Here is a 57671-nt window from a genome sequence, read left to right on the forward strand (position 1 = left end):
ACAAGAAGGGCTCCCGCGATGGCAAGGCCGGCCATATCGATACTCAGCCGAATGACGTCGGCGCGGGCAAGGAATGCGGTGAACCCTGCATATGGCACACCGGGGACAACGTGAGACAGCGTCAGGGCCGTATCGAGCGCGAAAACGGCAATCAGAGCAGTTCCGGCGACGGCGGGCAGAAGCACAATGCGGCCGGCGGAAAGCCATGCGGCCAACGCCGAGCCAATACCGATCGAGACGGCGAAGACGGTCAGGAACCAGGTCACGGCCAGTTCGCCACCACCGAGGATATCGTTCACGATGACCGGCAGAAGCGACATTACCAATGCGCCTACCACCCAGAACCAGGAGGTCATCAGGGCGGTGCGGCCCAGACGCGTGTCGCCAAAGAGATCGCGAAGGATGCCGTGGCTCGACCGCAGTATGTTCCAGTCGGCCTTCAGATCCGGATCGGCAATGGCCGTCGACGGGATCTTGCGGCTGATGGCATAACAGGCAAGAGCCAAGCCGATCATCAGCGGTGCGAACAAGAGCGACGCGTTCCCGGAGGAAAACATCAAGCCCGCCGCGATGGTGCCGCCGAGGATCGCCAGAAACGTTCCCGCTTCGATCCACGCGTTGGCCCTGGTCAGTTCGGAACGGTCGAGATGGTCGGGCAACAGGCCGTATTTGACCGGGCTGAACAGGGCCGAACCGACACCAAAGACCAGGAGAGCCGCAAAAAGCACCGGAACATTCGAAACTGCCATACCGGCAACGGCCAGCATGGCACCGACGATTTCCAGGATTTTCAAACGCTGGGCAACAACCGCCTTGTCGCTCCGGTCCGCGATCTGCCCACCGAGGGCCGACAGGAACAGGAACGGCGCGATGAAAACGGCGCTCGCCACCGATATCAGAACCGCCCCGCCGTCAGCGACCTTGAACAGGATCAGAAAGACGAGAGTGTTCTTCAAAAAATTGTCGTTGAATGCAGAAAGGAACTGTGTCCAGAACAGGGGCGCGAAGCGCACTGATTTCATCAAGGGCTGGGACATGGCCATTCTCCGGTTTGGTTCAGGCAGGGGCCGGAATGACCGGGCCCCTGCGCGTTGACATCAGGACACGCCGGTCTTGCCGACTTCCATCAACAGTTTTTCGGTCCTGGCTTCCTCAATCCGGTTATGGAGCTTGCCCACCTCATCCCGGTCCCGCAGCGTTTTCGTCAGCGTCACGGACGTGTGGACAAGCATGATCGCAGCCATGGCATAGAATCCCTTCGCCGAGAAGCTGGCTTCGAGATTGTAGATGCCGATGGCCATCATGCCGGCAGCAACAGCAAAGCTGACGATGGTGAATATGACCCAGTTGCTGGAGTGTTTAATCTGTTCGTCCTGCATGGTCTCTGACCTTTCTCTGAGTGGGTTTGTCATTTGTATGCAATCGCCTTGTCTGTCCCGCTCCTCAGGCGCTCAAGAACAGCGTCGGCTGAGCTTCTGACAGAGGAGCCGCACCCTGCATCGGCAAGGCGGGCAATCAGATCCTTGGGACGGTCGATGACGGACAGGGCTGCGAGCGCCTTGTCCGCGAGCGCCCCGCGTTCCTGTCTGCTGTTGATACGCTCAAGCGTTTCTTCCGCCTGGTACAAGGACGCCGGAGAGGCAGAAGCAGAGCCAGCCGCGCTAATGCGGGTCCGGACACGCGCAACTTGCCGGCCGCGTTCGAGATCCCGCAAACGCGCTTCCGTACGGCGCAGGTTTTCCCTTAAAGCCGCGAGATCAATGTCGAAGCTCCGAACCGACTGGTCGAGGGCCTCCCGCTCGTCTTCAAGAATTGCGATCGCTTCCGCGCCCTCCCGAGCGAACTCGGTCTGGTCCTGACCGAGCGCAGCCCGGGTCCGGTCCTCGAGTTCCTGAATGGTCAGATCAATCCGGTCCTTGCGATTCTGGTCCTGCGTGTGCTGGGCAGAGGCAAGAGCCAGAGCAAGCCGGGCCTGGCGCACCGCGTTGCCGGCTTCCCGTAATTGACCTGACAAAAGCGCTAGATCGGTGCGCGCATCAAGTCCGCCACCGTCCCCCTCGAAGAGGCCCTTTAATGAGTAAACAAGTCTGCTGATCATGCGTCCTCCAAAAATGAACAATGTTCACTATTTGACAAAACCACACTCGATTGGCATGGTCAAGAAAAATGAACAATGTTCAATTTCTAAAAAAGGGACAGGGTTAATGCCCGGCCTTCAAAAAACGAAAAGCGAAGAGACGCGACGGCGCGTGCTTGAGGCTGCGGCGTCCATCATGAGCGAACTGGGAATAGACTCAGTCCAAATCCGGGAAGTCGCATCCCGGGCAGGCTGTTCTGTAGGCTCTGTCTACAAGCATTTCGATGATCGGGACGAGTTGATTATCGCCGTGAATGCAAGGACACTCGCGGAAATCCGGGCTGCATTGACCGAAGCGACCGCGGGAGAAACCGTCCCCTTGATCCGTCTGAAGCTCCTGGCGCGGATGTATCTGGACTACGCGGTGGCGAACACGAATGCCTGGCGCGGTTTGTTCGCCCACCAGTTGCCGGACCGGCGCGAGATGCCGGAAGAACACAGGACAGAAAACATTCGCCTGCTGTCTCTGATAGCCGAAGCGCTCGACGACCTCGTCCCGGAGCTTGACGAGAACGCTCTCGCGGCGCGGACACGCACCTGCTTTGGGGCAATTCACGGGCTCGTTTCAATCGCTCTGGAAAGGCGCTTCGTGGCTCTTGGAAAAGAAGAGTTGCACTCGGAGATGGAGTTCGTCGTTGAGCGGCTGTGCTCATAAATCAGGTACAACTGGCCCCTTTACGCCCTGCCCATAACTCCCGCCTTCCGCAGTTCCGCGTAATGCGCGTAGCCCCGGTATAGTGTCCGGGTCATCAGTTCCTTCCCCGTCTTGTCCGCCAGGCTTTGAAGTTCGCTTTCCAGCTCCGCACGCGGCGTGACGTGGAAGAACCTCAGCCAGGCGAACAGGAGCGACCGGAACCAGCCCGGGAGACGTTTCTGCTGGCCGAAATCGACCACATGGATACGCCCGTCGTCCGCAAGGCGGGCGGCGCCGGCGGCGAGGGCTTCGCGCCAGACCGGAATCATCGAGAGGGTGTAGGAGTAGAACACCCGGTCAAAGGCGGGAACGCCGAGGCGGTCTGTCACCACCGGATTGGCGGCGTCGCCCTCGATCAGGGAAATCCGGTCTCTCAGGCCGGCCTTGGCAATGTTGGTTTGCGCCGTCTCGAGCATCTGCCGGGAGATGTCGAGACCGTAGAAACGGGCCTGCGGGTAACGTCTGGCGGCTGCGATCAGGTTGCGGCCGGTGCCGCAGCCGAGTTCCAGCACCGTGCCTCCGGCGGGTGGTTGCAGTTCCTCGATCAGCAGATCGCGGCCGAGCAGGTAATATTTGCGGGTCAGGTCGTAAAAGTGACGCTGGCGGCGGTAGACACCGTCCATCAGCCGGGCTGTTTCGGCAGCTTCGCTCATCAAGGTTTCCGCCCGCGCTCTGCTGTCAGCCGTTGAAGACATAAAGGTGGAAGCCGCCATAGATGGAGGAGCGGTCCTGCCGGCCGAATTCAAGGCTTTCCGCCTCTTCATAGGTCCAGCGGTTCAGGATCCCCTCGGCAACACGGCCGGGTAGCAGGGTCGGCTCGGCCGCCGTGCGGAAAATGACGCGGGCGCCAGGGCGCGCGGTTCGGGTGATCTCGCTCCAAAGGGCGTTGAGCTGGTGATCGGTCATCCAGTCCTGCGCGTCGAGCAGCACATAGGCATCGAGCGTGCCGTCTGCCACGGTTTGAAGATGTTCGGTGAAATTCCGGTTCAGAACCCGGACGCGGTCCGCGCGCTGACGGATCGCCTCGAAATGATCGCGTTTCAGATAAGGCGGCAGGGGGCCGGATTCTCCGGTCGTTTCACCGGACTTCGGGGCATAGCCCCGACCGAAGGCCTGCCATGCGAAATAATTGTCCTGCATGGAGAAATCGCAGGCCAGCTTTTCCAGCCGCTGACGCAGCACGGCGGACATGTTGCCATCCGCGTTGGCCGAAACCAGCGCATCGTATTGCGCGGGCGGAATGCCCAGGCCGTAGAGCGACATTTTCTTAGAGGTCGCCCAGCGCACGAGGCGTTTGTCGAAGAGCGGTGCCAGCGCCGTATCGAAAAAACTGCGCTGCTCTTCAAGCGACCTGGTCTTCACCATGTATTTCGGATCGATGCCGTAAAGGCGCGCTACCAGGTGGCCAAAGCCGATGCAATAGCCGAGCAGACCGTGATGATAGAGATCGCGGGAGAACAACGTGATGCGTTTGCGGCCCCGGTTTGCAAAGTCGCGGCCTTCCCAATAGGTGACCGTTTCCGCATCGAGATTGTCTTTCAGGAAGCGGTTGTAGGCCGCGACATTGGCCTTTTCGTCGGCTTCACCGAAAAACCGGTAGAAGGTTTCGTAATTGGGGAGATGTTTCGCTGCGGCCAGTTTCAGGCGTCCCAGGGCAACATGCGCCCTGTTCAGATCGACCGCGGTGATTTCGGCCGGATTGGCGATGAGATACGACATGACGTTGCAGCCCCCGGACGCGATGGTGACCATGCGGCTCTGGGACGTGAGCCGCAGAGCCTTCATGTCGACATCCGGATCTTCCCAGATCTGCGGGTAGACCAGCCCCTTGAACGCGAAGGTGAAAAGGCGTTCCAGAATTCCGTCGCGAGAGGCCGCCTCGGAGCGATGAACCGCATTCCCGAGCCGTTTTTTCGAGGCCGTCAGCGTGCCGTGCGCCATGTTTTTCTCCAGAGTCAACCGCGCGAATGGACTGCCTTGCGATACGTCAGCGACACGACAGTTTGGTGACGTTTCGGGAGATTTGTGCGTTTATCCGGATATTATAAAACCTGCAGAAGCGGGGGACGCAGACCGCTAACAAAAATCCGCGGTCATTCCGGACGGTCTGCAGCCACAGCTCCATGGCCAGAGCCGGAATCCAGACATATTCTACGCCGTAGGCGCTCTTTGAATTGTTATTTTTCCGAGACTTGTTTTGCTTTTGTGCTCGCTCACGTTCGCGCCGATGCACTGGATTCCGGAGCTGCGCGCAGCTTTGCTGCCCTTGTCCAGAAAGACGCGTGAAGGTTTTTAACAAACACAACCCCCGCCGAAGCGGGGGCTAGATGCTTATCGGACTGATCAATCCCTGACCAGCGCCAGCTTCATCTCAACGGGTGATCACCACGAAATCCGTGCCGAGACCGGTATTGCGTGTGAAGCTCCGGTCGGTGATCGTGAGCGACGTGCCCGGCGTCAGCATCTTCGCAAGGTCCGTTGCAACCTTGTCCGACATCTCGATGCGGTCGAGAATGCCGGCCGGCGCACCGCCACGCCCGCCCTCGGCGGAAACGGCGATCCACTCGACGGACCCATCGCCCGGCTTGAAATCGAGGGCTGTGAAGACATGCGTGCCCATTTCCCGGCCGAGATCCTTCACGCTCACCGGAGCCGAGTAGATGTCGCGGAACTTGCGGCGCACGCGCAGCATGGCGTTTTGAGGTGCCTCGTAACCGGCTTCGGCGCGAATGCGCGCCTCGAGAGCGTCGGTGATCTGACCGGTGACCGGCAGATCCGCACCTTCCTGATAAAGACTGATGGCCGCACGGGTCTTTCGGCCCGGAACACCGTCAACGGGACCGGCCTTGAAGCCCATACGGTTGAGAAGATCCTGCAGGACCTTGACCCGGCCCGGCTGCTTCTGCGGTGTGATGATCATGCGCAGCGGCTGGTCGAAGTCCGGATTCTCCGGCTGGATCAGCGTCAGGGAGGCATTGAGTTCCGTTTCCCGGATCGCCCCGCGCAGGGCCGGATCGGCTTCGATGGTCCGGTTGGAAAGGCTCGCGACTTCCGTTGCGGGCGCAAAGGGCTGCGGCAGGACCGAGTGAGACACGTGGACAGGATCGGTGGACCCCCGAGTGACGACCACATGCATTCCACGATCCGTCATGCCGTAGAGTGACTTGGCGAAGTTTCGCGGCAACCGGATGCAGCCATGCGAGGCCGGACGGCCGGGAAGCCTGCCGACGTGCATCGCGACACCGGACCATGTCAGCCGCTGCATGAACGGCATCGGTGCGTTGTCGTAGAGGTTGGAAAAATGCTTGCGGCGCTTTTCAAGAATGGAAAAGACGCCGGTCGGCGTGCTGTGCCCGCGCTTGCCGGATGAAATCGGTGAGGTCTCGATCAGGTCGAGGCCGCGATAGACCCTGATCTGCTGGTCGTCCAGCGAGACCAGCATATGCAGCGGCGGCTGCGAAGCTTCACCCTGATCCACCGCAGGCGCGGCATCGCGCGCCATCGCGCCCGACAAGGCAGTGACCGAGAAGAACGCGGCGCCTGCAAGGCTCACAAACGCGCCCGCTCGCCGTTTCCGGGTATAAATCTTATCAAACAACATTCCAGAGCTCCCCAACGCAAAAACTCTTAAAGCTCGATTCAAATTCTAATCGTCACGTATGTAAATCAGGTTAGGAAACAAGGTTACCCATTGGTTTCCTTTACTGTTCCCTCCAAAGTTCCACATTATCCGGGTTTGGGCTGTTATTCACATCACAAAATGTAAGGAATCCATCGCATTCGCCAAAATGCCGTACTCCCTGCAGCCAAAAGGCCTGACTGACGGTGTGGATTGTCCCGAGCATGCGGGCTTTCTCAGCCCTTCATGCCATCCTGAAAAACGACAGCTTCCCCTTTCGAAGGGTCCACCAGTTCCCCCTCCCACATCACACGCTGTCCACGGACCAGGGTGCCGACCGGCCATCCGGTGACCTGTTTGCCGTCATAGGGCGTCCAGCCGCATTTGGAGGCAATCCACTCGTTGCGAATGGTTTCCTTGCGCTTGAGATCGACAACGGTGAAATCCGCGTCGTATCCGAGCGCTATCCTGCCCTTGAGTGCTGTCTGGAAGAGGCGGGCCGGGCCGGCACTGGTCATGTCGACAAACCGGGCAAGTGAGAGGTGGCCGGCATTGACGTGATCCAGCATGATGGGGACAAGCGTCTGCACGCCGGTCATGCCGGAGGGCGATGCCGGATAGGGTTTCTGTTTTTCTTCCAGAAGGTGCGGGGCGTGATCGGACCCGAAAATGTCCAGCAGGCCCTGCTGCAAGCCCCACCACAGGCGTTCAGAGTGGCGCGGCGCGCGAACTGGAGGGTTCATCTGCACCAGTGTCCCCAGACGATGGTAGGCCTCGTCGGTCAGGGTCAGGTGATGCGGAGTGACCTCGATGGAGGCGACATCCTTGTGGTCGATCAGGAAATCGACCTCCTCGGCGGTAGACAGATGCAGGATGTGGATCCTGGCACCGGTTTCACGGGCAATCGCGACCAGCCTCTGCGTGCATTTCAGCGCGGCGATCTCGTCGCGCCAGACAGGGTGTGATGCCGGGTCGTTCTCGACCCTTTCGCCCATGCGCTCACGCAGGCGGAACTCGTCTTCCGAATGAAAGGCGGCCCGGCGGCGGGTGACGGACAAGATGTCCCTGACGCCCCGGTCGTCTTCCACCAGTAAGTCTCCGGTGGATGAACCCATGAACACCTTGATCCCGGCAGCACCCGGCAGGCGCTCTAGGTCGGGAATGTCCGCAACATTCTCCCGCGTGCCGCCGACCCAGAAGGCGAAGTCGCAATGCATGCGGTGATGACCGCGCCGGACCTTGTCGGCCAGCGCCGCCTCGGAGGTCGTCAGCGGATTGGTATTCGGCATTTCGAAGACGGCCGTCACACCGCCCATCACGGCGGCACGCGATCCCGATTCCAGATCTTCCTTATGATCAAGGCCCGGCTCGCGGAAATGCACCTGGGTGTCCATCACACCCGGCAGGACGTGCAGCCCCGTGCAATCGACCACCTCGCCCGCCTGGGCGCCATCGAAAGAGCCTATCCCGGCAATACGCCCATCCCTGACGGCAACGTCGCGCAGACCCTCGCCATCCTGATTGACTACGGTTCCACCCTTCAGGATCAGGTCATAGGTCGCGCTCATGAGGCTCCTCCGGCATTTGTCTCGGGACTGTTTTTTCAGCTTCCCCGGGCTTATACGCGGCCCCTGTCAAAAGAACCAGATGCTGGACAGGAATTCCAAATCTTGTCCGATCAGGGCAAAGTGACTATCTGGAACCGAGATCCCGCACTCATGTCTTTAGGAATGCCTTGTGCCCTCACCGACCTTCGCTCACCTGACCGACCGCGCCCTGATCCGGGTCTCCGGCCCCGACACGCATCATTTCCTGCAGAATCTGATCACTGCGGATCTGGACTCCGTCGACCGGACCGGCGCAGGATCGGCGGCTCTGCTGACACCTCAGGGAAAGATCCAGTTCGATTTCCTGATCTACAGGGCCGATGAGGCCTATTTGCTCGATGTGCCTGGCGCCGCGGCGCCGGATCTTCTCAAGCGCCTCACGTTCTACCGGTTGCGCGCCAAGGTGGATCTGGAGCAGCTCGGAGGCCAGACAGGTGTTTTCGCAATCTGGGACGGCACTGCCGAACCGGCGGACGCGGACCTCACGGTCACCGATCCGCGTCTGCCTGCTCTTGGCATGCGATCGGTCGGCCCCATCACGATGCCCTCCGGACCGGCAGCAGAGCAAAGCGATGTTGCCGCCTACGATGCTCACCGCATCAGCCTCGGGGTACCGGAAGGGCTGAAGGACTACGACTATTCGGACATCTTTCCGCATGACGCGGATCTCGACCAGCTCAACGGCGTCTCGTTCAGGAAGGGCTGTTTTGTCGGTCAGGAAGTCGTCTCACGCGTCCAGCATCGCGGCACCGCCCGCAAGCGGTTTCTTCCTGTGGAAAGTTCAGATGCCCTGCCCGGCAAGGGAGAGGCTGTCACGGCCGACGGCAAAAGCGTGGGCACGCTCGGCTCCAGTGCCGTGGTTGCGGGAAAGACCGTCGCTCTGGCGCTGCTGCGTCTTGACAAGGTTGCCCAGGCCAAGGAAAACGGCAGCCCTCTTCAATGCGGCGAGGCGGAGCTTCAGGCCAGGCTTCCCGACTGGGCGGCCTTCACCTGGCCGGAACCGACCAACGCGGCCTGAACCGCGCGAAAAACGAGGACCGATGCCCTCCGCCCCTTCCGATCCTCCGCCCCGTGCATGGCAGCGCATGCTGTCCGGCAGGCGCCTCAACCTGCTGGACCCTTCGCCGCTGGATGTCGAGATTTCAGATATCGCACACGGACTGGCGCGGGTGGCGCGCTGGAACGGTCAGACCTACGGCGATCATGCGTTTTCCGTTGCCGAGCATTCGCTGATCGTTGAAGATATCGCGCTGATGCTGAAGCCCGACCTGCCGCCGCACTGGCGCCAGGCCGTACTGTTGCACGATGCGCCGGAGTATGTGATCGGAGACATGATCTCCCCCTTCAAGGCAGTCATCGGCGAAGCCTACAAGGGTGTCGAGGCGCGCTTGCAGGCAGCGATCCACCTGCGCTTCGGCCTGCCCGCGGAAATTCCCCAGGCTATCAAGAAACTGGCGAAACGGGCGGACATCATCTGTGCCTATTTCGAGGCGGTGGAACTTGCCGGTTTTGAGGAAAAGGAAGCGGCGAAGATCTTCGGCAAGCCGCGCGGTTTTCCGCTGAACAGCGAAGGCAAACTCCATTTCGGACTGGAACCCCAGCCCGTTGCCAGGGCACAGCAGAGGTTCATGAAACGCTTCGAGGAGATCGAGGCGCTGCGCGAAGCTGGGAACAAACACAAAAGCACGCGCGCAGGCGGGTGACCTCAGCAGCGAATGACCCTAGTTTATTGGCAGAGAAGATTAACCTGGTTGTTCAATGCTGCATGTTTGTTCCCTGTCCAAATTGCCCGAAACGATCTCGGCGACTGGTGCAAGATCCCTTGTCACCCTGATCAATGCCGAGATGGAGGTGCCCACGCCGGCAGGAATTGCACCGGACAGGCACCTGTTTCTGGCGTTCAACGACATTGTCTCACCGGTTGACGGACTGATCCCGGCCAGCGAGCAGCAGATCGGCGATTTCGTTGCCTTCATCCGCGCCTGGGACAGGCAGGCACCTCTCGTGATTCACTGCTGGGCGGGCATCAGCCGGTCGACGGCCGGAGCCTATGTGGCGGTCTGCGCACTCAACCCGGATGCCAACGAGCACCATCTGGCCGCTCTGTTACGCGAACGGTCTCCCTCGGCAACCCCCAACGCACGCATCGTCGCAATGGGGGACAGGCTGCTCGGGCGGGAAGGCCGCATGATCGATGCGATCCGCGGCATCGGGCGCGGCGCAAATGCTTACGAAGGTGTACCATTTGAATTGCCGCTCGACTGACGAGTAACCGGGAGAGACCATGCCGCACCGGCAAGCCAGTATTGAGATCGGACTGAACGCCGTCATCGTTTCCGTGGCCGGAGGCATGCCGCAGATCGTCCATGTGAACGATACGGATGACCGTGCTCTCGACAGCCTGCCCTTCGGCCCCTTCGACCCGATCCACCACAGAACCTTCGAGATCGGCCTGCGGTCGTGGGTGGAAAACCAGACCGCGCTGCGGCTCGGCTATGTGGAACAGCTTTATACCTTCGGTGACCGTGGACGCCACCGGTTGTCCGGAGACGAGGGCCCGCATGTTGTCTCGGTCGGCTACCTGGCGCTGACGCGGCAGACACCGGACTCCGAAAGCATGCTTGCCAGACACAACTCCGCCTGGCGCTCCTGGTATGACTATTTTCCCTGGGAAGACTGGCGCACAGGCCGCCCGGCCCTGCTGGACAAGGAGATCCTTCCGTCCCTCGACAGTTGGGCGCACGACCCGCCGGGCGCGGGCGAAGCGCCGAAACCTCTCAGTCGCAGCGAGCGCATTCGCCTCGCCTTCGGGACCGGAAGCACAAGCTGGGACGAGGAGCGCGCACTGGAGCGCTATGAACTTCTTTATGAAGCCGGGCTCGTTCTTGAGGCTCGGCGGGACGGTCGGCCGGCGGCCCTGGCGCGTGAAACGCTGCCGTTTCTCGGTGCGGCGATGCACTTCGATCACCGCAGGGTGCTGGCTACCGCGATTACCCGGCTGCGCGGCAAACTGAAATACCGGCCTGTGATCTTCGAGCTGATGCCGGAAACCTTCACGCTGACGGAGCTGCAGAATTCCGTCGAGGCAATTTCCGGACGGCATCTGCACAAGCAGAATTTTCGCCGCCTGGTGGAAAATGCCGACCTGGTGGAACCGACCGGGGCAACATCCACGGCCACTGGAGGACGTCCCGCGGCCCTGTTCCGCTTCCGCCACCAGTTGATGAGCGAACGCCCGGCTCCGGGATTGCGGGTCGGCGGACGCTGACTGCCCCATTCCGGGCCGTATTTCGCTGCTGCATGGTTATAAGTACTTAAGGTTATTAACCATAATTCTCTCACTTTCGTGAAAAGTTCCACGAAATTCCTCGAATTCTTCGTCCATTAACGCTCTTTCAAGGTTAAGCGCACATCTTCAATTCTAGTGTTGCCGTTAACACGGCGTTGGCACGGGTCATCCGGCGTTTCGGGATGATATGTACCGAGTTGGAGTTGGCTGCGTATGTCTGGCCCTAAATCCCGCAACAAAAAGCGGTTTTCTCATAACGTGACACAAGAATACGGCCCGGTCCGAGCGCGTATGCGCCGGCTCAAACGCATGCTTGTTGCCTGCCCGCTGATCTATCTGGGCCTCGCCGGCAGCGTCGGTCAGCAGGATATATTCGCGCTCATCAATGACCGCGGCAACGAAACGCCGCGCTGGATGATGTCGCTTGAACCGGCGAATTTCACGTCGAAACTCACCCCGCAACTGGCACTTGGAACGACACCGCCGCCGAGCCTGGCCAGCACGCCGGTACTGACGCTGACATCCGCCGACATGGGATTTGAGACCAGGCCCCTCTACGGCCTGCAGGACGTGGCCGACAGCGTGCGCCCCACGGAACTTCCGAACAGGATCGTCACCAGTAAGTCCAGCAAGGGCGACAGACTGATCTCGGTGGCGCCCGACTGGCAGACGGTCGAAATGGCCTCCGGCAACGTCTATGCCATGTCGAGCATGATTTCGTCCGGGGAGCAGCATCAGGACATGCCCCGCGTGTCCTTTGTGAAGGCGCACCCGCTCAATTCCCGGGAAACCGACAATCTTCTGGCGAAAGCCAGGAAGGACGGCCTGCTTGAAGACGGTCCGCTGGACCTGCAGAAGGTGATGATGGCGCGCAATGCCGCTGCCGCCAGCTTCTCACTCGTTTCCGCCTATGCCCCCGAAAGCGTCAGGGAAACGAAAGAGCCGTTCGACGCGTTGTTCGGTTCCGCCAAATACGAGCAGGAGCTGCCGCCGCCGGAAGATCCGGATAACCCGCACTGGTGGGCGCAAAAACCCCTTCCCCTGTCCGTCAGCGAGAAGAAGGAACAGCGCTGCCTTGCGGAAGCCATTTATTTCGAGGCCCGCGGCGAAAGCGAAGAAGGTCAGGTGGCCGTTGCCCAGGTGGTCCTGAACCGGGTGAAGAACCCGTCCTATCCGAATTCGATCTGCGGTGTCGTCTACCAGAACCGCCACAAGCGCAACCGCTGCCAGTTCTCCTTCGCCTGCGACGGCATCAAGGACCGGATTTCCAGTCCGATCGCCTGGAAAACCGCGCAGCGGCTGGCAAGGGAAGTTCTGGACGGCAAGCAGTATCTGAAGATGGTCGATGCCTCCACCCACTATCACGCGACCTATGTGAACCCACGCTGGGCCAAATCCATGGCCAAACGCGGTCAGGTCGGCGAGCATATTTTCTACAAGACCTTCGCGGGTGGCTGGAACTAAACCATGTCGCGTTCAAGCGTCTTCCTGGTTTCAGGAAGGCGCCCGAGGCAGCGTTTGAATGGCAAATGCGTTCGGGCGATTTCCTGAATTCAATTCAATGCGGCATGCTCGAGAGCGAAACTGAATAACTGTTTTCGCGTGACCATAAGAACATGGAACATTGGGGTAATTCACAACATGTCCGGAATCGGGCATGGTGCGGACGCGTTTCAAAGAAACGCATGAACGGCGCGACCCATCCCGGGGCGCCGGAGTGACCCATCGAAGGATCGTTTCATGATTTTCCGCATAATTCTCGCAGCAGCCATCACCCTTTTCGCCGCGTCCCCGGCCCTGGCGCACCTGGACCCGTCCGAACACGGTTCTTTCGCCGCCGGGTTCAGCCACCCGATTTTCGGCACGGACCATGTTCTGGCAATGATCGCCGTCGGTCTCTGGGCCGCCCTCCTGGGCGGCCGGGCGATCTGGCTTCTGCCAAGCGCCTTTGTCGGCGCCATGCTCGCCGGCTTCGCGCTGTCGGTCTCCGGCCTTCCGCTGCCCTATGTAGAGCCGGTCATCCTGACGTCCGTGATCGTGCTCGGCGTGGCGGTCGCGCTGGCTCTGCAATTGCCCCTCGGGGCATCGGCTGCGCTGGTCGCGGTATTCGGTCTCTGCCATGGTCACGCCCACGGCGGTGAAATGGGAGCGGCGGGTGCGATCGGCTATGCCGCCGGTTTCGTTCTCGCCACGATCCTGCTCCATGCCGCGGGCCTGCTGATCGGTTACGGGGCGAATATCGCCACCCGCAATGACCCGGCCTGGGCAAGACGCATCATCCGCAGCCTCGGCGTCCTGACGGCTATTGGCGGATTGTACCTGGCAGCAGGCTGATCAGGATATTTCGATATCCAGTCCGAGATCCAGAACCGGAGCCGAGTGGGTGATCCAGCCAGAGGAAATCAGGTCCACTCCGGCTTCGGCGACTGCCTTGACGGTGTCCAACTCGATACCGCCGGACGCCTCCAGAAGAACTCTGCCATCTGCAATTTCAACGGCCTTCCTGAGGACTTCGGGCGGCATGTTGTCGAGCATGACCACATCCGGGCTGGCCGTCAGCGCTTCCTGAAGCTGCTCCAGCGTATCGACTTCCACCTCGATTTTCACAAGGTGCCCGGCGAAAGCCTTCGCGGCTTCGACAGCCTTTACAACGCCGCCTGCCACAGCGATGTGATTGTCCTTGATCAGGATCGCATCATCCAGCCCGAAGCGGTGATTGGTGCCGCCGCCGCATCTGACAGCGTATTTTTCAAACGCCCGCAAACCGGGGGTCGTCTTGCGGGTGCAGACGATATCGGCTTTTGTGTGCGCGATCAGGTCGGCGAAGCGGGAGGTCGCCGTCGCGATACCCGACAGGTGACCGAGATAATTAAGCGCGACGCGTTCGGCCGACAGCAGCGCCCGCGCCGGCCCTTCGATACGGGCGACGATCTCTTTGACGGACAGGCGGTCGCCGTCCTGTCGGACAGCTTCAAAACGCAAGTCCGAATCGGTCTGCCGGAAAGCACTTTCGGCAAATCCCAGCCCTGCCAGAACACCCGGTTTGCGGGCCGCAACGACGGCCGTCGCCCGGGCGCCGGAGGGAAGCGTTGCCTGGCTGGTCACGTCTCCGGCGCGGCCCCAGTCCTCGAACAGGGCGGCCTTGACCGCGTCATCGATCATCAATTGCGGCAGATGCGGCAGGTTTTTGCGGGTCATGAACCTCTCCGCTCAGGCGGTTTCCAGAGCCTCGGCAGTGACCGCCTCGACCTCTTTCAGTGTGGTGTAGGAACGTCTGGCCTGAGCCGGATCTTCATCGGGGAAATCCTTGCGGAAATGTCCGCCTCGGCTTTCCTGGCGCTTGAGGGCAGCGGCGGTGATTATTTTGCCGGTCACCATCATGTTCCTGATGGACTGGCGCACGCAGATCCTTTCCGCGCCGGCGATTTCGGCCAGAGCGGTTTTCAGACCATCCGCGTCCCGCATCACCCCGACATTTCTGGCAAGGGTATCGCGCAAGGTCGTGATTGCCTCACGCTCTTCCGTATTGCGCCGGCTCGGCAGGCTCGGCTCTTCGTCCATCTCGTTCCAGTAGGCACTGCGCGGAGTGGGCATGAGGCCCTGAATGTCCTCAGCGATACGTGCCGCGAACACAACGGCTTCCAGCAGCGAGTTGGAGGCCAGCCGGTTGGCGCCATGCGCCCCGGTGGAGGCGACTTCTCCGGCCGCCCAGAGGCCATCCAGAGAAGTGCGGCCGTTGGCGTCGGTCAAAACCCCTCCCATGTGATAGTGCTCGGCAGGTGCGACCGGAAGCAGTTCATTCGAGGGATCGATGCCGGCCGAATTGGCCGCGGCAAAGACCGTCGGGAAGTCTTCCTTGAATTTCGCACCAATAGCCTCGCGACAATCCAGATATGCGCCCCGGCCCTCGGCGATTTCCTTGTGGATCGCACGGGCGACTATGTCGCGCGGAGCCAGTTCCAGATCCGGATGAACGCCTTGCATGAACCGGTCGCCGGCCTTGTTGACCAGCGTCGCGCCTTCACCGCGCAGGGCTTCCGTTGCCAGAGGGGCCGGATCCTTGCCGACATCCAGCGCCGTCGGGTGAAACTGGACAAATTCGGCGTCGGCGATCACCGCGCCGGCTCGGGCCGCCATGGCAAGGCCATGACCGTTCGCCTCATGCGGATTGGTCGTCAGGCCAAAAAGGTGGCCGACGCCGCCGGAGGCCAGCACAACAGCCTTCGCCGGAAAGGCAAGACGCTCGATACCGCCACGCTTGCGGGCCAGGACGCCGGTAACATACCGGCCCTCACCAAGGAAACTTTCGCCGATATACCCTTCCAGCACGCGAATGGAGGGGGCCTTTCGCACGGCGGCGATAAGCGCGTCCATGATCGCCCTGCCGGCCATGTCGCCGCGCACGCGCACGACGCGGCTCTGGGAGTGGGCTGCCTCACGGGAAAACTTCAACCGGCCTTCAAGATCATGGTCGAACGGAACGCCGTATGACAGCAGATCATGCACCCGGGCGCTGCCCTCGCGGGTCATCTGCTCGACGATTTTTTCTTCGCAAATGCCGCAACCGGCGGCCAGCGTATCGTCGCGGTGTTTTTCAACCGAATCCTGTTCGGAGATGGCCGCGGCGATCCCGCCCTGAGCCCAGGCGGAGGATGCGCCTTCCCCGATAGGTGCATTGGTGATCACCGTGACCGGGCGCGGACTGAGTTTCAGCGCGCAGAACAGTCCGGCGAGACCGCCCCCCAATATGACAACGTCATCCACATCCTTGCCCAGGTAGGCAGGTGCGAAATCCTCTTGCGAGACGGCCATGGGATACATCCTGGAAAAGGGCCGGGCTTTGCCCGAAGGACTTCCGGGCGCAAGTCGCCCGGAAGGAGACACGTTGTGCGGTTTAGACCAACCGGGATCAGATTTTCAAGTTGATCATCCGCTCGACGGCGGTGCGAGCCCTGTCGGCGACGACGGGATCGACGACAACTTCCTCTTTCATCTCGACCAGAGCGTCAAGAATCTTGTCCAGCGTGATCCGCTTCATGTGCGGGCACAGATTGCAGGGACGGATATAATCGACACCCGGCGTTTCGCTGGCAATGTTGTCAGCCATGGAGCATTCGGTGATCATCATCACCTTTTCGGGCTTGCGGGTCTTCACCCAGTCGATCATATGCGCCGTGGAGCCTGCGAAGTCGGCTTCGGCCACCACCTCCGGCGGGCACTCGGGATGTGCGATGATCTTCACGTCCGGCTCGATGGTGCGGTAATCACGCAGTTCCTTCGCCGTGAAGCGCTCGTGCACCTCGCAAGCGCCATCCCAGACCAGCACTTCAACATCGGTCTTGTTGCCGATATTGGCGGCCAGATATTTGTCCGGAACGAGGAACACCTTGTCGACGCCGAAGCTCTCCACCACCTGCAGGGCGTTGGAAGAGGTGCAACAGATATCGCATTCCGCCTTCACTTCGGCGGAAGTGTTCACATAGGTGATGATCGGCACACCCGGGTTGCGCTCACGCAGAGCGCGCACGTCCGCGCCGGTGATGGATTCAGCCAGCGAACAACCTGCCCGCATGTCCGGAATGAGCACCGTCTTCTCCGGGCTGAGGATCTTCGAGGTTTCCGCCATGAAGTGCACGCCGCACTGAACGATCACCTCGGCGTCCGTCCGCGTCGCCTCGATGGCGAGCTGCAGGCTGTCGCCGAAGATATCGGCCACGCCATGGTAGATATCCGGCGTCATGTAGTTATGCGCCAGAATGACCGCGTTGCGTTGCTTCTTCAGCACATTGATCGCATGGATCGTCGGCGCCAGCGCCGGCCATTCGATCGCGGGGATGATGTGTTTGACTTTCTGATAGATCGGCGCGGTTGCTTCCGCAACTTCGGGCGTATAGCGCAGGTCCGGGCGGTCCACTCTGCCGTACCGGTCCAGGGCGGTCAGCCCATTTGCGATCGGAGCGCCAACGGGAACGGATGTCTGGGCAATGGTCATGACGACCTCCCTCTTGTTTGCGGCTCCAACCAGAACCGGTTGGTCCGCGCCGTTATTATACTCAATTTGAGCATATTAGATTCAAAAGAAAACGGGCACATCGGCCCACACCCTTTTGCTCTTTCAGAGCTTATATAATAGTCACACGGTTAAAAATCCATCACTTTCGTAAACTTTCTGACATCAAACCATTTTCTCCTTTCTTTTAAGTTACTTATGGGAATTCAAACGACTCCCTTCCGGCTCGACAGAAAAATGCGTTGGAAGCGGGCGCACCGAAATCATTCATTCCCGACGTTGATGTATCGATCAAAATTACGCGTTTGGCGAAACTCCAGCACCCGCGTATTTTATCGTAAGTTCACGATGAGAGACTTTCCATGACTGCCGAAGAAACAACCGGACGCACCGGCCCGAACATTCCGCTCGTTATCGCCTGCGGCTGTCTGATCGCATTGATTTCCTTCGGACCCCGATCCGCGATGGGCCTGTTCTTTCAGCCGATGACGGAAGCCCGGGACTGGAGCCGCGAGTTGTTCGCGCTCGCGCTCGCCATCCAGAACCTGCTTTGGGGCGTCGGACAGCCGATCGCCGGAATGATGTCGGACCGCTTCGGCACCTGGAAGACGATGACACTCGGCACCGTCCTTTATGCCTCCGGCCTCCTCCTGATGATCGATGCCCAAAGCGCCGTCGCGCTGCATGTGTCCGCGGGTGTGCTCATCGGGCTGGGTATTGCCTTTTCCTCCTTTTCGCTGGTGCTTGCCGCTTTCGGGCGGGCCGTGACGCCGGCGCAGAGATCGCTTGCCTTCGGCATCGGCACGGCGTCCGGGTCGCTCGGCCAATTCCTGTTCGCCCCGATGGGCGGCGCGCTGATCGCAAATATCGGCTGGCAGGACACGCTGATCGTCTTTACCGGACTTATCGCCCTCATTCCCTTTCTCGCCATCGCGCTCAGGGGAAAGTCGGAGCTTCCCAAGGACAGCAATCCGGCGAACGAACAGAAGCTGACATCGGCGATGGCGGAGGCCTTCGGCACCCGTGGTTTCATTCTGCTGACCTTTGGCTTCTTCGTCTGCGGTTTTCACGTGGCCTTCATCACGGTTCACCTGCCGCCTTATATCGCCGATCTTGGTCTCGACCCGTCCTGGGGGGCAACGGCAATCGCACTCATCGGTCTGTGCAATGTCGCCGGGTCGCTGATTTCCGGATATGTCGGCGGGCGCTATTCCAAGCCACTGCTCCTGTCGGCGATCTATATCAGCCGGTCAGTCGCGATTTTTGCCTTCATCATGCTGCCGGTCACCCCTTTCTCGGTACTGGTCTTCGCCGGGGTCATGGGGCTCCTGTGGCTGTCCACCGTGCCGCCGACATCCGGGCTGGTCGCGGTCATGTTCGGCCCGCGCTACATGGCGACACTGTTCGGCTTCGTCTTCCTTTCCCACCAGATCGGCGCCTTCCTCGGCGTCTGGCTGGGGGGCAAGCTCTACGACGAAACCGGATCCTACGACGGCATCTGGTGGCTGGGAATCGTCCTCGGCATCTTCGCGGCTGTCGTCCACTGGCCGATCGAGGAAAAGCCGGTGGCAAGGCTGGCGCAGCAGGCGGCTGAATAAGGCAGGTCGGACGAAAAAGAATTTGTCTGGAAGGGCACGGGGTTTCGAGAGGGCCGATACCCCGCGCACTCCAATGGCAGCTCAGTAAAATTCCACCGGATTAACCGGCTACCTTGGAAAAGTCCGCCACGACATGGGTCGCGTCGCGGATTTCGGCGAGGAGCTGCAAGCGGTTCATGCGCAGGGCAGGATCGTCGGCATTCACCAGAATATCCTCGAAAAACCTGTCGACCGGCGCCCGCAATCTGGACAGCGCTTCCATCGCGCCTTCGAAGTCCTCGGCTTTCACCGCCTCGGCAGCTTCCGCTCGTGCGGTATCGATTGCGGCGGCCAGATCAATCTCGGCCTGCTCCTGAAAATGATCGGCGTGCGGCTTGCCCGTGACCGGGGCAGCGTCTTTCTTTTCCTCCGCACGCAGAATGTTGACCGCGCGCTTGTAGCCGGCCAGCAGGTTCACGCCGTCGTCGGAAGAAACGAACTTTCCGAGAGCCTCGACGCGCCGGACAACCATCAGCAGATCGTCCTGGCCTTCGAGGGCGAATATCGCATCGATCAGGTCGTGGCGTGCGCCCTCGTCCTTCAGGTGAACCTTCAGGCGATCGGCGAAGAAAGAAAGCAGATCGGCAACGAGCGCAGACGGATCGCCGAGCTGGACCTGATGCAGGCCGGAGGCCGAGAGAATGCTCTTGCCCAGATTGATCCGCAGGCCGTTCTCCAGAACGATCCGGATGATGCCAAGAGCCGCGCGGCGCAGCGCGTAAGGATCCTTGGAACCGGTGGGCTTTTCGTCAATCGCCCAGAACCCGGCCAGCAGGTCGAGTTTTTCGGCCAGCGCGACCGCGACAGCGACCGGGTCCGTGGGCACGGTGTCGCTCGGCCCCTGCGGTTTGTAATGCTCTTCAATCGCCGTGGCGACGGACGCATCCTCGCCCTGCGCAGCCGCGTAGTAGCGGCCCATCAGGCCCTGCAGTTCCGGGAATTCGAAAACCATGTGCGAGACCAGGTCGGCCTTGGCCAGTTCCGCGCCGCGTCTCGCCTTGGTCTGATCGGCGCCGACGAGGGGAGCCAGTTCGGCGGAGAGCGCGATCAGGCGCTTCACCCGTTCGCCGACACTGCCGAGCTTTTCGTGAAATTTCACGTCATCGAGTTTCGGCAGATTATCTGACAGTCTGGATTTCAGGTCCGTGTCCCAGAAGAAACGCGCATCGGACAACCTTGCCCGGATTACCTTCTCGTTGCCGGCGACAATCATCTTGCCGCCATCCTCGGCAACAAGGTTCGACACAAGCGCGAACCTGTTGGCAAGGCGTCCGGTGGTCGGGTCCCTGAGGACAAAGCACTTCTGGTTGACCCGAATGGTGAGCTGAATGCATTCGTCCGGGATCGTCAGGAAGTCCTCGTCGAAACTGCCGGTCAGCACCACGGGCCACTCGACGAGGCCCGCAACTTCCTCAAGAAGTCCCGGATCCTCAACGAGGTCGAGGCCCAGCGCCAGCGCCCGGTCCTTGGCGTCGTGGAGAATGATTTCCTTCCGGCGGTCCGCATCCAGCACCACCTTGTGCTTTTCAAGTCCGGTCGCGTAGTCGTCGAAACGGCGGACGCTGAAAGCCTCATTGGCCAGGAAGCGGTGGCCGAATGTTGTCTTGCCCGACTGAATGCCGTCGAACTCGAACGGCACGACATCCGGATCTTCCGTCTCCGGCCCGAAGGTCGCGATGATGGAATGCAGCGGACGCACCCAGCGGGTTGAGGTCGATCCCCAGCGCATGGATTTCGGCCACGGAAAATTGCGCAGGATGGCGGGCATGAATTCGGCAATGATGTCGATGGCGGGACGGCCCGGCTTTTCGATCACCGCCACATAGAAATCGCCCTTTTTAGGGTCGTTCTGGATTGACGCTTCTTCCAGCGAGGAAAGACCGGCGCCGCGCAGAAAGCCCTCGACGGCCTTTTCCGGAGACCCGACGCGCGGTCCCTTGCGTTCTTCGCGGGTTGCGGCCGAGCCGGACGGAACGCCCGCCACATGCAGCGCCAGACGCCGCGGCGTGGCGAAAGCCTTGGCGCCTTCATAAGGAAGGCCGGCCTCCACCAGGGCGTTGGTGACAAGGGATTTCAGATCTTCGGCCGCCTTGCGTTGCATACGGGCCGGAATTTCTTCGCTGAACAGCTCAAGCAGAAGATCGGGCATGAAGATTATGGCCTTCGGTCTTGGCGGGACGCCACGTAAAATGGGTTGCGCGTCCGTTACCAAGTCATTGCCGTCTTGTCACCCCTTTTCCCGTCCTGACGGGCGGCACCTCAGCACGTCTCCATGTTCCGTTACCTGCAAATCCGATTTCACCCTTCATCAACAAATACATGCAAAGTTCAGTGAAAGTCTAACTTCAGACCACCTCAGGATCAGGACCGTGATGAAACGAAATATTTCGCTCAGTCATTACATAACACGATCCCTAGTTGCTTTATTTCTGATAGCAACTGTCATTTATGCCAGTGTTTTTATCTTACCCGAGCTTCTTCCCTCACCCTATTCCGACCACCGCTACCGCTCCTTTGAAATCGGAGCGGGTCTGCTGATCAGCGCCGCCATTCTTGGATTGATCTATGTCGCGAGCGCCATGTTGCGGATGCGCAAGGAACTCAACGCGCGCTCGTTTGCACATTCCGAAGCGCTGACGCTTGCTCTGCACGATCCGCTGACGGGCCTGCCCAACCGGCGGCGTCTTCTGGAAGCGTTCGACGACCTGAGCAACAACCTGGCACCCGACCGTTTCCGGACGGTCATGATGCTCGACCTTGACGGCTTCAAACCCATCAACGACGTTTACGGCCACGCATTCGGGGACACTCTTCTGACCAGCTTCGCCAACAGGCTCATGCAGACCGTCGGCAAGGATGGTATCGTGGCGCGCATTGGAGGCGATGAATTCGCTATCGTGTCACCGGTTTTCGGCAACAAGGCAGAAGCCTCCGGATTCGCGCGGCGCGTTCTCACGCATATCGGCAGGCCCTTTGACCTGGGGGGCAGACAGGTTTCTATCGGGGCCTGCATCGGCATTGCCCTTTATCCTGACGACGGGCATGCCATAACCGAGCTTTTGCGCCGGGCCGATATCGCCCTTTACAGGGCCAAGTCGTCCGGACGCTGCACCTATCGGTTTTTCGAGGTGGAGATGGATGCCTCGATCCTGCACCGAACCCTTCTGGAGCAACGGCTGCGCCAAGCGATCCCGAAAGATGGGATCGACGTCCATTTTCAGCCGATCATGGACATGGAAACAGGCCGGATTGCCGGATTTGAGGCCCTTGCGCGCTGGACAGACAGCGATTTTGGTGAGGTTCCGCCGCTGCAGTTCATTTCGATCGCCGAGGACTGTGGCGTTATCTTCGATCTGACCCGGAACCTGCTGGCGCGCGCCTGCACCGCCGCGAAGGCCTGGCCCGACGACGTCTACCTGTCCTTCAACCTGTCGCCGGTGCAACTTCAGGATCCGTCCCTGTCAAACCAGATCGTCTCCATTCTGGAAGAACACGCGTTTCCTTCCACGCGACTGGTTCTGGAGATTACCGAAACCTCGCTGCTGAAGAACCCGGTTTCGGCACACCGGATCCTGACGGAACTGACCGAGGCAGGCGTGTCGATCGCACTGGACGATTTCGGGGCCGGTCATTCCAGCCTGAGTTACCTGCGCGATCTTCCAATCCGCAAAGTCAAAATCGACAGGTCCTTTACCGAACGCATGCTGACCGACAAGCAATGCGCCGCCATTGTCGAGGCCATCCTTGTTCTGTCCAGAGGTCTCGACATCGACGCAATCGCGGAAGGTGTGGAGGAAAGCGCCATTCATCAGGCGCTCTCGGCGGGCGGCTGCCACTTCAGCCAGGGCTTTCTGTACGCCTCGGCCGTCAGTGCGGAAGACGCCTCCGGGTTCTTGAGCGCACAGTCGGGAGGCCAGCTGCTGTTTTCTGAACAAGCCGGTCCGGCCTGAAGCGCCCCACCGGGCACGTCGGCCCGAGAAGCCATCAGCCGCCCAGGAACAGCAGAATGATAAGCGCGTTCGCCAGATCGACAAAAAACGCGGACACCAGCGGCAGGATCAGGAACGCCTGCGTCGCCGGGCCGTAGCGCTTGGTCACCGCAGTCATATTGGCGATGGCTGTGGGCGTCGCCCCAAGGGCGAAGCCGGCAAAGCCTGCTCCGAGAACCGCAGCGTTGTAATCCCTGCCCATGAGCGGAAAGACCGCCAGAATGATGAACAGTGCGGCGATGACAATCTGCATGAACAGGATCAGCAGCATCGGTCCGGCAAGTCCGGCGAGGGTCCAGAGCTGCAGACTCATCAGCGACATGGTCAGGAAGATTCCAAGCGCCAGATCGGAGATCACCGCAAGCGACTGCGATCCCGCAGGCCAGGTCATGTTGCGGAAAACCAGAGGCACGGAGTTGGACAGGACGATGCCGCAGAACAGGCAGGCGACAAAGACCGGCAGATCCAGACCGATACCGGCCACCAGAGCTTCCTGAAGCCCGACACCGAGCGCGATTGCGATATTCAGCACCAGCAGGGAGCGCATCAGTCCTGTATGTGTCACCCGGGCATCCGCTTCGCGATCGGTCTCGATACCGATAATGGGCGCTTCCTTGGGGCGGCCGGGATCCGGCTTCGCTCCTCTATTCTCGATCAGGTAGTTCCCGATAGGTCCCCCCAGCAGACTTGCAGCGACAAGGCCGAGCGTTGCGGTGGCCGCGCCGATCTCCACTGCACCGACAACGCCGTAGTCGGCCACAAGCTTCGGGCCCCAGGCAATCGCCGTACCGTGTCCGCCGACGAGGGAAATCGTTCCGCCCAGAAGACCAAAACCAACCGGCAACCCCAGCACCGCCGCGATCGACGTGCCGACAACGTTCTGAAGCAGCATGTAGCCGACGGTCAGACACAGAAGGATCAACAGCGGTTTGCCGCCCTTGACCAGATCCCCGAAGCGGGCATTGAGCCCGATTGCGGTGAAGAAGCAGTAGAGCAGGTAATCCCGCGACTGCAGGGAGAAACTGATTTCAGTGTCGAGAACAAGGTAGACAATGAATGCCAGCCCAGCCACCAGCAGTCCGCCGGAAACCGGTTCGGGAATATTGTAGTGGCGCAAGAACGGGATTTTCTTGTTCAGCCGGACGCCGAGGAAATAGACCAGGATCGCCAGGTTGAAGCTTACGAATTCATTGAGCGGCAAAGCCTCTTCCGTCATCTTTCCACCTGTTTCCCGAACGGTTTGCGACAGCCGGCCTGTGCCTGTTCAATTCAACCGTCCCCGGTGGCAATATGCAAGCGCATTACCACCCGCCGCCGCCTCCCCCACCGCCGCCGCCACCGGAAAACCCGCCCGAGGATCCCGAACTGGAGGATTTGGGCGCGGGCAGCGACGAGCGGAAGGATCCCGCCATGGAACTTGCGGTCGAACCGATGCTGTCGGAGACATGGCGCGCGTCAAATGTCCGTCCCGAATACCAGTTCGGATGGTAGCTGGCCGCAGCGGCCGCTCCGGCCGCTGTCGCAAGCCAGCCTTCGAAGGCCTTCGCCCAGGGTTTTTCAACGCCCAGCGCGACCGCGTAGGGCAGAAGTTTCTCAAAATGACCGGTGCTCATATCGGGAGCGTCCGCCATGTTGAGACGGTCCTTTTCAGCGACGTTCAGATAGAGCTTGAGACCCTCGATCTTATCGAGCGCCTGACGGCCCAGCACCGTCGGAGCCCCCATAAGGAAAAAGAACAGGATATTCAGCGCGCCCAAAGCCACCGCAATGAACGGAAAGATCGGAACGCTTTTAAAACCGCCGGTAACATGAAACGCACCGGCCCCTGCCGCGGACATGGCAACGCCGAAAATTCCGAAGATTATCGCCATGCGCAACTTCATGCCGGACAGGCGAAAAGCGGCCTTTCCGATTGTCACGGATGCCAGCGAAGCAAAGATGGAAAACACCATGAAGATGATGACGAATTCGGACTGATCCCGCTGCAGCTGCCCGTAGACGAGCAGGGCGGCAATTGTCGCGATGCTCACGAGGACGCCCGGGATGAGAAAGAGCCTGTTGGATTTGAAAAAGACGTTGCGGCTTTCCTTTTCGATGGCTGCGCGGAATTTCGACCCAAGCGCCAGGATCGACGTGCCGTTGCCCTTGTCGAGTGTCAGCGGACTGCCGCGCCCTTTCAGATAGCTTTCCAGGGCAGCCTCCCCTTTCGGAAGCCCGAAGCCGGGAATTCGGTCTTCCGGCTGGTGCTTGTTCAATTCCAGGGTCATGTCCCCGTCGTTTTCCTCCAACCGCAGGCGCTTCTTGACTGCAAGGTTGAGGCAGGCAGCCGACAGCGCCACCCAGCCGCCGTCGGAAAAACCGCGGTTCGAGATATAGGCGCCAAGAGCTGGTGAAATCCCGGCAGGTGGCTCGAACCTGGGGAACACAACGCCCCGCTGCGGATCCCGCCCGACGAAGAACCAGGCGAGAAGATAGTAGAGAAGGCCCAGGCCGATGCCGCCGGCGCCGATCAGTTCGGTTCGGTAGTCACTCAGGAAGTAGCGGAACTGTTCGGCTTCAGAGGGAGGCGTGATTGCGCCCTTGGGCAAATTGACGACAACCGTCAGACCCGAATAGTACCATAGGGGTTTTGTGGTGGTGAAAATCACCTCTCGCCCGTCTTCGGCGGTATGGGTCGTGAAATCCTGTCCGGTTTCACCGTATGCGCCGGTAAAGCCGCTCCAGCCTGTGGCCTTGACACCTTTCGGCAACACGACCCGGGCGATGACCTTTTCTATGGGAAAGGCCCACTCATTGCCGGTGGCGTTCCAGTAAACCTCGTCGTGATCCTCGAAAAAACGGATCTGCCGATCGGTTTCATATTTGATTGAGTAGGTGTAATCGCCGGGCTTCAGCAGCACGTGATCTTCACCGACATAGATGCGGACTCCATTGCTGTTGCGCCGGGTGAAATGCGGCGCCGGGCGGCCGTCCTGCGTCACGGAAAGCAGCTTGAAGCCGACTTCGTAGAGCCGGCCGTTCGGCCCTTCCGCCATCAGCGGGAAATCCCGGAAGATTCCCCGTTCGATCTTGTCGCCCTCCGCCCTGACCGTGATCGTCTCCGTGACTGTCAGGATGCCGTCGTCGGCAACCTCCACATTCGAGACATAGCGTTTTATCACCTCGTCTGCACGGGTGATGGCCCCTCCGGCGACAACGAAAAACAGCACAGCGAATACGCATGCAAAAATACGGAAAAAAATCATGTGAAGGTCTCCCGGGACCTGAAAAATCTTAAAATGCGACCTTGGGCACGGCTCTTACGGCTTCGTCCTCGATCTCGAAATAGTCTGCTTTTTCAAATTTGAAGCGGTTAGCGATCAGGTTGGAGGGGAAACTCTCCACCGCCACGTTCAGCCCGCGGACAGCGCCGTTGTAATAGCGCCGAGCCATCTGGATGGCGTTTTCAATTTCGTCCAGAGACTGGTGCAGGTCGGAAAAATTGCTGCTGGCCTTCAGGTCAGGATAGGCCTCCGCCACCGCAAAAAGCCTGCCCAGCGCAAGGGAAAACTGCCCTTCCGCCTCAGCGCGGCCGGCGACGTCGTCCCGGGGCAGCGAGCTGACACGCGTGCGCAACTCGGTGACCTTGTCCAGTGTTTCCGTTTCGTGACTGGCGTAGCCTTTCACGGTTTCCACCAGATTGGGAACGAGATTGGACCGGCGCTTGAGCTGGACATCTATGCCACTCCAGCCTTCCTGCACCATCTGCCGTTTCCGGACGAGACCGTTGTAAAGAACGATTGCGAAGACCGAGAGCGCGATCAGAAACGTAAGAATGAACCAGGTAAACATGAGACCCTCCGAGAAATTCGCGCGAAGGCTACTCACTGCCTCCGGACTTGTCATCCTGTTCTGAGGCTTTGTCCGGATTCAAACGACAAACTGTAATCTGCGACACGCCCTGTCCGATTATCCGGCGGCCTGATTGTCATAGCCGACACCGCCGGCTTCCGTTTCCAGGAAAGCGGCACCGCAGGCCTTGGCAAGTTCGCGCACCCGCAGGATGTAACTCTGGCGTTCGGTGACTGAGATCACGCCGCGCGCGTCAAGCAGGTTGAACGCGTGGCTCGCCTTGATGCATTGGTCATAGGCGGGCAATACCACCTGATGCACATTCGCCCCGGCCGCCTCGCGCGCCCTGGCGCCCGCATCCAGCAGCGCCTTGCATTCGGTTTCCGCGTCCTTGAAATGCCGGAACAGCATTTCGGTATCCGCATGTTCGAAATTGTGCCGGGAATATTCCTGCTCGGCCTGCAGGAAGACATCGCCATAGGTGATCTTTTCAGCGCCCTGCCTGCCGTTGTAGTTGAGCTCATAGACGTTATCGACGCCCTGGATGTACATGGCCAGGCGTTCCAGACCGTAGGTAAGCTCACCCGACACCGGCGCGCATTCAAAACCAGCCACCTGCTGGAAATAGGTAAACTGGGAGACTTCCATGCCGTCGCACCAGCATTCCCAGCCGAGACCCCAGGCACCGAGGGTCGGGCTTTCCCAGTCGTCCTCGACGAAGCGGATGTCATGCACCTTGGGGTCAAGCCCGATGGCGTACAAAGAGTTCAGGTAGAGGTCCTGAAGATCCGGCGGAGACGGCTTGAGGATCACCTGGAACTGATAATAGTGCTGCAGCCGGTTCGGGTTCTCACCGTAGCGGCCGTCGGTCGGGCGGCGGGACGGCTGGACATAGGCCGCCTTCCACGGGCGCGGGCCGAGAGAGCGCAAGGTGGTGGCCGGATGAAACGTACCGGCGCCGACTTCCATGTCATAGGGCTGAAGAACGACACATCCCTGATCGGCCCAATAACGCTGCAGGGTCAGGATCAGGCCCTGGAAGGAATTTTCCGGACGCATATGCGCCGGGAGGGTTTCGCTCGACATGAAAGACTTCCGCAAATGTGCCGGCCGGTGAGACAGGAACCGCCGTTTCGGGGCGAGAGGTGCCACGATGCGCGCAGAAGGTCAAGACAGGCGGGGCCAGTGCTGCTCATTGCCGCCTGCCCGTGATCCGGTGCTCCGTCTCAGCGCACACCGCTACCTTTCGACGATACAGGATTGACGGCGCCGCGGCCGGCACGTATCAAGCGGCTTCGGTATCAGACACCTGCCGCCCGCGGACGTTGCTGTCCTGGTGAAGTTCTGGCTTTGACGACCTTTTCTGCTCCATGCATTTCGTGCTGGCGGCAATGCGGGCTCCTCCTTCTTTGCGAAATGTCACGAATTGGAGACAGGAATGTCGTCTGACACTTTCCGTATGAACGCCTATACGCAGGGACCGCTCGCCGCCACCCTTGCCAGAACCGCCCTGCCGATCATCCTCGTCATGAGCATGAACGGACTGCTGACGGTGGCGGATGCCGTATTTCTCGGCATCTTCGTCGGGCCCGACGCCCTCAGCGCCGTCACGCTCATGTTTCCGGCCTATATGCTGCTGGTCGCGCTGGCGACGCTTGTGTCCAGCGGCATGTCGAGCGTGCTCGCCCGGCATCTGGGCGGTGGGCGAACCGAGGACGCGCAGGCAGTCTTTGCAGGGGCTCACTGGCTGGCGCTTTGCCTTGCCGCCCTGGTCATTGTGCTTTGTCTGACCCTGGGCCGCGAGGTAACGCTCGCGGCGGCGGAGGGATCGGTTCGCATCACGAGCATGGCCTATACGTATCTGTCGATCACCGTCTGGTTCTCGCCGCTGCTGTTTCTGCTCTCCATCAACTCGGATGCCCTGCGCAACGAAGGCCGGGTGTCACTGATGGCTGGTCTCAGCCTGTTGGTTTCGGTGGTGAACATAGGTTTCAATTTCGTGCTCGTCGGTGTCCTCGACTTTGGTGTCGCCGGAACCGCTTACGGCACCGCACTGGCGCAATTGCTGGCCTTTACCCTGCTGCTCGGCATCCGTCTACGCGGTCAGACGGTTCTGAGGCCCGATGCGCTGATCAGGGTCCGGCCATTCGTGCATTGGCCCTCCATTCTGGCCCTGGGCGCTCCCCAAAGCCTGAACTTCATCGGGATCGCGCTCGGTTCCGCTGCAACTTTCACAATGCTGCAGCACATCGGAGCTCCCGGATACGAAACCACCGTGGCGGCCTTCGGGATCGTAACGCGCATCATGACGTTCACGTATCTGCCGTTCATGGGGTTCACCCAGGCGCTTCAGGCAATGATCGGCAACAACTACGGTGCCGGGCTCCAGCAACGGTCCGACGATACGCTACGTCTCGGCATCGCCGCCGCACTCCTCTATTGTGTGAGTGTGCAGACGGTGCTGTCGCTTTTCGCAGGTCCGATCGGGTCCGTGTTCGTGGAAGACCCGGCTGTCGCCGGCGAGGTCGCCCGCATTCTGCCGACAATAGTCGCGCTTTATTTCGCGGCAGGGCCGCTGCTTGTGGTCGCGATGTATTTTCAGGCTGTTGGCGATGCCGCGCGCGCGGCACTGCTGAGTCTTGCCAAGCCCTATCTGTTCTTTCTGCCGCTCGTTTTCATCTTGCCGCTCGCCGCGGGAGAAACCGGTATCTGGCTTGCCAGTCCCCTGGGCGAAGCGATGCAGGTCCTGCTGACGCTGACAGTGCTGAGCGCCAGGGCGCGTAATAGTCCGGCGCGGTGGAGGCAGTGGAGATTGTTCCGGGCGGCCTCAAGGGAATAAACAATGCCTGACGGCGGGTGCGGGCCGATCGGCGCGGCCCGCCTCGGGTACGGATGCTACTATGCTGCCTCAGGCCTTAGGCTTGTATTTGCCGCTTTCGGGATCCAGGATCAGCTTCGTTCCCCGGCCATTGGGATCGGCCTTGGCCGCTGCCCTGGAAATGTGGTTCTCCACTTCGGCCATCTTGCGCTTGAGCCGCTGCACGATCCAGTAGCCCCCCACGGCCAACGCCGCCACGCCTATCAGTTCAGTCATGATTGTACCCCTCTAGAACGTTCCACGGATACGGGACAAGGTCCGGTTACAGGCCGTAGCGCATCCACAACGCCCTGTTCTCGATTGCCGAGATCATATCCTCACCGAGCCCTTCCGTCAGCTTCCGTCCGGACAGATCCAGGCCAAGCCCGGCCTTGCGGCCGAAAAGGCCACGCGGCGCCGAAAACAGCCTGGGCTCGGTTTTGTCACCGTAGCGTTCCTTCAACACGCTTCTGACATCTCCAATCGCATCCACAAGGCCAAGCTGAACGGCTGTCCGCCCGGTCCAGAACTTTCCGCTGAACAGGTCCGGATCGTCATTCAGGACATCGCCACGGCGCGACTTGACGAGGTCGACAAAGGTCTCGTGGATTTCCTGCTGCAGACCTTTCAGATATTCGATGTCTTCCGGTACTTCCGGCTGGAACGGATCGAGAATGACTTTCTTCTCGCCCTCGGTGTAGACGCGGCGCTGGACGCCGATCTTGTCGATCAGTTCGGTGAAGCCGAACCCGGCGGCCACCACCCCGATTGAGCCGACAATCGATGAGGGATCGACAAATATTTCGTCGCCGGCCAGAGAAATCAGATATCCGCCACTGGCTGCAACGTCCTCGACGAAGACCAGGACGTCTTTTTCCTTCTCCGTCGCCAAATCGCGAATCCGCTTGAAGATCAGGCGCGACTGCACGGGGGACCCGCCCGGCGAATTGATTATCAGCGCAACGGCCGGAGCCTTTTTCACCGAAAACGCCTTCTCCAAAGGCTGTGCCACGCTCGAAAGACAAAGGCCGGAGCGCAGGGGCCCGGATGTGGTGATCGTGCCCTGGAGACGGACCACGGGAATCACCGTCTTTTCGTCACGCAAAGGTTTGGGGAGAAAACTGCGTATGGTTGAAAACACTCGGAAACAGCCTCGCTTGATCAACCCGCGTTCGTGAGGGGCCACGAGTGCGGAACAGTCGATCGATTTCAGTCTTTCAGATCACGGACCCACACATGAGGGCGAAAGAGCGTGGAACCCGGGCCTGGCGCATCATATCTGCGTTTGTCCGGATGGAGCCCGGAGCATACGTTCCATTCGATATATGTATTGCGATGTGACTTGCAAAGACTCCCGGGCCGTTAAAAGCGTGTGAGCTCCAACCCAGGTGCGGACAATCGACCCGGTCAGCTACCGAGTGCGCATCTGTTTTTCGGCTTGCCGCACAACTGGAGAGCTGCTGATGGAACAGAGAACTTTTTGAAATGCCCGTACAATCGGCACGAGGCCGAACGTGAATACAGCAAGTGGAAACATATAGCCGGTATCAGTTCGGCGCGGATTTGCGCCTGACGCCGAAACCGGACGCATTCCGTCTCTCGTTCACGACGCCCTTTTCGGCCAGCTCGGGCGAACGAAGAGGTTTCTGGTTGAATTCCTGCCCGTTAGAGAACTGCCAGATCAGTTTCACACCCGCGAATTCAGGCGATCGCCAGACGATCTGCCCCGTCACCGGCAAGTCCAGGCCCGGAATTTGAAGCTGTATGTCCTTGGGAAGTTTTTCAAGCCTTCGACTTGCCAGGCGGCAGCCGGACTGGCTGGCATCGATGATTTCACATCTGACACCATCCTGCGAACCCCGGCCGCTGACCAGCGCCGGAATAGAGACCTTGCGCCTGCGTTCGCGACGCTTTTCAACAATTGCGCTGTTTGAAAATTCGAAAGACACCAGGATTTCGGAATCCAGGATTTCCCTGACCCTGCCCTTGATCATCTGATCGAAACCGGCAAGGCGCAATCCGATGGTCTTTCCGACTTCCTTGTGAGCGTTTGTGAGAACGCGGCAGCCCCTGCTGTTGAAGCCGGAAGCAGACGTCTCCTCGCAAGCCAGGGTGTCGAAGTCCAGGACCAGTATATGCAGAACCGCTCGTTCCGGAATGTTGATGTCGGGCCCCGTCAAATTTCCCTCTTCGAATAGTTTTCTCAATCCAATCGGCTTCACAGTCAAAAACCGAGAAGCGCAGGATCATAAAAAGGCATGTTACTTTTAACAATAAATAAATCTACGAATGGAAATCTCGGGCATCTGCATGAATCTCAACACTTCAAAGTGTATTTTTTCCTTCTTTTGAATGGTTTAAACACCACTAGTGCAAACCGAAGAATAAATGCAAAATTTTAGGTTTTTAGTTGTAAAAATTATTTTCTACGCGCTTTGGTTAGTAACCAACGCTTCCTTGATTGACACGAAATCCCGCCAAGACAGCCGCTTTTCAAGCGGACTACGGAGAAGATAGGCTGGATGGTATGTTGCGATGGCGGCAATTTCCCTGCCATTTCCGGGATAGGTCATCCAGCGGCCACGCATTTTGCGGATACCGTCCTGAGCTCCCAAAAGCGTTTTCGCTGAGGCTGCACCGAGGAACACAAGCACATCGGGATTGACCAGTTCGATCTGCCTTTTGATAAAAGGTTTGCAGATCTCGGTTTCCTGCGGCGTCGGGGTCCGGTTGCCCGGTGGACGCCAGGGAACGACGTTGGCTATATAAACGGAAGCCCGCGCGATCCCGATAGCCGCCAGCATCCGGTCCAGCAACTGGCCCGACCGGCCGACAAATGGCTTGCCCTGCAGATCCTCGTCCCGGCCCGGCGCTTCGCCCACGAACATCAGTTTGGCCTGCGGGTCACCGTCGGCAAAAACCAGCTTCTTCGCCGTCAGTTTCAGATTGCAGCCGTCAAACGACTCAAGGCATCGGCGCAAATCTTCCAGCGTGGCGGCCGATCCAGCCAGATCGCGCGCGGCTGCAATGATCTCCCTGTCCGGCAGCACGGCTGGCTGGCCTGTTCCGGGGTTCTGGCCGGTCTGCGGAGCCGCGAAGGCAGGCGACACCGGCGGGGCGGCGGGCGCCATCTGCGACGGGACACCGGCCGGGTGTTGAAGGTTGGCGGCCGGGGCGCTTTCCGCCAGTCCGGTGTGTGGCGGCGGCGGTGGCCTCCGGGTTTGCAGGCGCTGCGCAGCATGTTCACTCGTCAGGTTGAACCAGTCGACCGGCCGCTCGCCCAAAAAGCAATCCACCCCCGAGGCACAATAAAAGTCCAGCAGAGCTTCCATCTGGCGTCGTTCGTGCGGGGATTGCTGCATATGTGCTGTCTCCGGCGGCGGAGTTTAGGATAGAGACTTCTGGTACTTTTGTTTTCAGGCGTCAATACAGCGTTGCGAAGTCACGTCAAAGCCTTCGCTTCACATCCGGGAGCCCCTGAAGGAATTCCCTTGCCTTATCTGTGCGGCGCTGACGCCTGAAAACACAGCTTCATCACTGTGTACCCTATCCGGTTGACCACCGAGAACAAGAACCTCGACCGGGGGTGACGTCCGGAAAGCCGGTTTTCCAGATGCTGTGCACATGTCATTCTGCGACACGTTTTTAGATTTTACGTTTACGTAAGCGTTAACTAAACCCTTGACGGTTCAGACCAGCTTTGGTCTATCTGGGCGTCATTTGTGAGAGGAAAATTTGGCCGAATTCGCATACGGTCATGAAAAATGTCGTGTTTTGCGCTGCAAAATAAGGCAAACAGGACCATAGAAGCTTGGCCCCTTCGGGCAGAGGGAGACAAAAATGAGCGAACAGGAAGCGCTTGGCGAACGCGAAAGCATGGATGTGGATGTCGTCATCGTGGGCGCCGGCCCCGCAGGACTGGCCGCAGCCATCCGGTTGAAGCAGATTGCCATTGAAAAAGGTGAAGAGCTCAGCGTCGTGGTCCTGGAAAAAGGATCGGAAGTCGGTGCGCATATCCTGTCCGGCGCCGTCATCGACCCAATTGCCCTCGACCAGTTGCTGCCGCAATGGCGCGAAGAAGAGACGCCGATCAAGACGGCGGTGACCGCGGATCATTTTCTGATCCTTGGTCCGGCCGGGTCGCTGCGGCTGCCCAACCTTTTCATGCCGAAACTGATGAACAACCACGGCAACTACATTGTCTCGCTCGGAAATGTCTGCCGCTGGCTCGCCGAAAAGGCGGAAGCGCTCGGGGTTGAAATCTATCCCGGTTTCGCGGCCGCCGAACTGCTTTATGACGATGAGGGCCGCGTTACTGGCGTCGCCACCGGCGACATGGGGGTCGGCCGCGACGGCAAGCCCAACGCCATGTTCACCCGGGGTATGGAACTGCGCGGTAAGTACACGCTGATCGGAGAAGGCGCCCGCGGCTCCCTGGCCAAGGTGCTCATTGACAAATACGGGCTCGACAGCGAAAGCGACGTGCCCAAATTCGGGATCGGTATCAAGGAACTCTGGCAGATCGATCCGGAAAAGCACAAACTTGGCCTGGTGCAGCATTCCTTCGGCTGGCCGCTGGATGGCAAGACCGGCGGAGGCTCCTTTCTCTATCACCTCGAGGACAATCAGGTGGCCGTCGGTTTCGTCGTCCATCTCAATTACGAGAACCCCTGGCTTTCGCCGTTCGATGAGTTCCAGCGCTTCAAGACGCATCCGGCGATCCGTGACACTTTCGAGGGTGGCAAACGCATTTCCTATGGTGCGCGCGCGATCACCGAAGGGGGCTACCAATCCGTGCCGAAGCTGTCTTTCCCCGGCGGTCTGATCATGGGGTGTTCGGCAGGTCTTGTGAATGTCCCGCGCATCAAGGGGTCTCACAACGCCATGTTGTCCGGCATGCTTGCCGCCGAAGAGGTGATGGCGGCCATCGGACGCGGAGAGGCTCATACGGAGCTCAGCAACTTCGACACGGCGTGGCGCGAGAGCCCGATCGGCGCGGACCTGAAGAGAGTGCGCAATGCCAAGCCGCTATGGTCAAGATACGGGACCTTGCTCGGCGTCGCTCTCGGCGGCCTCGACATGTGGACCAACGAACTCTTCGGCTTTTCCTTCTTCGGCACCCTGAAGCACGGAAAACAGGATCGCGACACACTGAAGTCCGCGACGGATTGCAAGAAGATCGATTATCCGAAGCCGGATGGTGTGCTTTCCTTCGACAAGCTTTCCTCCGTCTTTCTGTCCAATACCAATCACGAAGAGGACCAGCCCATCCACCTGAAGGTGGAGGATCCCGTGCTGCAGAAGACATCGGAGCACGATGTCTTTGCCGGGCCCTCAAACCGCTACTGCCCGGCCGGTGTGTATGAATGGGTGGAAGAAGGCGCGGATGCGCCAAGGTTTCAGATAAACGCGCAGAATTGCGTGCACTGCAAGACCTGCGACATCAAGGATCCGAACGGCAATATCACCTGGACCGTTCCGGAAGGTTCCGGCGGGCCCAACTACCCGAACATGTAGGTGCCGCCCACTGAAACTCAGGGGGCCGGATCTACGTGCAGCGATGCTGCATCTGTCCGGAGAGACGTGCTGAGGGTTTGAAAACAGTCTGAGCCACGGATTTCCGTGGCTTTTCTTTTTCCGAAGCAAAAAACAAGCGGCACCGGGAAGGAAACCTTCCCGGTGCCGAAGTCTTGTGGCCGATGGGTCGATTCAGGCTGGCTTTTGTGGGGGGCCAACCTGTTGCGGTTATCATTCGCACACGGCGAGGTATGCAGATGCGCCGCGCATCTGCATACCGTTGTGCGAACTCCGCGCCACAAGGTGTTTGCCTGAATTGAACGCCAGGCAATTATGTTTTTGGGGTCAGGATCTAAACAGAGCCGACGTGCACAATATTTTCCCAGACTGGATCTGGATTATCTTGGGGTTCGTATTTGTTAAATCAAATTAACCAAACCCTTACTGAGGCTGGAGATACCCTGACGTAATGGTAAGGTCAACCAAATAATAAACCTGATAAAATTAAACTATGACTCCACAAAGGTGTTTTATACCAAGTGGTCAAAATCTGATCATGCCCGGATAAATTGCACTTGTCAAAACCTGAGAAAATGACACCAGTTAAGTAATAAGAAGAAAATCCGTCAGAGCCTCATCAGGCGGTTCCCTGCTCATTTTTCTCATATTTTTCTGTATTTTAATCCCTTGGAAGCGCCTTTTTCATGTCATAAATTTTTTCTATGCCACAATAAATTAAGAGTATAAACTATCCAATTCTTTGAAACCAAAGCATTTCTAGGGTTGCTGCCAGCAGGACCAAATCGCGTGCGGCGCTTCGAAATCTGAAGCACATCGCAATTATCCTTACAAGTAATTGATCTTAATAGGTTTTTGACTTTTCCACACATGCATGTAAGTCAAAACAATTGTGATTGCGCATTCATGTTAGTTAATTTAGGTTTACTTCCAACGGGGCGGATCCGGTTGAACGTCAAGAAAACCTTTGGTGTTTTCAGCAACGACCCGAAAGAATATGAGGTCTGACTGTGGCTATGCGGTCAGAGGCCTTGTGGGCAGAAAGTATACGGATCCATATTTGAACCTCGGCGGGTTCGGAGACGGGTATTCCCGGCTTTCAAATACACACTCAGACCGGTTGTGCGCCTGTCTGGGTCCCATCGACCACAAGGATTAGCATCGGGAAGGCCACTTCCCGGTGCTTTTTTTTGCCCTGCTTTCCTGAGTTCCTTCAGATGGTGAGGGCGAATTCTCAAGTTCCAGGCAGTTCCGGCCCACATTCCGGCAATCCCATCCAACAAAAAAGCCTTCCGCACCCGGTTCGGTGCGGAAGGCCTTCAAGTTTTCAACTCAACACGCTTGCGGATCTCGAATCACTTCAGATTGGAGACCCGCCGCTTTTGAGCATCTGGCTTTAAACTGACTTCAGGAGATAGCCGAAGGCATTTGCAAAGCAAACGCTGCCTCGGGCCTCTTCCTGAAAGCATGAACCGCTGGAATCAAAAACGCTTTAAGCCGCGCTCTTGCGACCGCTTGTGCGCCTGCGATTCGGACGCCGCGCTTGCTGCGCGCGGTTGTCGTTGTCGTTGGGCGAGCCACTGCGTTTGCCGAAGGATTTCTTGCCACCCGGCTTGCCGCCGCGGTTGCCGCCACCGCCACGCTTCAGCTTGACAGCCGCCGACAACGGCGGGACTTCACCGCTTGCAACCGCGATGTCGATGCCGATCAGCTTTTCGATCTGACGGAACAGGCCGATTTCTTCCGGTGCGCAGAGAGCGACCGCTTCACCTTCAGCACCCGCACGTGCCGTCCGGCCAATCCGGTGGACATAGGCTTCGGCGACTTCCGGCAATTCGAAATTGTAAACATGGCTGACGCCGGGAATATCGATGCCACGGGCAGCCACGTCGGTTGCCACAAGCACGTTGATCTTGCCTTCGCGCAGTTCACGGATCGCCCGCTCGCGCTGATTCTGGCTCTTGTTTCCGTGAATCGAGCCTGCGGCGATACCGCTTTGCGCAAGTTTGCGCATCAGCCGCTCCGCACCGTGCTTGGTGCGGCAGAAGACCAGCGACATGCCGTCCGGCTTGGACTTCAACTGGTCAACCAGGAAGTCTCCCTTGGAATTCTGGTCCATGAAATGAACAGACTGTGTGACCTTGTCCGCCGTCTTGCCGACCGGCGAGACTTCCACCCGCTCGGGATTGCGCAGATAGGACTGAGCCAGTTCGTTGATCTGCTTGGGCATGGTCGCCGAAAAGAGCATCGTCTGACGGTCTTTCGCGACCAGACCGGAGATGCGGCGCAACGCATGGATGAAGCCGAGGTCCAGCATCTGGTCCGCTTCGTCCAGAACGAGAAAGGAGGCAGACGCAAGGTCGACCGCCTGACGGTCGACAAGATCGAGAAGCCGGCCCGGCGTGGCGACTAGGATATCCGTCCCCTTGGAAAGACGCTTGACCTGTCCGTTGATCGAGACGCCGCCAACAACCGCGGTGACGCGCAGCGGGGTGTTCCGCAAGAAGGAAATCAGGTTTTTGGCGATCTGGTTCACCAGTTCGCGAGTCGGCGCCAGGATAAGTGCACGAGCGCCCTTCGGACGGGCTCTCTGGTTGTCAGCAAGAAGGCTGTCGATAAGAGGCAGCCCGAAGGCTGCCGTTTTGCCTGTTCCGGTCTGGGCCAGACCCATGAGGTCACGGCCTTCCAGGATCAACGGGATCGCTTTTTGCTGGATCGGTGTCGGTGCGTCGTAGCCGTTGTCAGCAATAGCGCTCAGGAGGCCGTCGGACAGTCCCAGGCTTTGAAAGTCGGTCAATATAAATTCCTTGGTTCGGGCGTGACAAACACACCCGGATAACCGCAGGAACGCATCCTTGCGGTTCGTTTTTGGAGCGCGGCAGCCGAATCGTTTCGATGAACGGGCTCTTCGCCGCCAGACCCTCGCGTGACATGGGAACTGGTTGGACCCCTCATTGGGCCCTTGTCTGCAACCGACAAGCGGCTGCCCTTGGAACACTAAGGTTCGAAAAAAGGGGCGCGCTGTCTGCTCACGCGGCAGCGGTTACGTGCTGCTATATCGACTTAGCCAACTGAAAAGTCAAGCGGAGATACCGCATTGCATCATAGAGCCTGATACCGTTTCCTCGCAATTACGGTTTCAGGCGGATCAGCCGTCCGTCGTCACTGTCGGTCAAAACATAGACGAAACCGTCCGGTCCCTGGCGCACGTCGCGGATGCGCTCGCCGAGATCCGTCAGAAGCTTTTCCTGCGAAACGACCGTGTCTCCTTCAAGCTGCAGTCTTGCCAGATGCTGGCCGCGCAGAGCCCCCACCAGCAGATTCCCCTGCCAGTCCGGATATGTGCTGCCGCTCACGAAAACCATTCCGGAAGGAGCGATCGACGGGTCCCAGTAATGGATCGGCTGCTCCATGCCGGGAGCGGAAGTCCCCTCACCGATCCTGGCGCCGGAATAGTGCCGTCCGTAGGAAATCACCGGCCAGCCGTAGTTCTTGCCCGCTTCAGGTATATTGATTTCGTCGCCGCCGCGTGCGCCGTGCTCGACGACCCAAAGGTCATTCGTTGCGGGGTTGATCGCCGCGCTTTGCGGATTGCGGTGACCATAGGACCAGATCTCCGCTTTGTGGTCCGGAAGGCCGATAAAGGGGTTGCCGGGAGCCGGTTCGCCATTCGGTGTCAGGCGTAGCACCGATCCGGCGTGATCGAAGGGATCCTGCGCACGTTCACCATCGCCGCGCTCGCCCACCGTCATGAACAGCAAGCCGTCCGGAGCGAAAACCAGGCGCGAGCCGAAATGTCTGCCACCGCCCGCCGTGTTGTTGCCGGTGAAGATCGTTCTGCCATCCGCAAGCCGGTAACCAGCCTCATCGGGAACAAGTCTCGCCCTGAACAGCGATGTCCCCGCCCCTTCTGGCGATCCTTGCGAGAAGCTCAGAAAGACCGTGTCGTCCGTCTGGAAATCGGGACTGAGGACGACATCAAGCAGTCCGCCCTGCCCCCGCGCGATGACGTCCGGCGTGCCCGGAACGATGCTCTGCCGGCCTTCCGCGGAGACGAACTTGAGCACCCCGTCCCGTTCGGTCACCAGGTAACCGCGCTGTGGCAGAAAGGCGACGCTCCAGGGATGGGAAAGACCGTCGGTCACCGTTTCCAGATCGACGGCGGATTGTGCCGCCGCCGCAGACATTGCCGAGGAGCCCGCCGCGAAAAGGCCCGCAACCAGCGTGAAAATGGACATCTTCCTCAGGATCATTTCAAGCCCTTCCCGACTCCAGTGCAATTCCCTTCCCTTCAGATAGGAGCACTGGACAGGAATTACAGTCGGAAGGCCCTCAAAAACCCGAGAGGATCTCGCATTACTTCAACGAGTGGGTCTGCGCCTCGACGCTCGCCAGAGCCGACATGTTGACCACGCCGCGCGACGTTACCGACGGGGTCAGGACATGCGCCGGCTTGGCCGTTCCCAGCAGGATCGGGCCGACATGAAGGGCCTGGGTCGCCACCTTGAGCAGGTTGTGGGCGATGTTGGCCGCATCAAGGTTGGGGAACAGCAGAAGATTGGCTTCCCCGGCAAGCTTGCTGTTGGGCATCACCCGCTCACGCAGCGCTTCGCTCAGAGCGGAATCGCCGTGCATTTCGCCGTCCACTTCAAGATCCGGATAGCGTTCCCAGATCAATTCCGTTGCCGCGCGCATCTTGCGCGAGGACGCCGTATCCCGCGAGCCGAAATTCGAAAAGGACAGGAGCGCGATCTTCGGCTCGATCCCGAAGCGGCGGATTTCTTCCGCCGCCAGCACAGCCATTTCTGAAATCTCGTCTGCGGTCGGATCCTCGGTGACGAATGTGTCGGACAGGAAAAGCGCGCCGCGGCTGTTGATCAGAAGGGACATGGCGGACAGGTCGCGCGCGGTGTCGCACACGCCGATAATCTGCTTGATGTCACGCAGATGGCGGCTGAACCGGCCCTCCAGCCCGCAAATGACCGCGTCGACCTCCCCGCGTCTGACGGCAAGCGCGGAAATCACGGTTGTGTTGGTTCGTACGACGGTTCGCGCCGAGTCGGGCGGCATGCCGTTGCGGCCGACGCACTCAAGATACTCATCCACGTAGTCGCGATATCGCGGGTCGTCCTGCGGGTTGATGAACTCGAAGTCGACGTCCGGGCGGATCTTCAGGCCGAAACGCTCGCAGCGTGTCTTGAGAACATCCGGCCGGCCGACGAGAATCGGTATGGCGATCTTGTCCTCGATCATAACCTGCGCCGCGCGAAGAACGCGCTCGTCCTCGCCTTCGGCGTAGATAATCCGCTGCGGATCCGTGGCGGCATTCTGGATGATCGGCTTCATGATCAGGCCGGAGCGGAACACGAAACGGTTCAGCACATCCATATAGGCAGCGAAATCCTCGATCGGCCGGGTGGCGACGCCGGAGTCCATCGCTGCCTTCGCCACAGCCGGTGCCACGCGGAGGATGAGGCGCTGGTCGAACGGCGAAGGGATCAGGTAATTCGGACCGAAGGTTTCGGTCTTGCCGCCATAGGCCCGGGCGGCCACGTCGGACGGTTCCTCGCGGGCAAGCCCGGCGATGGCCTCCACCGCCGCGCGCTTCATTTCCTCGTTGATCGTCGTCGCGCCGACATCCAGCGCGCCGCGGAAAATATAGGGGAAGCACAGGACGTTGTTGACCTGGTTGGGATAGTCGGAGCGGCCGGTGCAAATCACCACGTCGTCGCGCACGGATTTGGCCAGTTCGGGCATGATCTCCGGATTGGGGTTGGCCAACGCCAGAATCAGCGGACCTTTGCCCATCTTTTCGACCATATGGGGCTTGAGTACGCCGCCGGCCGACAACCCGAGAAACACATCGGCACCGTCGATCACGTCGTCGAGTGTACGTTTGTCGGTTTTCTGGGCGAAAGCGGACTTCCACTCATCCATGAGCGCTTCGCGGCCTTCATAGACGACACCTTCAATATCGGTGACCCAGATGTTTTCCCGCCGGGCTCCGAGCGAGACAAGCATGTTCAGGCAGGCCAGGGCCGCGGCGCCGGCGCCCGAGGCGACGATCCTGGCATCCTCGATCTTCTTGCCGGCCAGTTCGAGAGCGTTGCGGACAGCGGCACCGACAATGATCGCCGTGCCGTGCTGGTCGTCGTGGAAGACCGGGATATTCATTTTCTCCCGCAGCCGGGCCTCGATCATGAAGCATTCCGGCGCCTTGATGTCCTCCAGGTTGATACCGCCGAAGGTCGGCTCGAGGACGGACACCGCATCGACGAACTTGTCGACATCGTTCTCGGCCACCTCGATGTCGAAGACGTCAATCCCGGCGAATTTCTTGAAGAGGACGGCCTTGCCTTCCATCACCGGTTTGGAGGCGAGCGGTCCTATATTGCCGAGACCGAGAACGGCCGTACCGTTCGAGATCACCGCGACCAGATTGGCACGCGAAGTATAGTGGGCCGCCTTTGAAGGATCGTCGGCGATTGCAAGACATGGGGCGGCTACGCCCGGAGAATAGGCGAGCGCCAGGTCGCGCTGGTTGCCGAGAGGCTTGGTCGCCTGGATCTCCAGTTTACCGGGTCGAGGATGCTCATGATAAAACAGGGCGGCATCAGTCAGATCGCTATCGGTGTTATTGCCTTCGCTCATGACGGTCTCTGCCCTCTTCCCTTTAATCACTGTGCTGTCGCACCCTGCCTTCACACGAACACAGGATGCGCTGTTTTTTCAATATCGATCAAGCTCGCGTTTCATATGATTGCACATGAAAGCGGATTGATCTGTTCGCATTTGCCGTGGGTACCGTCTGCTCTCACCCGTTGCAAAATCGTGAATAGACGCCGAGATTTACCCGGCGCGCTGCAAAATGAGAGCCCGTAGTAGCGCGAAGAGCACGATGCTGTTCAGAATGTGCCACAGGAAGTGGGTTCCAATTGCCAGATGCTCACAGACCGGCGCATCCAGCATCCGGAAGCCAAGCGATGCCGTGAAGACCACACCTGTCAGCAAAAGCTGGCCTCCGAGCCCGCGGTCAGTCCGCATACAAAGCCCGCCGACCACGATTATCGCCAGCAGGGCCGGAATGTATCCCGCCGAGGGCCCGGCCAGCGGCGCCAGTGCACCGATGACAAATGGCGAGGCGGCAAAGAAGACGACGACGATGCCGGCCGCGGCCCACAAAGGCAACTCCAGGAAGCGTTTCAACGCGAAAAACAAATAGACATGGATGAATAGCGCAATCGGAATCACGTCTGTCAGGCTTGCCCATCGGGTCGCGAATGTGTGGAACAGGAAGGATCCCACGCCGGTGGCGAAGACGATTGCGATCAGCAGGAGCGCGGGCAGATCGTCCGGCGTTTTTCTGCTCCACATCAGCCAGGCTGCAAGGGCGGCGATCAGAAAGGCGACATTGGTGACAGCATTGAGCGGTTCCGACCAGAATTCAGGTCCCAGCCGCTCGCAGTAATTGTTCATGCGATCGCTCAACGCCATTCGACCATACCTTTATCCACCTGCCGCAGTCAGAGCACCTGATTACAGCGCGGATGTGACAGTTTCTGCAATCACATTTCCAAGCCTGATGATTCCGGTTTCGATCTTTCCCGCGTCCGCATAGGAGAAACTGAGACGCAAGGTGTTCGCACCGCCGCCGTCAGCGTGGAAGGCGCTGCCCGGGACGAAGGCGACCCTGGCGGTTTCGACCGATGCGGTCAGCAGTTCAGCTGCGTCTAACCCGTCAGGCAATTCCATCCAGATAAACATGCCGCCTTGCGGTTTCGTCCAGCGAACGCCTTCGGGCATATGCTTTTCAAGAGCTGCCAGCATGGCATCCCGGCGCGATTTGTAGATCGACCTGGTATTGGCGACATGCGTGTCGAAATGCTCTTCGGCCACCCGCGCCATCGCCTCCTGATTGAGAACCGGCGTGTTCAGGTCGCTTGCCTGCTTGATCAGGACCAGTCTGGAAACCACCTCGGACGCGGCGCAGATCCAGCCGAGACGCAGACCGGGGGAAAGGGATTTGGAAAAACTGCCGCAATAGAGCGTACGAGTGCGATCGATACCGCCGGAGGCCTCGCAATCGAGCGCCAGCAGCGGGCGAACGGGGTCGCCCTCATAGCGCAGGCATTGGTAAGGGGCGTCCTCCACAATCGCGCAGTTCAGATCACCGGCGAGCGAGAGGATTCTCCGGCGCTCTTCGAGATCCAGCGTAAGGCCGGTCGGATTGGCGAAATCGGGCGACAGATAGGCGAATTTGACCCGGCCGCCCGCTTTGTGCGCCCCGTCTGCGTAATCGGCGGCCGGACGGTTTGCTCCCGGGTCGAGCCGTTCGAAGCGAGGCTCATAGGCGTTGAACGCCTGCAGGGCGCCGAGATAGGTCGGCCATTGGACCAGCGCCGTATCTTCCGCAGACAGGAACAGCTTTCCGATATAGTCCAGTCCCTGCTGGGAGCCGGATGTGATCAGAATGTTGTCCGGGCTGCAGTCGATGCCGAGGTCGTGCATATGTGCCGCAATCCAGCGTCGAAGACGCAAACTGCCTTCGCTGACACCGTATTGCAGGGCTTTTCCGGCCTCCGGGCCGCCGAGGATTTCCGCGTAGGCTCTTTTGAACGCTTCTGAAGGAAACAGCTCAGGGTCAGGAATTCCGCCGGCGAAGGAAATCACGTCCGGCTGATCCAGCAGTTTGAGGAGTTCACGGATTTCGGAGGCGCGCATCCGGCCGGCGCGCCTGGCATAGAGGCTGTCCCAGGTGGTCATGTTCTGCTCTTTGGCGATTGCTTCGACATTTAAGTCAATAATACTGACCTAAATATTTAGCAAGTGTCCCAATCTTGTTATTTTTTGAAATATTATTACGCGGCCTTCCCGCTATCCCAACAGACGAAGGCTCTGGAACCTGCGTCCGCAATCGCCTATCTGTTGGCAACAAAGGAGACCGCCATGCCCCGTCTGGACGATACGCGACCGTTCATCCCGCTCAACATCGCGGTTCTGACTGTGTCCGATACCCGAAAGCTGGAGGAAGACCGTTCCGGCAACACTCTGGCCGAGCGGCTCGAGAAGGCAGGCCACCGGCTCGCGGACAGGAAAATCGCGACCGATGACGTGCCCGCCATCCAGAAGATCGCTAAGAGCTGGATCGCAGATCCGGGCGTGGACGTGATCATCTCCACCGGCGGCACCGGCTTCACCGGCCGTGACGTGACCCCCGAAGCCATGGAGCCCCTGTTCGAAAAGAGGATGGACGGTTTTTCGGAAGTCTTTCACCGGATTTCCTACGACAAGATCGGCACATCGACGATCCAGTCCAGGGCAACCGGCGGCGTTGCCGGCGCCACCTACATCTTCGTTCTGCCCGGCTCACCCGGCGCCTGCAAGGACGCCTGGGACGGCATCCTGAAGTGGCAGCTCGACTATCGGCACATGCCCTGCAACTTCGTGGAAATCATGCCGCGCCTCGACGAACATCTCAAACGCGGCAAGCTGCAGGAGGTATAAGCTGGTGGCTTGCGCCGTCTTTTGCCCCCCTTTTACCGGCCTTCCACGGACCGAAATTCATCCGGCGTCGATGCCCCATTGCGCCAGTTCAATGGTGATGCCTTCCGGACCATTGACGAACTAGGGCGTGGAGACCCTTCAGGTCGCCGCGGACAGGAGGGAAAACTCCCGAGAACCGGTCCGTTTCGCCTTGTCATGCCGGCCGGGCGCCTGCTTCAGCCGTGCAGCTTGACGGCGACGCTAGCGGGGATGCGCAAGGTGCCGACGCAAAAGCGTGCCAGAGCCTGACGCAGCCTTGAGACAAGTCCTTCACGCTCGGCTTGTCCGGAAGAAACGGCAGCCGCCCTCAGGAAGATGATCCGGCTGCGGCCAATGCGTTTGGCGATATCGAGGTCTTCAAGCTCCGGCAAGGGTCTGTGCCCGCCGAGTTTCTTGTAGAACTGCCGGGAAATCAGAAGGCCCTGATTGCCATAGGGCATGCCGAGAAGCTGCGAACGCAGGGCCGCGAATGACTCGCTGACCCGCGCGCTGAGGCCGAACGCCTCGTACCGCAGCCGGAAACTGGCTGCCGTGCGCTGGCCATTGGGCGCTCTGGAGGCGCGTTCCACAAATGCCTGGGCTTCGTGATGCCAACCGCTTTCCAGAATCGATTCGGGATGCAGGAACAACAACCAGTCGCCGCGTCTCGACCGGGAGGCTCCGAAGGAGAGGCGCTCGCTCCGCGGCGCGTGCAGGGAAACCCATTCGCATCCGGCCGCATCGGCAACCTGTTCGGTGTTGTCTGAAGATCCGCCATCCACGACGATAACCTCGCGGATCACCCCCTCAGCCGCCGCCGGGACCAGCGCAGACAAGGCATGCACCAGATCGGTCTCGGAATTTTTTGTCGGAATAATGACGCTGATCATGTTGGCAAGTTTTACATGAAAGTTTTTTAAAGCGCGAGAGACGGGGCTTGTTAAAGCGCTTAAATTGGCTAATGTTCACTTTATGTTCCTATCTCTTTCCGGTTTACGATCATGAAGTCAGCAATTCAGCCTCTGGATGTGGATCCATGCCTGGAAAATCCGGATACCGACCCTGCCCGTCTGTCGGAAGAGCGCAGGCGCGGCCGCGGCGCGGCCCTCAACAAGACCGGCAGGTTCGAGCCGCTGCGCCGTGAAAGCTTCGACGACGGCTGGAACAGCCTCGACGATCTGCCTCCGCTGCAGACCCACGTTCAGGAGGAACGCGCGCGAACAATCATCACGCGCAACGAGTCGCCCGATATTTCCTTCGACCGTTCGATCAATCCCTACAGGGGATGCGAACATGGCTGTGTCTACTGTTTCGCCCGCCCGAGCCATGCCTTCCTGGGGCTGTCTCCCGGACTGGATTTTGAAACCCGCCTCTTTGCAAAACCGAATGCCGCCCAGCTCCTGGAGCGCGAACTCTCCAGGCCCGGCTACACGCCGCGCGTGATCGCCATCGGCACCAACACCGACCCCTACCAACCCCTTGAGCGCAGCTATACGCTGATGCGTGAAATTCTGGAGGTTCTGGAAAACTGTGGCCACCCGATCGCGATCGTAACCAAATCCGCCCTGGTGACACGGGATATCGATATCCTGGCTCGCATGGCGGAGCGCAACCTGGTCAAGGTTGCCCTGTCGGTGACCTCGCTTGACCGCAAGCTCTGCCGGGCGATGGAGCCGCGCGCCAGCGCGCCGCACAAGCGCCTGGGCGCCATAAAGGCCCTTTCGGAGGCAGGCATTCCCACTTCGGTCATGATGGCGCCGGTCATCCCCGCCCTGACGGACAGTGAAATCGAGAGCCTGCTGGAAGCCGCCGCCGAGCACGGTGCGGCGGAGGCCGGCTATGTGCTGCTGCGCCTGCCGCTCGAAGTTTCCGAACTTTTCCGGGACTGGCTGTTGCGCGAGCGGCCGAACCGCTACCAGCATGTCATGAGCCTTATTCGCTCCATGCGCGGCGGCAAGGATTACGATGCGAAGTGGGGTGAGCGCATGCGCGGCGGCGGCCCCTACGCCGATCAGATTTCGAAACGGTTTTCCCTTGCGGCCAAGCGCCTCGGCCTGAATCTGCGCCGCAAGAAGCTCAACACGGACGATTTTGTTCAGCCGCAAAAAGGCGGTGTGCAACTGGATCTCTTCTAGGCAACCTGCTTGCGCCGAAATGCTGCTCGCGGCAGGTTCGAGATCATGACCCACAGCCATTCACTCTTCGACCTTGCCTTTTCCGACGGGCTGGATCTCAAGCTTGAACGCAAACACGCGGCTTCATTCAACGGACTGATCTGCGGTGTCGATGAAGCCGGGCGCGGCCCCTGGGCGGGGCCGGTGGTCACAGCCGCCGTCATCCTGGACTATGACCGGGTGCCGGCGGGACTGAACGATTCCAAGAAACTCACCGAGGCTGTCCGCGAAGATCTGTTCGAGCAGATCGTTGCAAGCGCCCAGGTAGCCGTCGCCAGCGCTTCGCCGGCCTCCATCGACAGATACAACATCCGGGCGGCCACGCTTTCGGCCATGGTCCGCGCCGTGAACGGACTGGCACGGTCACCGGAATATGTACTTGTCGACGGTCGTGATGTTCCCGCCGGGCTCAAGCAGCCGGGCCAGGCCCTTATCAAGGGCGACGGCCGCTGCCTGTGTGTTGCCGCAGCCTCCATCGTTGCCAAGGTCACACGCGACCGGATGATGGTCCGGCTCGACGATCACTTGCCGGGATACGGCTTTGCCCGGCACAAGGGATACGGCGTTCCACAGCATCAGGCGGCGCTGGACGCACTAGGGCCATCCCCGCATCACCGAATGTCGTTCAAACCGGTAAGGTTGGCCGCGGGGGAACAGGCGTGACAGGCTCCGGAAACACAAACAAACAAAAGCGGCTACAAGGGCCGCTTCAGCTTGTTGACAGACTTACGCGGTCATTCCGGACGGTCTGCAGCGCAGTTGCTGGCCAGAGCCGGAACGCAGCGCCAACTTCGCGCCCCAAGCGCGCTTTATTCATGAATTCAAATGCTTGACTTGCTCTGGTGCTCGCGTTCGCTCGCTCTGACATGCTGGTTTCCGGATCAGCGTTCAGCGTTGCTGCACTTGTCCGGAATGACGAACTGAGGGTTCGTCCGCAGTCTGAAGCGGCCACAAGGGCCGTTTTTAAGGTTTTCGCGACGTTCAAAAAAAACGGCGTCTTCTGCGTTCGACTGAACGCAGAAGACGCCGATATTTTAAAGGTCGATCACCTTTCGGCTTTCATGTGGTGTCACCTGAAAGCCGATTGGCCTAGTTCAACCGGTCTTTCACCTGAGCGATGCTCTTGGAAAGAATATCGTCGGCAACCTTGTCCTTGACCTTGGCCGTCAGGATTTCCTCGGCTGCCGCCACGGCGATATCGGCCGCCTTGGCGCGGACTTCAGCGATTGCCTGGGTCTCAGCCTGGGCAATCTTGTCTTCCGCGGCTCTGGTCCGGCGGGCGATCATCTCTTCAAGAGCCTGATTGGTTTCCAAAGTCAGGCGCTCTGCTTCCGAGTTGGCTTCGGCGATGATGGCTTCAGCTTCACCTTCGGCTTCATGACGCTTGCGCTGATACTCCGACAGAAGAGCCTGGGCCTCGTCGCGCATCTTGCGCGCTTCGTCCAGCTCCTTGCGGATTGCATCGGCGCGATCATCCAGAGAAGCCCCGATCTTGGACGGAACCTTGATGTAGATAATCAGTGCGAAGAAAAGAACGAGACCGACCGTGGCCCAAAATGTTGCGTCCATGATGGTCTCCTCAGTTCATGACCGATTTCAGCGCCTTGGACAGATCGGTCTTGGTCGGAGCCTTGCCCATCAGCTTCTCGACGAGCGCTGAGGTGGTGTCTCCGGCAATTTCCTCGATCTGGGAAAGGGCCTCGGTTTTGATGCCGCTGATATGGGCTTCCGCCGCCTTGAGCTTGTCAGCGAGCCCGGCTTCCGCTTTTTCGCGGCGGGCTTCGTTGTCGGCCTTCAGCTTGGCGCGCGTGTCGCTGGCGATGCCATGCGCCTTGTTGCGGGCTTCAGCCAGCGCCTGCTCGTAAGCCGCGATTGCCGCATCTGTCTCTTCCTTCAGGCGGTTGGCCTCGGAAAAATCACCGGCAATGCGGTCCTTGCGGTCTTCCAGGATGCCTGCGAGACGCGGCATCGCCACGTTCTTCATGATCCAGTAGAACACGGCAAAGGTGATGGCGAGCCACAACAGCTGGGAGGCAAAAGTGGTCGCGTCAAACGGCGGGAAGCCCGCGCCGTGTTCTGCGGCCGGCACGTCTATAACCTCGTGCATGCCTTCTGTGGTCGAATGCGTTTCGCCTGCCATTTTCTGTCTCCTAAATCCGGCTGGACGGCTATCGGATCAACCGGCATTCATGCGCGAACGCATGAATGCCGCAAAATCGATCACTCTTTTGAGTGCTAGCGCATCGTGTCGGTGTTCATTCGAACGCCGGATGCACAAGAGCGCAGTCACCGGAGTTGCATCGATAATCGCTGCGGATGAGCGATCAAGCGAACAGGAGGATCAGGGCGACCAGCAGCGAGAAGATGCCCAGAGCTTCTGTAACGGCGAAGCCGAAGATCAGACGGCCGAACTGGCCATCAGCAGCGGACGGGTTGCGCAGGGCGCCGGCGAGATAGCTACCGAAGATATTGCCGAGGCCAATACCGGCGCCGCCCATGCCCAGGCATGCGATACCGGCACCGATGTATTTTGCTGCTTCTGCTTCCATGACACGTGCTCCTAGATGATGTTTGCAGATTTTCTCACGCGCGGCGCGAAGGCCGTGTGATTGGATGACCCTTAGTGTGAAGGATGAATGGCGTCGTTCAGATACATGCAGGTCAGGACCGTAAAGACATAGGCCTGCAGGAATGCGACCAGGAATTCCAGCGCCGTCAGGGCGACCGTCATTCCGAGTGGCAGGATGGATCCGAAGATGCCGACTGCGCCAAGGGCGCTAAGGCTTACGATGAAGCCCGAGAACACTTTCAGCGTGATGTGGCCTGCGAGCATGTTCGCAAAAAGACGAACCGACAGGCTGATCGGACGCGAAAGGAAAGAGATCACCTCGATCAAGGTCACCAGCGGAAGAAGCGCGACCGGCACACCGCTGGGAACGAAGAGCTTGAGGAACTTCATGCCGTTACGCATGAAGCCGTAGACGATCACCGTAACAATAACCAGCATCGCCAGCGCGAAGGTCACGATGATGTGGCTGGTGATGGTGAAGAAGTACGGGAACATCCCGAAGAGGTTGGCGACAAGCACGAACATGAAGAGCGAGAACACTAGGGGGAAGAACCGCATCCCTTCGGTTCCCGCGGCGCTTCTCAGCGTGCCTGCAACGAACTCATACGCCATTTCCGACACCGACTGCAGGCGGGAGGGCACAAGGCCGCGTCCGCTGGTCGAGAAAATCAGAAAAGCGCATGTCGCTGCCACGGTCAAAACCATGAACAGCGAAGAATTGGTAAAAGAGAAATCCACGCCCCCGACTTCAATCGGAAAGATCTTCTGGATTTGGAACTGATGGATCGGATCGTTCGCCACCGGCCAGCCTTCTTCGCTCGTTCATAATCACTGCGCCCGAAGGCGCGACAAAAACCTAGTCAGATCCGTCCTTGTGAACGCCTTTTTCGCGCTGGATCTTTGCGTCCGGCTGTTCGGCGACACCCACCGAACGCAGAACATTCAAGACACCGGCCGCGAAGCCCAGCAGCAGGAAAACGATCAGCCCGAGAGGCGATGTTCCTAACCACTGATCAAAAACCCAACCGATCCCGGCTCCAACCAGAATGCCCGCAATGAACTCTGAAGAAAGTTTCATTGCATGCGCATATCCGGACGAGCTGCTTTGCGACTTCCGTGCGGCTTTCTGTTCCACCGCCTTCATGCTGTCAAGCTTCCGGTTCAATTGAGCCCGCCGTTCCGACAGACCAGCTTCCGGGTTTCCCGCCGCCCGATCTTCCTTATCGCCATTGTGCGAAGACATGTTCATAAGTCCTCAGCCCGTGCCGACTTGTCAGATCCAAACAACAGGGGAAGCCCCCTTAAGCCGCGCGCACCATAGTCGGCACCACATGTCGTGTCAAGGAGCCTTAAACAAACTATATCCAATTGAAAATAAAGAGGTTTTTCTGACAGAACAGATTCAGGCGAGACCTAAGTTGCATAAGCTTTTGCGGCACTGCCGAAGCAGATGCGGTCTTAGCCTGTCTCGCGGAATCGTTCCGCTGTCTCCAGATCCACCGAAACCAGCTGGGAAACCCCGCGTTCGGCCATAGTCACCCCGAACAGACGGTTCATGCGGGCCATTGTAATCGGATTGTGGGTTATGACCACAAAGCGGGTTTCCGTACTGGACGCCATTTCGTCGAGAAGATCGCAATAGCGCTCCACATTGGCGTCGTCGAGCGGTGCATCGACCTCATCGAGAACACAGATCGGCGCCGGGTTCGTCAGGAAAACCGCGAAGATCAGCGACATGGCGGTGAGCGCCTGCTCGCCACCCGACAGCAATGTCATGGTTTGTGGCTTCTTGCCCGGAGGCCGGGCGATGATTTCCAGTCCGGCATCAAGCGGATCGTCGGAATCAACCAGCTGCAATTCAGCCGTACCGCCACCGAAGAGATGGGTGAACAAACGCTGAAAGTGCCCGTTGACGACTTCAAAGGAGGTCAGCAGGCGTTCGCGCGCTTCGCGGTTCAGGTTGGATATGCCCGTGCGCAGACGGCGAATCGCCTCGATCAGATCGTCGCGTTCGGACGTCAGCGTCGATTTCTGTTCGTCGATTTCGCGCAGTTCTTCCTCGGCGCGCAGGTTGACGCCGCCCAGGCGTTCGCGCTCCGCCTTCAGCCGCTCAAGCTTGCGCTCCGTTGCCTCGGGATCGGGGAGCGGCGCGCCTTCCTTCAATCCGGCAATTTCCGGCAGGGCGGTGACCGCGACTTCCAGGTCCTCGTCGATCCGGCGTTCCAGATTGCTCTTGCGTTCGCGGGCGGCCTCCAGGCGCTCCTCGGCGCGGATCTTCTTCTCGCGCGCGCCGGCCATGGCTTCCATTGCCGCCTTGGCGGCACGATCGACATCCGCAAGATCCAGCTCCGCCTGCTGAAGCCGGTCGTCGCGGGCCTTCTTCTCTTCTTCCGCCTTCGCGATGGCGGAAAACAGCTCCCGGCGCTTGATCTCGATGTCTTCCGGGGCCTCGATCAATTCCGCCCGTTCCTCTTCCGCCTCGTCGCGGCGTTCCTTCAGAACGGCGATCTGCTGGGCGGCATTGGCGGCGCGGGTCTTCCAGCCGTCATATTCGCGGGCGATCGCCTCCAGGCGCCGGTCCCGCATCTGCTGTTCGCGTGCCAGGCCTTCCGACACCGCCCGTGCTTCCGCGAGCGCGCCGCGGGCGGTTTCAACCTGACCCTGAAGATCAGCGATCCTGTCGGCGTAGCTCGTGCTGTCCGGTGCCGCTTCAAGGCACTCTTCGGCCTCGATGACCTGTTCGCGCGCCAGTTCGGCCTCTTCGCCGATGCGCTCGGCGCGATCCCGGGCGGCTTCCTTCCGGGCGGCAAGCTGGGACACGGCGCGTTCTGCGGCGGCCAGGGCTTCGCGGGCGGACGCTGCCTGCCGCTGACCGTCGCGGACCTTGCCGCGAGCGCTCTGCTCAAGTTCGACGGTCTGGCGAACGCGCGCGGCGGCGGTTTCCAGAATTTCCTTGCGGTCTTCCACCGCCCTGCGGGCGGTTTCGATTTCCTCGGCCAGTTCCGCAAGCCTGTTCTTCTGGGACAGGCGCTGCGCGGCCGGCGTCGGCGCATTGGCCGCAATCACAAAGCCGTCCCAACGCCACAGGTCCCCTTCCCTGGAGACCAGACGCTGTCCCGGCTTGAGCGCGCTGCGAAGCGCCTGGCCCTGTGCCTGGTCGACAATCCCTATCTGACGCAAACGCCGGGAGAGTTCCTGAGGTGCATCAACGAAGTCCGCCAGCGAGCGCACACCCTCAGGCAACTGTGGATCCGCTGTCTCCGGCAGGGGGCTGCCCCATTTGACGGCGGCCGCCTCTTCAAGCGAAGCATCCAGGTCCTCCCCCAGCGCGGCCCCTAGGGCGGTTTCATAGCCCTGCTCCACCCGGATCTGTTCCACCACCGGTGTGTGATCCTGCTCGGAATGAACGTTGAGCACCTGCTCCAGAGTGCGGGCTTCCGTCTCAAGACCCTGCTGCGTTTGCTGGGCCTCGCTCAGGGGCGCGCGAGCGGCCTGTTCCTGCTCGCGGGCCTCTCGCGTCAGCGTTTCGGCTTCCTCGACTGCGGTCTCGGCTTCCGCGAGCGCTTCTTCGGCAAGCTCGAGCGCCTCGCGGTTCTCGGCAATGCCGTCATGCTCGGCCATGCGGGTATCGATTTCCGCCAGCGCCTGCTGGGCTTCCTGCGCCTGGGCAACAAGCCTGTCGGCGCGCTGGCGGCTGTCGGCGACAGCGCGCTCCAACTGACGGCGCTCGGCGCTCGCGCGTGCCTCCGCCGCTGTCAATTCGGAGAGCTGGGCCTCCAGGCCACGCACAGCTTCCTCGGCTTCCACCGCCTTTTCGCGCGCATTTTCGGTGCGTTCCTGCACCATTTCGTTTTCTTCCAGAAGTTCCGCGCGCTCTTCCGACAGGCGCTCCAGCACCTCGTCATTTTCGGAAACCATGCTCTGTTCGCGTCGAATGTCCTCAACGAGTTGAACCAGCCGCCGCTCAAGATCCTGCAGCCGTTCCTTGACCCGCCGCTCTTCCGCGTCGAGTTCATTGCGGGCAATGACCAGCCGCTGCAAGGCGGCGCCGGCGCCGGCGGCTTCCTCTCTGAGCTCGGGCAGCTTGTGTGCGGCGATGGCCTGAATGCGGGCGCTTTCCGCCTGCAGGCCGGTCGCTTCATTCACATCCCTTTGCGCATCCGCGAACTGGATTTCCGCCGCCGACAACGCATCGCGGGCTTCCGACCATCGGATGTAGAGGATCGAGGCTTCCGCCGCGCGGATCTCGGAAGACAGGTTCCGGTAGCGCGACGCCTGCCGGGACTGGCGCCGCAAATTGTCGAGCTGGCTGTCGATCTGAACGAGCACGTCTTCCAGGCGTTCCAGGTTCTGCTCTGCCGCCCTCAGCCGGATTTCCGCTTCATGGCGCCTGGAATGCAGACCGGAAATACCGGCGGCTTCTTCCAGGATCTGGCGGCGGGAGGTCGGTTTGGCGGCGATCAGTTCGCCGATCTGGCCCTGACGCACCATTGCCGGTGAGCGGGCGCCCGTGGAGGCGTCGGCGAAGAGCAACTGCACATCGCGGGCCCGTACGTCCCGGGCATTGATCTTGTAGTTCGACCCCTGCTCACGTTCGATGCGTCGGCTGACTTCGAGCAGATCGGCATCGTTGAAGGCGGAGGGCGCCGTGCGGTCAAGATTTTCCAGGTAGAGAGTGACTTCAGCGGTGTTGCGCGCGGGCCGGTTGAGGCTTCCGGAAAAGATCACGTCGTCCATTCCGGAGGCGCGCATGTTCTTGTAGGAATTTTCGCCCATCACCCAGCGCAGGGCTTCGACCAGATTGGACTTGCCGCAGCCGTTCGGCCCGACCACACCGGTCAGGCCGTTGCCGATGATGAATTCCATCGGTTCGACGAAGGATTTGAAACCGACGATACGGAGTTTGGAAAACTTCACCGGCGCCCACCTCTTGCGAAGCAGGGCGCCGAAAGATCGAAAGCGAAATCAGGGCACGTCAAGGCGGCCGGTGGCAAAACCGCCAGCTTAGAGGTTCTCCTCAATGATCTTGCCCATCTCATCAATCGACAGTGCCCCGGTGTGCCTTTCCCCGTTGATGAAGAATGTCGGCGTGGAGTTCACACCGAACTCACCGGCGCCACGATCCTTCACAGCATTTACTGCGTCCAGCATGCCCTGGTTTGTCAAGCATTCCTCAAAGGACTCCTGTGTAAATCCGATCTGTTTGGAAAAATCGAGCAGCGACTGGTAGGGATTGTCGCTGAAGGCCCAGCTCCGCTGCTGTTCGAACATGATGTCCACAACTTCAAAATATTTGTCGGCCGGTGCGCAGCGCGCCAGCATGAAAGCCGCGGCGGCGACCGGGTCCAGCGGGAATTCCCGGAAAATGAAGCGGACCTTACCGGTATCGATATAGTCTTTCTTCAAGTCGGCATATGTCTGCTTGTGGAAGTTTGCACAGTGGCCGCAGGTCATGGACGCGTATTCGACGATGGTCACCGGCGCATCGTCCTCGCCCAGCACCTTGTCGCCAAGCGGGCCCGGTTTCAGCAACTCGTCCATGTCGACCGATTGCGCCAGCGCCGGAAGGGTTGCGGCCAGGGCAAGCGCTGTGGCGGCCAGGGCGGTGGTTTTGAGAAACTGTCTGCGGGTCTGGGTCACGGGTTCGTCCTGTTCCTTTGATCCACCTGCTTGCCGGTTTTTCACCTTGGAAGCAGGAAAGCCGATCGATACTGAAGTCCGGGGACATCCTGTACGCGTCCACATGAACGCAGGATGCCCTGAGCGTGCAAAGTCTGTTTTCTCATGTGCCTCTTAAGGCACGGTGCGTCAACAGAGCTTTTCAAATGTGGCAACACAGAGGACGCAGGCAAGGCCAGTCTCACGGAGTTTTTATCAGCCGGACGGCTTTCGCAGCCTCCGGACCGTGTCGAGAAGTCAATCGAGCCGATCCGGATTGCGCGCGATCACCTGGCTGCCGAGCTTCTTCAGGGCCTGGCGCAGGCGGTCATTCTCCACCCCTTCCAGACGTTCCTCAAGGCGCTGTTCCTCGGTGCCGGTAAGGGAGCGAAGCTCTTTGCGGGGTTCGGGGGCCTTTACCGTGACCGGTTTTTGCAGGATCTTGATGCGGCCGATCGCGGCCCAGCCGAAAAACATGTTGATCCGCTCGATCACCTGGGCGCTGTCGTGGGACAGAAGCAGCGCCGTCGCCCCATCGGTATGGACAACCAGTGTGGCCGGCTCAGGTGGATTTTCCGGATCGCTGCGGTCCGGACGGCGGGGCCAGATCAGCCGGTCGGGCTGGACCTTGGTGCCGTAACGCTCACCGACGATATCCCCCCAGGAGGCAACAATATCGACGGAGGCAAAGCCGCGCTTCTTGCAGGCAGGTGTCATCGCCTTGCCGACAAGCTCGGCAAGCAGTTTCGCATCTTTGGACCTGCGCGCCGGATTTGCCTTTGCAGCGCTTATGACCTACCTCCTCATCCAACCGGGATACGCCCGGCGGAAACCGCCATTGCATCGGCTCGTATCAGGAATCGGGATGATTTGTCTCAATAAAATAAGACAAAATGACGACGAATACTTTCGCCAACCCGTATAGCATCACACTGAGACCAAAGTTTTCCCCAGGCTATCCAATGACTTGCCCTATCATTTCACGACACTTGGTCAGCTGATATCATGCCCTCTGCTTCTGCCGCCCAAATCCTTTTGACCTGGTACGACCGCCACGCCAGGCGCCTTCCCTGGCGCGTGAGCCCGCAGGACCGCGAACTCGGCGAAGTGCCCGATCCCTACCGGATCTGGCTGTCGGAAGTCATGCTGCAGCAGACGACCGTGGCGGCAGTGAAGGATTATTTCGAGAAATTCACGCAGGCTTGGCCAACCGTTGAAGATCTCGCCGCCGCTCCGGAAGAAGACGTGATGAAAGCCTGGGCGGGTCTCGGATATTATTCCCGCGCGCGAAACCTGAAAAAGTGCGCCGATGCTGTTGCGGCAGAGTTTCAGGGCCGCTTTCCCGATACCGAGGAAGACCTCCTGAAACTTCCGGGTGTAGGTCCTTACACGGCTGCCGCCATCGCCACCATCGCCTTCGACAGGCACGCCGCCGTGGTCGACGGAAATGTGGAGCGCGTGTTGTCGCGGTACTTCCGGATCGAGACACCGCTTCCGGATGCGAAACCCGACATCAAGGCGCGGATGGCCGAGTTGACCCCGCAGGCCCGTCCCGGCGATTTCGCACAGGGCGTTATGGATCTTGGCGCGACAATCTGCACACCACGGCGACCAGCCTGCGCGCTCTGCCCGTGGATGAGTGAATGCCAGGCGCATAGTGCCGGTGTGGCGGAGACCCTGCCCCGCAAGGCGCCGAAGAAGGCAAAACCAACCCGCTATGGCGCCGCCTTCGTCGCGGTCGATACGGAAACCGGTGCGGTCCTGCTGCGCCGCCGCCCTCCCAGCGGTCTGTTAGGAGGCATGACGGAAGTGCCCGGTACCGACTGGTCGGAAACCTTCGACCGGGAAGACGCGGCGACGGGCGCGCCTTTCACCGCCGGGTGGCTACGGCGGACTGCAGAGGTCAAACACACATTCACCCATTTCCATTTGCGGCTCGACGTTTTCCGCGCCGATCTGGAGGCCTCGGGCGCCCCCCTCCTGCAAGGCGCATGGTGGTCGAAGCCGGACACGCTTGACGGCGAAGCCCTCCCGACCGTGATGCGCAAGGTTCTCGCACTGGCTCTGACCAGCGATCACGACCAGTCGGCCTGATGCATGGCGGAAATCAGCGTTCGAACCCGATTTCAAGCTGCGCCCGGCCAAGGCAAACGGTCCAGCGCCAAGTTCCGGTTGCCGTTGAAAATCGGCACAGAGTTTTTCCTCATCCACGGCGGGCGACGGCCCGTATCTCTCATACCACAGACACTTGAACTTTAACTTTGAGACACCCCGGAAAATGCATTTCCGGGAACGGTAGGGCTGTGTCTGTGTGAACCGAGTGGGAGTATGGAATGAAACTTATTCAGAATATCGTCATGGCGTTGCTCGTGATTTTGCCTCTGTCCGCCGCCAAGGCCGCCGACAAGGACATCGTTGACACCGCGGTCGAAGCCGGCTCGTTCAACACGCTGGTTGCCGCTGTTCAGGCCGCCGGGCTCGTCGAGACCCTGAAGGGCGATGGCCCTTTCACCGTGTTCGCACCGACCGACGAGGCGTTCGCC

At 59.8% G+C, this 57671-nt stretch carries 49 protein-coding genes and 1 pseudogene (2 of these 50 only partly in view); 16 read left to right on the top strand and 34 right to left on the bottom strand.

The window, feature by feature from the left end:
- The 3 genes in view from OA90_RS03340 to OA90_RS03350 are tightly spaced (at most 60 nt apart) and all read right to left on the bottom strand, a layout consistent with a single transcriptional unit that may run on beyond the window.
- A protein-coding gene (locus tag OA90_RS03340) for an acyl-[ACP]--phospholipid O-acyltransferase (protein ID WP_068407127.1) crosses the window boundary here: on the bottom strand, positions 1–1037 show its start. It extends 2362 nt beyond the left edge of the window; only the first 1037 of its 3399 coding nucleotides appear in the window; its start codon is at positions 1035–1037; its stop codon lies beyond the left edge, outside the window.
- Positions 1038–1097: 60 nt separating this feature from the next.
- Positions 1098–1379 (bottom strand): YiaA/YiaB family inner membrane protein, encoded by a 282-nt coding sequence (locus OA90_RS03345; protein ID WP_068407130.1) that lies wholly within the window; start codon positions 1377–1379, stop codon positions 1098–1100.
- Positions 1380–1408: 29 nt separating this feature from the next.
- On the bottom strand, positions 1409–2098 hold the full coding sequence (locus OA90_RS03350; RefSeq protein WP_068407133.1) for a PspA/IM30 family protein: 690 nt from the start codon (positions 2096–2098) through the stop codon (positions 1409–1411).
- A 106-nt stretch (positions 2099–2204) separates the two neighbouring features.
- On the opposite strand from OA90_RS03350, the gene OA90_RS03355 reads away from it, so the two are divergent.
- Positions 2205–2792, top strand: coding sequence for a TetR/AcrR family transcriptional regulator (locus tag OA90_RS03355; protein ID WP_068407136.1), 588 nt, complete (start codon positions 2205–2207; stop codon positions 2790–2792).
- Positions 2793–2812: 20 nt separating this feature from the next.
- Here the strand turns inward: OA90_RS03355 and OA90_RS03360 are convergent, their stop codons facing one another.
- The 4 genes from OA90_RS03360 to OA90_RS03375 form a co-directional block, all read right to left on the bottom strand.
- Positions 2813–3484 carry a class I SAM-dependent methyltransferase gene (locus tag OA90_RS03360; RefSeq protein WP_068407139.1) on the bottom strand — a complete coding sequence of 224 codons (672 nt, stop codon included), beginning with the start codon at positions 3482–3484 and terminating at the stop codon, positions 2813–2815.
- Positions 3485–3509: 25 nt separating this feature from the next.
- The gene (locus OA90_RS03365) at positions 3510–4772 is read right to left on the bottom strand and encodes a DUF3419 family protein (protein WP_068407142.1); all 1263 of its coding nucleotides are present in this window, start codon (positions 4770–4772) and stop codon (positions 3510–3512) included.
- 430 nt (positions 4773–5202) lie between these two features.
- Positions 5203–6432 (bottom strand): L,D-transpeptidase, encoded by a 1230-nt coding sequence (locus tag OA90_RS03370; RefSeq protein ID WP_082836816.1) that lies wholly within the window; start codon positions 6430–6432, stop codon positions 5203–5205.
- 254 nt (positions 6433–6686) lie between these two features.
- The gene (locus OA90_RS03375) at positions 6687–8018 is read right to left on the bottom strand and encodes a dihydroorotase (protein ID WP_068407145.1); all 1332 of its coding nucleotides are present in this window, start codon (positions 8016–8018) and stop codon (positions 6687–6689) included.
- 169 nt (positions 8019–8187) lie between these two features.
- Between OA90_RS03375 and OA90_RS03380 the strand changes: the two genes are divergently transcribed.
- The 6 genes from OA90_RS03380 (at position 8188) to OA90_RS03405 (ending at position 13680) form a co-directional block, all read left to right on the top strand.
- Positions 8188–9075: a folate-binding protein YgfZ gene (locus OA90_RS03380; RefSeq protein WP_068407148.1), complete on the top strand. Its 888-nt coding sequence runs from the start codon at positions 8188–8190 to the stop codon at positions 9073–9075.
- A 22-nt stretch (positions 9076–9097) separates the two neighbouring features.
- Positions 9098–9760, top strand: coding sequence for an HD family hydrolase (locus tag OA90_RS03385; RefSeq protein ID WP_068407150.1), 663 nt, complete (start codon positions 9098–9100; stop codon positions 9758–9760).
- 55 nt (positions 9761–9815) lie between these two features.
- Positions 9816–10322 (top strand): protein-tyrosine phosphatase family protein, encoded by a 507-nt coding sequence (locus OA90_RS03390; RefSeq protein ID WP_068407154.1) that lies wholly within the window; start codon positions 9816–9818, stop codon positions 10320–10322.
- Between the two features lie 19 nt (positions 10323–10341).
- Positions 10342–11325, top strand: a complete 984-nt coding sequence (locus OA90_RS03395) for an NAD regulator (RefSeq protein ID WP_068407157.1) — start codon at positions 10342–10344, stop codon at positions 11323–11325.
- A 312-nt stretch (positions 11326–11637) separates the two neighbouring features.
- Entirely contained in the window at positions 11638–12810 is a 1173-nt protein-coding gene (locus OA90_RS03400; RefSeq protein ID WP_244274528.1) for a cell wall hydrolase, read from the top strand.
- A gap of 276 nt (positions 12811–13086) precedes the next feature.
- Positions 13087–13680, top strand: a complete 594-nt coding sequence (locus tag OA90_RS03405; protein WP_068407163.1) for a HupE/UreJ family protein — start codon at positions 13087–13089, stop codon at positions 13678–13680.
- Here the strand turns inward: OA90_RS03405 and nadC are convergent, their stop codons facing one another.
- The 3 genes from nadC to nadA form a co-directional block, all read right to left on the bottom strand.
- Positions 13681–14544: a carboxylating nicotinate-nucleotide diphosphorylase gene (nadC, locus tag OA90_RS03410; RefSeq protein WP_068407168.1), complete on the bottom strand. Its 864-nt coding sequence runs from the start codon at positions 14542–14544 to the stop codon at positions 13681–13683. It abuts the gene before it with no gap.
- A gap of 12 nt (positions 14545–14556) precedes the next feature.
- Complete coding sequence (locus tag OA90_RS03415; protein ID WP_068407809.1) at positions 14557–16158, bottom strand: L-aspartate oxidase; 1602 nt, start codon at positions 16156–16158, stop codon at positions 14557–14559.
- Positions 16159–16255: 97 nt separating this feature from the next.
- Positions 16256–17338, bottom strand: coding sequence for a quinolinate synthase NadA (gene nadA, locus OA90_RS03420; RefSeq protein WP_068407172.1), 1083 nt, complete (start codon positions 17336–17338; stop codon positions 16256–16258).
- A gap of 380 nt (positions 17339–17718) precedes the next feature.
- On the opposite strand from nadA, the gene OA90_RS03425 reads away from it, so the two are divergent.
- Positions 17719–18954, top strand: coding sequence for an MFS transporter (locus tag OA90_RS03425; protein WP_068407175.1), 1236 nt, complete (start codon positions 17719–17721; stop codon positions 18952–18954).
- Positions 18955–19054: 100 nt separating this feature from the next.
- Here the strand turns inward: OA90_RS03425 and glyS are convergent, their stop codons facing one another.
- Positions 19055–21142, bottom strand: coding sequence for a glycine--tRNA ligase subunit beta (glyS, locus tag OA90_RS03430; protein WP_068407178.1), 2088 nt, complete (start codon positions 21140–21142; stop codon positions 19055–19057).
- A gap of 223 nt (positions 21143–21365) precedes the next feature.
- On the opposite strand from glyS, the gene OA90_RS03435 reads away from it, so the two are divergent.
- Positions 21366–22943, top strand: coding sequence for an EAL domain-containing protein (locus OA90_RS03435; protein WP_156510369.1), 1578 nt, complete (start codon positions 21366–21368; stop codon positions 22941–22943).
- A gap of 34 nt (positions 22944–22977) precedes the next feature.
- Here OA90_RS03435 and gltS read toward each other — a convergent pair whose 3' ends face one another.
- From gltS to OA90_RS03455, 4 genes are all read right to left on the bottom strand, one after another.
- Positions 22978–24198: a sodium/glutamate symporter gene (gene gltS, locus OA90_RS03440; RefSeq protein ID WP_068407181.1), complete on the bottom strand. Its 1221-nt coding sequence runs from the start codon at positions 24196–24198 to the stop codon at positions 22978–22980.
- An 85-nt stretch (positions 24199–24283) separates the two neighbouring features.
- Positions 24284–26227, bottom strand: coding sequence for a DUF2207 domain-containing protein (locus OA90_RS03445; RefSeq protein WP_068407183.1), 1944 nt, complete (start codon positions 26225–26227; stop codon positions 24284–24286).
- 28 nt (positions 26228–26255) lie between these two features.
- Positions 26256–26813, bottom strand: a complete 558-nt coding sequence (locus OA90_RS03450) for a LemA family protein (protein WP_068407186.1) — start codon at positions 26811–26813, stop codon at positions 26256–26258.
- A 117-nt stretch (positions 26814–26930) separates the two neighbouring features.
- Positions 26931–27899 carry a glycine--tRNA ligase subunit alpha gene (locus OA90_RS03455; protein WP_208985952.1) on the bottom strand — a complete coding sequence of 323 codons (969 nt, stop codon included), beginning with the start codon at positions 27897–27899 and terminating at the stop codon, positions 26931–26933.
- A 352-nt stretch (positions 27900–28251) separates the two neighbouring features.
- Between OA90_RS03455 and OA90_RS03460 the strand changes: the two genes are divergently transcribed.
- On the top strand, positions 28252–29652 hold the full coding sequence (locus OA90_RS03460) for an MATE family efflux transporter (protein WP_068407188.1): 1401 nt from the start codon (positions 28252–28254) through the stop codon (positions 29650–29652).
- A 69-nt stretch (positions 29653–29721) separates the two neighbouring features.
- On the opposite strand, the gene OA90_RS03465 is transcribed toward OA90_RS03460, so the two are convergent.
- The 4 genes from OA90_RS03465 to OA90_RS03480 form a co-directional block, all read right to left on the bottom strand.
- The gene (locus OA90_RS03465) at positions 29722–29907 is read right to left on the bottom strand and encodes a hypothetical protein (protein WP_068407192.1); all 186 of its coding nucleotides are present in this window, start codon (positions 29905–29907) and stop codon (positions 29722–29724) included.
- Positions 29908–29953: 46 nt separating this feature from the next.
- The gene (locus OA90_RS03470) at positions 29954–30811 is read right to left on the bottom strand and encodes a S49 family peptidase (protein WP_068407195.1); all 858 of its coding nucleotides are present in this window, start codon (positions 30809–30811) and stop codon (positions 29954–29956) included.
- Positions 30812–31217: 406 nt separating this feature from the next.
- Positions 31218–31850 (bottom strand): PilZ domain-containing protein, encoded by a 633-nt coding sequence (locus OA90_RS03475; protein ID WP_068407198.1) that lies wholly within the window; start codon positions 31848–31850, stop codon positions 31218–31220.
- Between the two features lie 246 nt (positions 31851–32096).
- Positions 32097–33032 carry a uracil-DNA glycosylase gene (locus OA90_RS03480; protein ID WP_068407201.1) on the bottom strand — a complete coding sequence of 312 codons (936 nt, stop codon included), beginning with the start codon at positions 33030–33032 and terminating at the stop codon, positions 32097–32099.
- 478 nt (positions 33033–33510) lie between these two features.
- Here OA90_RS03480 and OA90_RS03485 point away from each other — a divergent pair, with 478 nt between their 5' ends.
- Complete coding sequence (locus tag OA90_RS03485) at positions 33511–35187, top strand: electron transfer flavoprotein-ubiquinone oxidoreductase (protein WP_068407203.1); 1677 nt, start codon at positions 33511–33513, stop codon at positions 35185–35187.
- 1510 nt (positions 35188–36697) lie between these two features.
- On the opposite strand, the gene OA90_RS03490 is transcribed toward OA90_RS03485, so the two are convergent.
- From OA90_RS03490 to OA90_RS03510, 5 genes are all read right to left on the bottom strand, one after another.
- Positions 36698–38002 carry a DEAD/DEAH box helicase gene (locus OA90_RS03490; RefSeq protein ID WP_068407206.1) on the bottom strand — a complete coding sequence of 435 codons (1305 nt, stop codon included), beginning with the start codon at positions 38000–38002 and terminating at the stop codon, positions 36698–36700.
- A gap of 334 nt (positions 38003–38336) precedes the next feature.
- Positions 38337–39458, bottom strand: a complete 1122-nt coding sequence (locus OA90_RS03495) for a PQQ-dependent sugar dehydrogenase (protein WP_068407209.1) — start codon at positions 39456–39458, stop codon at positions 38337–38339.
- Between the two features lie 103 nt (positions 39459–39561).
- A complete protein-coding gene (locus tag OA90_RS03500) occupies positions 39562–41856 on the bottom strand; it encodes an NADP-dependent malic enzyme (protein WP_068407212.1) in 2295 nt (764 codons plus the stop codon).
- Between the two features lie 198 nt (positions 41857–42054).
- Positions 42055–42699: a hypothetical protein gene (locus OA90_RS03505; protein WP_068407215.1), complete on the bottom strand. Its 645-nt coding sequence runs from the start codon at positions 42697–42699 to the stop codon at positions 42055–42057.
- Between the two features lie 42 nt (positions 42700–42741).
- On the bottom strand, positions 42742–43968 hold the full coding sequence (locus OA90_RS03510) for a PLP-dependent aminotransferase family protein (RefSeq protein WP_068407218.1): 1227 nt from the start codon (positions 43966–43968) through the stop codon (positions 42742–42744).
- Positions 43969–44151: 183 nt separating this feature from the next.
- Here OA90_RS03510 and moaB point away from each other — a divergent pair, with 183 nt between their 5' ends.
- A complete protein-coding gene (gene moaB, locus OA90_RS03515; RefSeq protein WP_068407817.1) occupies positions 44152–44709 on the top strand; it encodes a molybdenum cofactor biosynthesis protein B in 558 nt (185 codons plus the stop codon).
- 215 nt (positions 44710–44924) lie between these two features.
- Here the strand turns inward: moaB and OA90_RS03520 are convergent, their stop codons facing one another.
- Positions 44925–45617 carry a glycosyltransferase gene (locus tag OA90_RS03520; RefSeq protein WP_068407221.1) on the bottom strand — a complete coding sequence of 231 codons (693 nt, stop codon included), beginning with the start codon at positions 45615–45617 and terminating at the stop codon, positions 44925–44927.
- Positions 45618–45728: 111 nt separating this feature from the next.
- Between OA90_RS03520 and OA90_RS03525 the strand changes: the two genes are divergently transcribed.
- Both OA90_RS03525 and OA90_RS03530 read left to right on the top strand, forming a co-directional pair.
- Positions 45729–46862, top strand: coding sequence for a PA0069 family radical SAM protein (locus OA90_RS03525; RefSeq protein ID WP_082836817.1), 1134 nt, complete (start codon positions 45729–45731; stop codon positions 46860–46862).
- 45 nt (positions 46863–46907) lie between these two features.
- A complete protein-coding gene (locus OA90_RS03530) occupies positions 46908–47564 on the top strand; it encodes a ribonuclease HII (RefSeq protein ID WP_068407224.1) in 657 nt (218 codons plus the stop codon).
- A 426-nt stretch (positions 47565–47990) separates the two neighbouring features.
- Here the strand turns inward: OA90_RS03530 and OA90_RS03535 are convergent, their stop codons facing one another.
- The 9 genes and pseudogenes from OA90_RS03535 to OA90_RS03570 form a co-directional block, all read right to left on the bottom strand.
- Positions 47991–48470, bottom strand: coding sequence for a F0F1 ATP synthase subunit B (locus OA90_RS03535; protein WP_068407227.1), 480 nt, complete (start codon positions 48468–48470; stop codon positions 47991–47993).
- 10 nt (positions 48471–48480) lie between these two features.
- Entirely contained in the window at positions 48481–49041 is a 561-nt protein-coding gene (locus tag OA90_RS03540; protein ID WP_068407230.1) for a F0F1 ATP synthase subunit B, read from the bottom strand.
- 184 nt (positions 49042–49225) lie between these two features.
- The gene (locus OA90_RS03545) at positions 49226–49450 is read right to left on the bottom strand and encodes a F0F1 ATP synthase subunit C (protein ID WP_068407233.1); all 225 of its coding nucleotides are present in this window, start codon (positions 49448–49450) and stop codon (positions 49226–49228) included.
- Between the two features lie 71 nt (positions 49451–49521).
- Positions 49522–50271: a F0F1 ATP synthase subunit A gene (locus OA90_RS03550; protein ID WP_068407236.1), complete on the bottom strand. Its 750-nt coding sequence runs from the start codon at positions 50269–50271 to the stop codon at positions 49522–49524.
- Between the two features lie 55 nt (positions 50272–50326).
- Positions 50327–50713: an AtpZ/AtpI family protein gene (locus OA90_RS03555; protein ID WP_068407822.1), complete on the bottom strand. Its 387-nt coding sequence runs from the start codon at positions 50711–50713 to the stop codon at positions 50327–50329.
- A gap of 215 nt (positions 50714–50928) precedes the next feature.
- A complete protein-coding gene (gene smc / locus OA90_RS03560) occupies positions 50929–54387 on the bottom strand; it encodes a chromosome segregation protein SMC (RefSeq protein ID WP_068407239.1) in 3459 nt (1152 codons plus the stop codon).
- Between the two features lie 87 nt (positions 54388–54474).
- Positions 54475–55050 (bottom strand): DsbA family protein, encoded by a 576-nt coding sequence (locus tag OA90_RS03565; protein WP_347876830.1) that lies wholly within the window; start codon positions 55048–55050, stop codon positions 54475–54477.
- Positions 55037–55198, bottom strand: a pseudogene (locus OA90_RS29855) (hypothetical protein); the annotation flags it as partial. The gene OA90_RS03565 and the pseudogene OA90_RS29855, both read right to left, overlap by 14 nt.
- 188 nt (positions 55199–55386) lie before the next feature.
- On the bottom strand, positions 55387–55920 hold the full coding sequence (locus OA90_RS03570) for a DciA family protein (RefSeq protein ID WP_279625799.1): 534 nt from the start codon (positions 55918–55920) through the stop codon (positions 55387–55389).
- 213 nt (positions 55921–56133) lie between these two features.
- On the opposite strand from OA90_RS03570, the gene mutY reads away from it, so the two are divergent.
- Positions 56134–57222 carry an A/G-specific adenine glycosylase gene (mutY, locus tag OA90_RS03575; protein WP_068407246.1) on the top strand — a complete coding sequence of 363 codons (1089 nt, stop codon included), beginning with the start codon at positions 56134–56136 and terminating at the stop codon, positions 57220–57222.
- Between the two features lie 239 nt (positions 57223–57461).
- A protein-coding gene (locus OA90_RS03580) for a fasciclin domain-containing protein (protein WP_068407250.1) crosses the window boundary here: on the top strand, positions 57462–57671 show its 5' portion. The gene runs 273 nt beyond the window's last position; 210 of the gene's 483 nt are visible here — the first part of the coding sequence; its start codon is at positions 57462–57464; the stop codon falls past the right edge of the window.

Source organism: Labrenzia sp. OB1, from assembly GCF_001624695.1.
In the GTDB taxonomy this organism is placed as follows: domain Bacteria; phylum Pseudomonadota; class Alphaproteobacteria; order Rhizobiales; family Stappiaceae; genus Roseibium.

Coding starts and splice junctions, on each gene's coding strand:
- OA90_RS03375 (WP_068407145.1), bottom strand. CDS start 8,018: ATGAGCGCGACCTATGACCTGATCCTGAAGGGTGGAACCGTAGTCAAT.
- OA90_RS03540 (WP_068407230.1), bottom strand. CDS start 49,041: ATGGCAGGCGAAACGCATTCGACCACAGAAGGCATGCACGAGGTTATA.
- OA90_RS03395 (WP_068407157.1), top strand. CDS start 10,342: ATGCCGCACCGGCAAGCCAGTATTGAGATCGGACTGAACGCCGTCATC.
- OA90_RS03530 (WP_068407224.1), top strand. CDS start 46,908: ATGACCCACAGCCATTCACTCTTCGACCTTGCCTTTTCCGACGGGCTG.
- mutY (WP_068407246.1), top strand. CDS start 56,134: ATGCCCTCTGCTTCTGCCGCCCAAATCCTTTTGACCTGGTACGACCGC.
- OA90_RS03400 (WP_244274528.1), top strand. CDS start 11,638: ATGCGCCGGCTCAAACGCATGCTTGTTGCCTGCCCGCTGATCTATCTG.
- OA90_RS03455 (WP_208985952.1), bottom strand. CDS start 27,899: ATGTCGAGCGAAACCCTCCCGGCGCATATGCGTCCGGAAAATTCCTTC.
- OA90_RS03385 (WP_068407150.1), top strand. CDS start 9,098: ATGCCCTCCGCCCCTTCCGATCCTCCGCCCCGTGCATGGCAGCGCATG.
- OA90_RS03390 (WP_068407154.1), top strand. CDS start 9,816: ATGCTGCATGTTTGTTCCCTGTCCAAATTGCCCGAAACGATCTCGGCG.
- OA90_RS03345 (WP_068407130.1), bottom strand. CDS start 1,379: ATGCAGGACGAACAGATTAAACACTCCAGCAACTGGGTCATATTCACC.
- OA90_RS03370 (WP_082836816.1), bottom strand. CDS start 6,432: ATGTTGTTTGATAAGATTTATACCCGGAAACGGCGAGCGGGCGCGTTT.
- OA90_RS03355 (WP_068407136.1), top strand. CDS start 2,205: ATGCCCGGCCTTCAAAAAACGAAAAGCGAAGAGACGCGACGGCGCGTG.
- OA90_RS03535 (WP_068407227.1), bottom strand. CDS start 48,470: ATGGACGCAACATTTTGGGCCACGGTCGGTCTCGTTCTTTTCTTCGCA.
- glyS (WP_068407178.1), bottom strand. CDS start 21,142: ATGCCCGATCTTCTGCTTGAGCTGTTCAGCGAAGAAATTCCGGCCCGT.
- gltS (WP_068407181.1), bottom strand. CDS start 24,198: ATGACGGAAGAGGCTTTGCCGCTCAATGAATTCGTAAGCTTCAACCTG.
- OA90_RS03350 (WP_068407133.1), bottom strand. CDS start 2,098: ATGATCAGCAGACTTGTTTACTCATTAAAGGGCCTCTTCGAGGGGGAC.
- moaB (WP_068407817.1), top strand. CDS start 44,152: ATGCCCCGTCTGGACGATACGCGACCGTTCATCCCGCTCAACATCGCG.
- OA90_RS03450 (WP_068407186.1), bottom strand. CDS start 26,813: ATGTTTACCTGGTTCATTCTTACGTTTCTGATCGCGCTCTCGGTCTTC.
- OA90_RS03405 (WP_068407163.1), top strand. CDS start 13,087: ATGATTTTCCGCATAATTCTCGCAGCAGCCATCACCCTTTTCGCCGCG.
- OA90_RS03425 (WP_068407175.1), top strand. CDS start 17,719: ATGACTGCCGAAGAAACAACCGGACGCACCGGCCCGAACATTCCGCTC.
- OA90_RS03510 (WP_068407218.1), bottom strand. CDS start 43,968: ATGACCACCTGGGACAGCCTCTATGCCAGGCGCGCCGGCCGGATGCGC.
- OA90_RS03480 (WP_068407201.1), bottom strand. CDS start 33,032: ATGCAGCAATCCCCGCACGAACGACGCCAGATGGAAGCTCTGCTGGAC.
- OA90_RS03495 (WP_068407209.1), bottom strand. CDS start 39,458: ATGATCCTGAGGAAGATGTCCATTTTCACGCTGGTTGCGGGCCTTTTC.
- OA90_RS03500 (WP_068407212.1), bottom strand. CDS start 41,856: ATGAGCGAAGGCAATAACACCGATAGCGATCTGACTGATGCCGCCCTG.
- OA90_RS03485 (WP_068407203.1), top strand. CDS start 33,511: ATGAGCGAACAGGAAGCGCTTGGCGAACGCGAAAGCATGGATGTGGAT.
- OA90_RS03465 (WP_068407192.1), bottom strand. CDS start 29,907: ATGACTGAACTGATAGGCGTGGCGGCGTTGGCCGTGGGGGGCTACTGG.
- OA90_RS03520 (WP_068407221.1), bottom strand. CDS start 45,617: ATGATCAGCGTCATTATTCCGACAAAAAATTCCGAGACCGATCTGGTG.
- OA90_RS03365 (WP_068407142.1), bottom strand. CDS start 4,772: ATGGCGCACGGCACGCTGACGGCCTCGAAAAAACGGCTCGGGAATGCG.
- OA90_RS03415 (WP_068407809.1), bottom strand. CDS start 16,158: ATGGCCGTCTCGCAAGAGGATTTCGCACCTGCCTACCTGGGCAAGGAT.
- nadA (WP_068407172.1), bottom strand. CDS start 17,338: ATGACCATTGCCCAGACATCCGTTCCCGTTGGCGCTCCGATCGCAAAT.
- nadC (WP_068407168.1), bottom strand. CDS start 14,544: ATGACCCGCAAAAACCTGCCGCATCTGCCGCAATTGATGATCGATGAC.
- OA90_RS03360 (WP_068407139.1), bottom strand. CDS start 3,484: ATGAGCGAAGCTGCCGAAACAGCCCGGCTGATGGACGGTGTCTACCGC.
- OA90_RS03545 (WP_068407233.1), bottom strand. CDS start 49,450: ATGGAAGCAGAAGCAGCAAAATACATCGGTGCCGGTATCGCATGCCTG.
- OA90_RS03435 (WP_156510369.1), top strand. CDS start 21,366: ATGAAACGAAATATTTCGCTCAGTCATTACATAACACGATCCCTAGTT.
- OA90_RS03505 (WP_068407215.1), bottom strand. CDS start 42,699: ATGGCGTTGAGCGATCGCATGAACAATTACTGCGAGCGGCTGGGACCT.
- OA90_RS03460 (WP_068407188.1), top strand. CDS start 28,252: ATGTCGTCTGACACTTTCCGTATGAACGCCTATACGCAGGGACCGCTC.
- OA90_RS03555 (WP_068407822.1), bottom strand. CDS start 50,713: ATGTCTTCGCACAATGGCGATAAGGAAGATCGGGCGGCGGGAAACCCG.
- OA90_RS03525 (WP_082836817.1), top strand. CDS start 45,729: ATGAAGTCAGCAATTCAGCCTCTGGATGTGGATCCATGCCTGGAAAAT.
- OA90_RS03445 (WP_068407183.1), bottom strand. CDS start 26,227: ATGATTTTTTTCCGTATTTTTGCATGCGTATTCGCTGTGCTGTTTTTC.